At 72.5% G+C, this 48,135-nt stretch carries 48 protein-coding genes, 2 tRNA genes and 2 pseudogenes; 26 read left to right on the forward strand and 26 right to left on the reverse strand.

All coding sequences use genetic code 11. The features are described 5' to 3' along the window. Positions 1-1,168: LacI family DNA-binding transcriptional regulator (locus ACR9ZK_RS03700; protein WP_481340415.1), on the reverse strand; the 1,168-nt coding region annotated here is incomplete at its 3' end. Between the two features lie 138 nt (positions 1,169-1,306). Between ACR9ZK_RS03700 and ACR9ZK_RS03705 the strand changes: the two genes are divergently transcribed. From ACR9ZK_RS03705 to ACR9ZK_RS03720, 4 genes are all read left to right on the forward strand, one after another. After that, entirely contained in the window at positions 1,307-2,632 is a 1,326-nt protein-coding gene (locus tag ACR9ZK_RS03705) for an ABC transporter substrate-binding protein (RefSeq protein WP_481340417.1), read from the forward strand. 82 nt (positions 2,633-2,714) lie between these two features. After that, positions 2,715-3,566 (forward strand): carbohydrate ABC transporter permease, encoded by an 852-nt coding sequence (locus ACR9ZK_RS03710; RefSeq protein WP_481340509.1) that lies wholly within the window; start codon positions 2,715-2,717, stop codon positions 3,564-3,566. After that, positions 3,563-4,399, forward strand: coding sequence for a carbohydrate ABC transporter permease (locus ACR9ZK_RS03715; RefSeq protein ID WP_481340419.1), 837 nt, complete (start codon positions 3,563-3,565; stop codon positions 4,397-4,399). Before ACR9ZK_RS03710 ends, ACR9ZK_RS03715 begins: the two co-directional genes overlap by 4 nt. A gap of 66 nt (positions 4,400-4,465) precedes the next feature. Continuing rightward, positions 4,466-5,818, forward strand: a complete 1,353-nt coding sequence (locus tag ACR9ZK_RS03720; RefSeq protein ID WP_481340421.1) for a right-handed parallel beta-helix repeat-containing protein — start codon at positions 4,466-4,468, stop codon at positions 5,816-5,818. Between the two features lie 99 nt (positions 5,819-5,917). On the opposite strand, the gene ACR9ZK_RS03725 is transcribed toward ACR9ZK_RS03720, so the two are convergent. Beyond that, on the reverse strand, positions 5,918-8,485 hold the full coding sequence (locus ACR9ZK_RS03725) for a GH32 C-terminal domain-containing protein (protein WP_481340423.1): 2,568 nt from the start codon (positions 8,483-8,485) through the stop codon (positions 5,918-5,920). Between the two features lie 148 nt (positions 8,486-8,633). Continuing rightward, positions 8,634-9,644, reverse strand: a complete 1,011-nt coding sequence (locus ACR9ZK_RS03730; protein WP_481340425.1) for a LacI family DNA-binding transcriptional regulator — start codon at positions 9,642-9,644, stop codon at positions 8,634-8,636. A 184-nt stretch (positions 9,645-9,828) separates the two neighbouring features. On the opposite strand from ACR9ZK_RS03730, the gene ACR9ZK_RS03735 reads away from it, so the two are divergent. Continuing rightward, positions 9,829-10,719: an SDR family oxidoreductase gene (locus ACR9ZK_RS03735; RefSeq protein WP_481340427.1), complete on the forward strand. Its 891-nt coding sequence runs from the start codon at positions 9,829-9,831 to the stop codon at positions 10,717-10,719. Between the two features lie 25 nt (positions 10,720-10,744). Here ACR9ZK_RS03735 and crcB read toward each other — a convergent pair whose 3' ends face one another. The 4 genes from crcB to selD all read right to left on the reverse strand — a co-directional run bounded on the left by crcB (position 10,745) and on the right by selD (position 13,230). After that, entirely contained in the window at positions 10,745-11,116 is a 372-nt protein-coding gene (gene crcB, locus ACR9ZK_RS03740) for a fluoride efflux transporter CrcB (RefSeq protein ID WP_481340429.1), read from the reverse strand. Then, entirely contained in the window at positions 11,113-11,520 is a 408-nt protein-coding gene (locus tag ACR9ZK_RS03745) for a DUF190 domain-containing protein (RefSeq protein ID WP_481340431.1), read from the reverse strand. The genes crcB and ACR9ZK_RS03745 overlap by 4 nt, the downstream gene beginning before the upstream one ends. Further along, positions 11,517-12,011, reverse strand: coding sequence for a fluoride efflux transporter FluC (locus tag ACR9ZK_RS03750; protein WP_481340433.1), 495 nt, complete (start codon positions 12,009-12,011; stop codon positions 11,517-11,519). Before ACR9ZK_RS03750 ends, ACR9ZK_RS03745 begins: the two co-directional genes overlap by 4 nt. Positions 12,012-12,207: 196 nt before the next feature. Next, positions 12,208-13,230 carry a selenide, water dikinase SelD gene (gene selD / locus ACR9ZK_RS03755; protein ID WP_481340435.1) on the reverse strand — a complete coding sequence of 341 codons (1,023 nt, stop codon included), beginning with the start codon at positions 13,228-13,230 and terminating at the stop codon, positions 12,208-12,210. A 98-nt stretch (positions 13,231-13,328) separates the two neighbouring features. On the opposite strand from selD, the gene ACR9ZK_RS03760 reads away from it, so the two are divergent. Further along, positions 13,329-13,423, forward strand: a tRNA-Sec gene (locus ACR9ZK_RS03760). An 80-nt stretch (positions 13,424-13,503) separates the two neighbouring features. Beyond that, the gene (gene selA, locus ACR9ZK_RS03765) at positions 13,504-14,805 is read left to right on the forward strand and encodes an L-seryl-tRNA(Sec) selenium transferase (RefSeq protein WP_481340437.1); all 1,302 of its coding nucleotides are present in this window, start codon (positions 13,504-13,506) and stop codon (positions 14,803-14,805) included. A gap of 101 nt (positions 14,806-14,906) precedes the next feature. On the opposite strand, the gene ACR9ZK_RS03770 is transcribed toward selA, so the two are convergent. Further along, a complete protein-coding gene (locus ACR9ZK_RS03770; RefSeq protein ID WP_481340439.1) occupies positions 14,907-15,491 on the reverse strand; it encodes a helix-turn-helix domain-containing protein in 585 nt (194 codons plus the stop codon). A gap of 77 nt (positions 15,492-15,568) precedes the next feature. Between ACR9ZK_RS03770 and ACR9ZK_RS03775 the strand changes: the two genes are divergently transcribed. Beyond that, positions 15,569-16,279, forward strand: coding sequence for a class I SAM-dependent methyltransferase (locus ACR9ZK_RS03775; protein WP_481340441.1), 711 nt, complete (start codon positions 15,569-15,571; stop codon positions 16,277-16,279). 15 nt (positions 16,280-16,294) lie between these two features. On the opposite strand, the gene ACR9ZK_RS03780 is transcribed toward ACR9ZK_RS03775, so the two are convergent. Further along, positions 16,295-17,506 (reverse strand): MFS transporter, encoded by a 1,212-nt coding sequence (locus ACR9ZK_RS03780; RefSeq protein ID WP_481340443.1) that lies wholly within the window; start codon positions 17,504-17,506, stop codon positions 16,295-16,297. A 25-nt stretch (positions 17,507-17,531) separates the two neighbouring features. Beyond that, a complete protein-coding gene (locus ACR9ZK_RS03785) occupies positions 17,532-18,338 on the reverse strand; it encodes a sigma-70 family RNA polymerase sigma factor (protein ID WP_481340445.1) in 807 nt (268 codons plus the stop codon). Between the two features lie 209 nt (positions 18,339-18,547). Here ACR9ZK_RS03785 and ACR9ZK_RS03790 point away from each other — a divergent pair, with 209 nt between their 5' ends. Beyond that, positions 18,548-18,877: a DUF952 domain-containing protein gene (locus ACR9ZK_RS03790; RefSeq protein WP_481340447.1), complete on the forward strand. Its 330-nt coding sequence runs from the start codon at positions 18,548-18,550 to the stop codon at positions 18,875-18,877. A gap of 42 nt (positions 18,878-18,919) precedes the next feature. On the opposite strand, the gene arfB is transcribed toward ACR9ZK_RS03790, so the two are convergent. From arfB to ACR9ZK_RS03825, 7 genes are all read right to left on the reverse strand, one after another. Next, complete coding sequence (arfB, locus tag ACR9ZK_RS03795) at positions 18,920-19,375, reverse strand: alternative ribosome rescue aminoacyl-tRNA hydrolase ArfB (RefSeq protein WP_481340449.1); 456 nt, start codon at positions 19,373-19,375, stop codon at positions 18,920-18,922. A gap of 98 nt (positions 19,376-19,473) precedes the next feature. Then, entirely contained in the window at positions 19,474-20,241 is a 768-nt protein-coding gene (locus ACR9ZK_RS03800; RefSeq protein WP_481340451.1) for an SDR family NAD(P)-dependent oxidoreductase, read from the reverse strand. Between the two features lie 82 nt (positions 20,242-20,323). Further along, positions 20,324-21,475: an acyl-CoA dehydrogenase family protein gene (locus tag ACR9ZK_RS03805; RefSeq protein WP_481340453.1), complete on the reverse strand. Its 1,152-nt coding sequence runs from the start codon at positions 21,473-21,475 to the stop codon at positions 20,324-20,326. Positions 21,476-21,624: 149 nt separating this feature from the next. Further along, a complete protein-coding gene (locus ACR9ZK_RS03810) occupies positions 21,625-22,704 on the reverse strand; it encodes an ABC transporter ATP-binding protein (protein WP_481340455.1) in 1,080 nt (359 codons plus the stop codon). Further along, positions 22,701-23,486, reverse strand: a complete 786-nt coding sequence (locus ACR9ZK_RS03815) for an ABC transporter permease (RefSeq protein ID WP_481340457.1) — start codon at positions 23,484-23,486, stop codon at positions 22,701-22,703. The genes ACR9ZK_RS03810 and ACR9ZK_RS03815 overlap by 4 nt, the downstream gene beginning before the upstream one ends. Positions 23,487-23,586: 100 nt before the next feature. Beyond that, complete coding sequence (gene modA, locus ACR9ZK_RS03820) at positions 23,587-24,432, reverse strand: molybdate ABC transporter substrate-binding protein (protein ID WP_481340459.1); 846 nt, start codon at positions 24,430-24,432, stop codon at positions 23,587-23,589. After that, positions 24,429-24,824 carry a TOBE domain-containing protein gene (locus ACR9ZK_RS03825; RefSeq protein WP_481340461.1) on the reverse strand — a complete coding sequence of 132 codons (396 nt, stop codon included), beginning with the start codon at positions 24,822-24,824 and terminating at the stop codon, positions 24,429-24,431. The genes modA and ACR9ZK_RS03825 overlap by 4 nt, the downstream gene beginning before the upstream one ends. Positions 24,825-24,961: 137 nt before the next feature. Between ACR9ZK_RS03825 and ACR9ZK_RS03830 the strand changes: the two genes are divergently transcribed. From ACR9ZK_RS03830 to gabT, 5 genes are all read left to right on the forward strand, one after another. After that, the gene (locus tag ACR9ZK_RS03830) at positions 24,962-25,354 is read left to right on the forward strand and encodes an ArsR/SmtB family transcription factor (protein ID WP_481340463.1); all 393 of its coding nucleotides are present in this window, start codon (positions 24,962-24,964) and stop codon (positions 25,352-25,354) included. Then, positions 25,351-25,845 carry an SRPBCC family protein gene (locus tag ACR9ZK_RS03835; RefSeq protein WP_481340465.1) on the forward strand — a complete coding sequence of 165 codons (495 nt, stop codon included), beginning with the start codon at positions 25,351-25,353 and terminating at the stop codon, positions 25,843-25,845. Before ACR9ZK_RS03830 ends, ACR9ZK_RS03835 begins: the two co-directional genes overlap by 4 nt. A 5-nt stretch (positions 25,846-25,850) precedes the next feature. After that, positions 25,851-26,291: a VOC family protein gene (locus tag ACR9ZK_RS03840; protein WP_481340467.1), complete on the forward strand. Its 441-nt coding sequence runs from the start codon at positions 25,851-25,853 to the stop codon at positions 26,289-26,291. Between the two features lie 69 nt (positions 26,292-26,360). Continuing rightward, positions 26,361-26,951, forward strand: coding sequence for a dihydrofolate reductase family protein (locus ACR9ZK_RS03845; protein WP_481340469.1), 591 nt, complete (start codon positions 26,361-26,363; stop codon positions 26,949-26,951). Between the two features lie 150 nt (positions 26,952-27,101). Further along, entirely contained in the window at positions 27,102-28,439 is a 1,338-nt protein-coding gene (gabT, locus tag ACR9ZK_RS03850; RefSeq protein WP_481340471.1) for a 4-aminobutyrate--2-oxoglutarate transaminase, read from the forward strand. 153 nt (positions 28,440-28,592) lie between these two features. On the opposite strand, the gene ACR9ZK_RS03855 is transcribed toward gabT, so the two are convergent. From ACR9ZK_RS03855 to ACR9ZK_RS03865, 3 genes are all read right to left on the reverse strand, one after another. After that, the gene (locus ACR9ZK_RS03855) at positions 28,593-29,600 is read right to left on the reverse strand and encodes a DUF559 domain-containing protein (protein WP_481340473.1); all 1,008 of its coding nucleotides are present in this window, start codon (positions 29,598-29,600) and stop codon (positions 28,593-28,595) included. A 208-nt stretch (positions 29,601-29,808) separates the two neighbouring features. After that, positions 29,809-30,633, reverse strand: coding sequence for an SGNH/GDSL hydrolase family protein (locus tag ACR9ZK_RS03860; protein ID WP_481340475.1), 825 nt, complete (start codon positions 30,631-30,633; stop codon positions 29,809-29,811). Beyond that, positions 30,630-31,307 carry a uracil-DNA glycosylase gene (locus ACR9ZK_RS03865; RefSeq protein ID WP_481340477.1) on the reverse strand — a complete coding sequence of 226 codons (678 nt, stop codon included), beginning with the start codon at positions 31,305-31,307 and terminating at the stop codon, positions 30,630-30,632. The genes ACR9ZK_RS03860 and ACR9ZK_RS03865 overlap by 4 nt, the downstream gene beginning before the upstream one ends. A 45-nt stretch (positions 31,308-31,352) precedes the next feature. Here ACR9ZK_RS03865 and ACR9ZK_RS03870 point away from each other — a divergent pair, with 45 nt between their 5' ends. The 6 genes from ACR9ZK_RS03870 to ACR9ZK_RS03895 all read left to right on the forward strand — a co-directional run bounded on the left by ACR9ZK_RS03870 (position 31,353) and on the right by ACR9ZK_RS03895 (position 36,893). Then, a complete protein-coding gene (locus ACR9ZK_RS03870) occupies positions 31,353-32,534 on the forward strand; it encodes an N-acetylglucosamine-6-phosphate deacetylase (protein WP_481340479.1) in 1,182 nt (393 codons plus the stop codon). Positions 32,535-32,559: 25 nt separating this feature from the next. After that, positions 32,560-33,207, forward strand: a complete 648-nt coding sequence (locus ACR9ZK_RS03875) for an HAD family hydrolase (protein ID WP_481340481.1) — start codon at positions 32,560-32,562, stop codon at positions 33,205-33,207. Between the two features lie 88 nt (positions 33,208-33,295). Beyond that, complete coding sequence (locus tag ACR9ZK_RS03880) at positions 33,296-34,657, forward strand: pyridoxal phosphate-dependent decarboxylase family protein (protein WP_481340483.1); 1,362 nt, start codon at positions 33,296-33,298, stop codon at positions 34,655-34,657. Positions 34,658-34,980: 323 nt separating this feature from the next. Further along, a complete protein-coding gene (locus ACR9ZK_RS03885; RefSeq protein WP_481340485.1) occupies positions 34,981-35,280 on the forward strand; it encodes a DUF3263 domain-containing protein in 300 nt (99 codons plus the stop codon). Positions 35,281-35,367: 87 nt separating this feature from the next. Next, complete coding sequence (locus tag ACR9ZK_RS03890; RefSeq protein ID WP_481340487.1) at positions 35,368-35,832, forward strand: N-acetyltransferase family protein; 465 nt, start codon at positions 35,368-35,370, stop codon at positions 35,830-35,832. Next, positions 35,829-36,893: a P1 family peptidase gene (locus ACR9ZK_RS03895; protein ID WP_481340489.1), complete on the forward strand. Its 1,065-nt coding sequence runs from the start codon at positions 35,829-35,831 to the stop codon at positions 36,891-36,893. The genes ACR9ZK_RS03890 and ACR9ZK_RS03895 overlap by 4 nt, the downstream gene beginning before the upstream one ends. Positions 36,894-36,944: 51 nt before the next feature. On the opposite strand, the gene ACR9ZK_RS03900 is transcribed toward ACR9ZK_RS03895, so the two are convergent. Then, positions 36,945-38,456 (reverse strand): MBL fold metallo-hydrolase, encoded by a 1,512-nt coding sequence (locus tag ACR9ZK_RS03900; protein ID WP_481340491.1) that lies wholly within the window; start codon positions 38,454-38,456, stop codon positions 36,945-36,947. On the opposite strand from ACR9ZK_RS03900, the gene ACR9ZK_RS03905 reads away from it, so the two are divergent. Next, the gene (locus ACR9ZK_RS03905) at positions 38,455-38,889 is read left to right on the forward strand and encodes an HIT family protein (RefSeq protein WP_481340493.1); all 435 of its coding nucleotides are present in this window, start codon (positions 38,455-38,457) and stop codon (positions 38,887-38,889) included. The genes ACR9ZK_RS03900 and ACR9ZK_RS03905 overlap by 2 nt on opposite strands. 239 nt (positions 38,890-39,128) lie before the next feature. Next, positions 39,129-40,757 (forward strand): chaperonin GroEL, encoded by a 1,629-nt coding sequence (gene groL / locus ACR9ZK_RS03910; protein WP_481340495.1) that lies wholly within the window; start codon positions 39,129-39,131, stop codon positions 40,755-40,757. A gap of 98 nt (positions 40,758-40,855) precedes the next feature. On the opposite strand, the gene ACR9ZK_RS03915 is transcribed toward groL, so the two are convergent. Then, on the reverse strand, positions 40,856-41,146 hold the full coding sequence (locus ACR9ZK_RS03915; protein WP_481340497.1) for a WXG100 family type VII secretion target: 291 nt from the start codon (positions 41,144-41,146) through the stop codon (positions 40,856-40,858). A 133-nt stretch (positions 41,147-41,279) separates the two neighbouring features. Here ACR9ZK_RS03915 and ACR9ZK_RS03920 point away from each other — a divergent pair, with 133 nt between their 5' ends. Next, positions 41,280-42,053, forward strand: a complete 774-nt coding sequence (locus tag ACR9ZK_RS03920) for a DUF4031 domain-containing protein (protein WP_481340499.1) — start codon at positions 41,280-41,282, stop codon at positions 42,051-42,053. Positions 42,054-42,127: 74 nt separating this feature from the next. Further along, a complete protein-coding gene (locus ACR9ZK_RS03925) occupies positions 42,128-43,612 on the forward strand; it encodes an NAD-dependent malic enzyme (protein ID WP_481340501.1) in 1,485 nt (494 codons plus the stop codon). Positions 43,613-43,639: 27 nt separating this feature from the next. Here ACR9ZK_RS03925 and ACR9ZK_RS03930 read toward each other — a convergent pair whose 3' ends face one another. Next, the gene (locus ACR9ZK_RS03930; protein ID WP_481340503.1) at positions 43,640-44,134 is read right to left on the reverse strand and encodes a YajQ family cyclic di-GMP-binding protein; all 495 of its coding nucleotides are present in this window, start codon (positions 44,132-44,134) and stop codon (positions 43,640-43,642) included. 167 nt (positions 44,135-44,301) lie between these two features. Between ACR9ZK_RS03930 and ACR9ZK_RS03935 the strand changes: the two genes are divergently transcribed. Both ACR9ZK_RS03935 and ACR9ZK_RS03940 read left to right on the forward strand, forming a co-directional pair. Further along, a tRNA-Tyr gene (locus ACR9ZK_RS03935) sits at positions 44,302-44,382 on the forward strand. 115 nt (positions 44,383-44,497) lie between these two features. Next, positions 44,498-44,869, forward strand: a complete 372-nt coding sequence (locus ACR9ZK_RS03940; RefSeq protein WP_481340505.1) for an AAA family ATPase — start codon at positions 44,498-44,500, stop codon at positions 44,867-44,869. 170 nt (positions 44,870-45,039) lie between these two features. Here ACR9ZK_RS03940 and ACR9ZK_RS03945 read toward each other — a convergent pair. The 3 genes and pseudogenes from ACR9ZK_RS03945 to ACR9ZK_RS03955 all read right to left on the reverse strand — a co-directional run bounded on the left by ACR9ZK_RS03945 (position 45,040) and on the right by ACR9ZK_RS03955 (position 47,969). After that, positions 45,040-46,623 (reverse strand): annotated as a pseudogene (locus ACR9ZK_RS03945) (FMN-binding glutamate synthase family protein). A 103-nt stretch (positions 46,624-46,726) separates the two neighbouring features. Continuing rightward, a pseudogene (locus ACR9ZK_RS03950) lies at positions 46,727-46,903 on the reverse strand (response regulator); the annotation flags it as partial. A gap of 442 nt (positions 46,904-47,345) precedes the next feature. Beyond that, on the reverse strand, positions 47,346-47,969 hold the full coding sequence (locus tag ACR9ZK_RS03955) for a TetR/AcrR family transcriptional regulator (RefSeq protein WP_481340507.1): 624 nt from the start codon (positions 47,967-47,969) through the stop codon (positions 47,346-47,348). Positions 47,970-48,135 lie beyond the last annotated feature (166 nt).

The following is a 48,135-nucleotide window of genomic DNA, read 5'->3' on the forward strand; positions in this document are numbered from 1 at the left end:
GACCGTGCGGGGGTGGGCCGACGGAATCCCGCGACACGAGGGGGCACTCGAGCAGGACCGGTTCAGAGCGTCGCTCGCCGTCGAGGAGCATGCGGACCGCCTCGTGGCCCATGGCCCGGTAGGGGAGGGCGACCGTGCTGAGGCGCGGGCGCATGTGGTCGGCGATCTCGACGCGGTTGTCGAAGCCGATGACGCTGACGTCCCCGGGGATCGCCAGGCCGAGCTCGCGCAGGGCGTCGTAGGCGCCCATGGCCATCCAGTCGTTGCCGCAGAAGATGGCGGTCGGCGGGTCCTCGAGGCGGAGCAGCTCCGTGGCGGCACGGGAGGCCGACTCCTGCCACCAGTCGCCGGGGCGCACGAGCTGCTCGTCGAAGTCCACCCCGGCGGCCTCGAGAGCTGCGCGGTAGCCCTCGAGCCGTCCGGCCGAGGCGGGGAAGGTGTCGGGTCCGTTGATGAACCCGATGCGTCGGTGCCCCGCGTCGAGCAGCGTCTGGGTGGCGAGCCGCCCACCGTGCACCTCGTCCGGCAGCACCGTGGGCAGGGGTCGACGGGGGACGTCGGCGCCGGCATCCGGGTCGACGGTGGTCGGAGCCGGCGGTGCCTCCACGAAGCAGTCGACGAGCACGACGGGAAGGTCACCGAGGCCGGGCGGTAGCTCGACCTGGCGGTGGTAGTCGGTGGCGAGGATGAGCCCGTCGGCGCGCCACTGGCGCAGCCGGGCGACGGCGTCGACCGCGGCGGCCTGCTCGCCCTCGGTGTCGATGACGAGCAACGTCTGCCCGCGCTCGAAGGCGGCGTCCTGTGCGCCCTTGATGATCGCCACGGCATACGGCGTCGTCGCGATCTCGCTCGTGACCAGGCCGACGATGTTGCTGTGCCCACCACGCAGGCTGCGCGCCACGGCGTCGGGCTGGAACCCGAGGCGGGCGGCGGCGTCCCAGACCCGCTGTCGGGTCTCCTCCGGGATCGCCACGCCCTCGACGTCGTTGAGCACGAGCGAGACCGTCGTCCTCGACACGCCGGCGAGATCGGCGACGTCGCGCTGTCGCGGACGGCGGACGACCGCGCCGGTCGCGCCGGTCGCGCCGGCGCCGGTTCGGGGGGTCGAGGTGTCCGTGGCAGGCCGCGTGATCCGGCCGGGGGAGTCGCTCTGGGGCACGGTCGTCACCATCCCATCGTCCGACGAAGTATTGACACGTGACAATAACACGAGTTAACTACGGCCCGTTAACACGAGTTAACAGGCAACGGAGCCGGTCCTCGGAGAACCCGTCACCCGCTGTCGCCCCGTCCCTGTGGAGGCACCATGAACCCGCAATCACCAGCGACGCCCGGCTGGTCCCGACGATCCTTTCTCCAGCTCGCCGGCCTGACCGGCGCCACCGCCGCGCTCGCCTCGTGCGCGGCCGGTGGCCCGGCCCCTGCGAGCAGCGGCGCGGGTACCGGCTCGTCCGGCTCCCTCTCGGTTCTCGTCGAGGCCGGCGGCAAGGCCGAGCTCGAGAAGGTCGCTGCCGGCTTCACGTCGCAGACCGGCACGAGGGTCGAGCTCGTCGAGCTGCCCTACGACGGCCTGTTCAACCGGCTCCAGACCGAGCTGTCGGCCGGCTCCGTCTCCTTCGACGTCGCGGCACTCGACGCCGTGTGGCTGCCGACCTTCGCCGGTGCGCTCGCGCCCCTCGACGCCCTCTTCACCGACGCCGTCAAGGGCGACCTCTTCGAGTCCCTGGTCACGGGGGCGCAGATCAACGGCGCCTACGTCGGCATGCCGGTCTGGACCAACGCCGAGATCCTCTTCTACCGCAAGGACCTCTTCGAGGACGCGAAGGAGAAGGCAGCGTTCGAGAAGAAGTACGGCTACCCGCTCGCGCCGCCCACGACGTGGCAGCAGTTCCAGGACGCCGCTGCGTTCTTCACCCGGGGCACCTCCCTGTACGGGACGGACGTCAAGGGTGCCGTCGAGACGGAGTGGCTCGCCCACGTGGGCCAGGCAGGCGCCAAGGGCCTCGTGCTCGACCCGTCCGGCAAGGTCATCATCGACAGCCCCGAGCACCTCGCCGCGCTGACCTTCTACAGCGACCTCAACAACAAGCTCAAGGTCGCCCCTCCAGGCGCCGCACAGGTCGACTGGGCTGGCGCGCAGAACCTCTTCAACCAGGGCAAGACGGCGATGATGCGCTTCTGGGCGCACGCCTTCCCGCTCATCCCGGCAGACTCGCCGATCCATGGCAAGGTCGGTGCTGCCCCGATGATCGGCGGCTCGGCCGGTGTCGGCGGCGTGCCGGGTCCGTGGTACCTCTCGGTCCCCAAGTCGGGCGGAAAGACCGAGCAGGCCACGAAGTTCATCCAGTTCGCCTATGACAACAACGCGCTGAGCATCAAGTCGTCGCTCGGCCTCGCCGCCCGCAAGTCGGCCTTCGCCGAGTACGCCGGCAAGCCGGGCTACGAGCACTTCGCCGCGCTCACGGCCACGCTCGACGGCCCCGCCACCAAGGCGCGCCCGGCGACGCCGAAATGGCAGCAGATCGTCGACACCGTCCTCGTGCCGATGCTCCAGAAGTCGCTCGTCCCCGGTGCCGACTACGCCCAGCTGCTCTCCGCGGCCAAGGGCCAGGTCGAGTCGCTGGTGTCGTGAGATGACCACGAGCACGCCGGCACCATCGCCGCCGTCCCGCCTGCGTCAGCCCGTGAGCGACCGACGCTTCGCCCTGCTGCTCATGGTGCCGGCGGCTCTGTTCCTCTCGGCGTTCGTCGCGTGGCCCGTCGTCAAGCTGTGCTGGGACAGCCTCTTCGACACCCAGCCCCTCGCCGGTACGAGCGAGTTCGTCGGCTTCGGCAACTTCACCGATGTGCTCGGCTCCGCCGACTTCCGGGCCGCGGCCGGGCGCACGGTGGTCTACACCGTGTTCGTCGTGACGTGCGAGTTCGCCCTCGGCCTCGCCACGGCGCTGTTGTTCAACGCCTTGGGGCAGGGCTCCCGGGTGTTCCGCACGATCTTTCTCTACCCGTTGATGATCGCGCCGGTCGTGGCGGGCCTGCTCTGGCGGTTCCTGCTCATCGACAACTTCGGCATCGTCGGGCAGCTGCTGTCCCAAGTGGGCATCCTCGAGGACCCCAATGCCGTCGGCTGGCTCAGCAACCCTGACATCGTGCTGTTCTCGGTCGCCATCCCGGACATCTGGCTCACCACCTCGTTCATGACGCTCGTGCTGTTCGCCGGGCTGCAGAACATCCCCGGAGACGTCCTCGAGGCTGCCCGGCTCGACGGCGCGAGCGCGCCCACCATGCTCGTGCGCGTCATCCTGCCGATGCTCCGTCCAGTCATCGCGGTGGCGCTGATCGTGCGGGGCGTCGACGCGGCGCGTGCCTTCGACGTGATCCTCATCCAGACCGGCGGCGGGCCGCAGTCGGCGTCGCAGACCCTGAGCCTGCTCATCTACCAGACCATGGTCCGTTTCGGTGAGCCCGGAAGGGCCGCGGCGATGAGCATCGTCTACCTCGTCGTGCTGCTTGCCGTCGCCGTCGTCGCAGCTCGCACCATCTGGAGCCCGGGAGGTGAGCGTTCATGAGGAACGTCGGCCAGAAACGCTCGACCGTGGTCGCCCTGTGGGTTTGCCTCGTGGTGGTCGTGGCCCTCTTCGGCTTCCCGTTCGTCTACCTCGTGCTCACGTCCTTCAAGACGCCGTCGGACGCGATCGCCATCCCGCCCGCGGTGCTGCCGCGGACGTGGAGCCTGGAGAACTACACCGCCGCGCTTCAGGCCCCCGGCGTCGTCGCCTCGTTCGTCAACTCCCTGAGCACCGCACTCATCAGCACCGCGCTGTCGATCGGCCTGGGGGTGCCGGCGGCGTACGGCATCACCCGGTTCGCCAGCCGGGCCGGACGCGTGTTCATGTCGGCGACCCTCGTGACCCGCATGGTGCCTCCCGTCGCGATCGGCATCCCGCTCGTCGCGATGACGAGCGCGCTCGGGCTTCGCGACACCCCGACGGGCCTCGGCCTCGCCCACGCGACCATCTCGCTGCCACTGTCGATCTGGCTGCTGTGCAGCTTCTTCGAGTCGGTGCCCGCCGAGCTCGAGGAGGCCGCCCGGGTAGACGGCTGCGGTCGGCTGCGCGCGCTCTGGTCGGTGATCCTGCCGGTCGTGTCGGGAGGCGTGGCGGTGACGGCGATCTTCGCTTTCCTCGCCTCGTGGAACGAGTTCCTCTTCGCGCTCCTGCTGACCGCGACCCGGGGGCAGACGACCCCCATCGTCATCGCGAACTTCCAGACCCAGTTCGGCCTGCAGTGGGGACCGATGACCGCCCTGGCCTGTCTCTACTCGGTACCCGTCGTCGTCCTGACGCTCTTCCTCCAGCGCCGCATCGTCGCCGGCCTCACCCTCGGCGCCGTCAAGGGCTGACGAACGCCCGACGCCGCCACATCGCACGAGCCGGGGGTCGAACCCCGGCGGAAAAGGGAAGTACTCGTGTCGAGCAAGAACCACTACGACGTGACCGCATGGCCCGTCGGCGACCCGTTCGAGGACGTCGGTGAGGTGATCAACAGCATCATCGCCGACATCAAGTCCCGGCAGCACGGCACCGGTACCGGGGAGGAAGGAAGGCCCGGCGCGGTCATCTACCTCCCGCCGGGGGACTATCGCCTTCGCACGCAGGTGCTCGTCGACGTCAGCTTCCTCACGATCCAGGGCTCCGGACACGGCTTCGCGTCGTCGAGCATCCGGTTCAACGTCCCCGAGCACGAGTGGCCCGACCTGCACGAGCTGTGGCCCGGAGGGAGTCGCATCCTCGTGGACCTGCCCGTCGGCGTGGCCTCGGAGGAGTCCACCGGGGCTGCCTTCCTCGTCGCACGCAGCGGCAGCCCGCGCCTCAGCTCGGTCGAGTTCTCGAACTTCTGCCTCGACGGGCTGCACTTCGAGCCCGACGGGTCGGGACGGCACCGGGAGAACACCTACACCAACGGCAAGACCGGCATCTACGTCGCGGACGCCAACGACTCGTTCCGGGTGACCGGCATGGGGTTCGTCTACCTCGAGAACGCCCTCACCGTCTACCACGCGGACGCCCTGTCGGTGCACGACAACTTCCTCGCGGAGTGTGGCAGCTGCATCGAGCTGCGCGGGTGGGGGCAGGCGTGCAAGGTCACCGACAACCTGGTCGGAGCCGGCTTCAAGGGCCACTCAATCTACGCCGAGCACCACGGCGGGCTCCTCATCACCGCGAACAACGTCTTCCCCCGGGGCGCGAGCAGCGTCCAACTCGAAGGGGTCACGCGCTCCAGCGTCACGAACAACCGGCTGCACTCGTTCTACCCAGGGATGGTCGTCCTCACGGGGAACAGCTCGGAGAACCTCGTGGCCACGAACCACTTCCTGCGCGACAACGAGCCCTGGACGCCGTTCCTGGGAGTCGACAACGGAGTGGACGACTGCAGTGGGCTGCTCCGTGTGAGCGGCAGCAACAACTCGGTGGTCGGCAACCACTTCTCCGAGGTCGTCGACGCACGAGGGCTCCGACCCAGCGGCGCGACCCCCGTCATCATCCGGCTCGTGGCGGGGGCCTGCAACTTCGTCTCCACCAACCACGTCGTCGCGATGGACGTGCGTTCGACGTCGAGCGACTCCTGCTACGCGGCCCAGGTGGACGCCCTGCTGACGACCGAGGCCGCGGACGACCTCGATGTCACCGCCGTCATGGTCGACCCCGAGTCGGCGCGGAACACGATCCTCGACTCCGGCAGCGATGGCCAGGTCGTCGCGGACCGGGCGGTCAACGCCGTCAGGGCCACACCCACGCTCCGGTCCTCCGTGGCCCGCTGAAAGCCGGTCGGACCGTCGTTCTCCCGCGACCTTCCCCTAGTCGGGGGCAGCCGCGGGAGAACGACGGTCGAGCACGGGTGGGGGTTCGGCCCTCGTGGGCTAGTCGACCCAGGCGGAGTGGAGCGGGGTCACCTTGACCGTCTTGAGCGTTGCGGTGCCGCCTGTGGAGAACGCCTCGAGGCCGTCGCTTCCCGCGTCGGGGAAGATCTGGTCGGTGATGGCGACCGAGCCGTCCTGACCGAAGACCTCGACCGACGACCAGTCGACGAGGACCCGCACCCTCACCTCCCCGTTCGCGTCGACCGCCATCGGAGCGCGCTGCACGCCGGGGAAGTCGGAGCTGAAGCCGACGTCCCCGGACCGGGTCCGGTCGACGAAGAGCTCCCCGGCCGACCGGTCGTAGCCGATGCGGGTCTGCTGGCCGTTCCCGGTTCGCACCGCGAGCCCGAAGGTGCTCGCCGTGCCCGGCGCGAACGTCGCGGTCAGCTCGTACGCCGTGCCCTTGGCCGGTAGCCGCGTGGAGCCGTCCGGCAGCGCGAGGTTGCCGGTGTTGAGCGTGGCGGCCTCGCGCAACCCCTGCAGCTCGCGGACCGGCTGCTGCACGAGTCGCAGGCCGTCCCCGCTCGTGCGCAGGCCGAGCTCGCGCGGGACCGTCATGGCGCTGCGCCACGGGTAGGTCGGGATGGAGCCGGAGTACTCCCAGTTGTTCATCCAGCCGATCATGACGCGTCGGCCACCGGGGGCGTCGTTGACGGTGACGCCGGCGTAGTCGTCCTTGCCGTAGTCGACCCAGTGCGCCCGCTGGACGCTGGACCTCGCCGGGGTGCTCGACAGGCTGAACTGGTCGGCGAGGACGTGGCCCCAGCCGCCGGTGTTGTTGTCGGCCAAGACGATTCGAGCGCTCTTGCCGGCCAGGTTGCGGACGTCCCATCCGGTCCAGTCGAGCGTCTCGCTGTCCGAGCCGGTGGCGGACCGGACGACCTGGCCGTCGACGACGAGGCGCACGGACGTGTCCACGGCTCGTGGTGACGCGGCCTCGTCGGAGAACATGATGTGGTCAACGTTGAGGTGGCCCCAGCCGCCGGAGTTCTTGTCGACGATCTGGATCACCGCGCTCCGACCGGCGTACTCGGCGACGTCCCAGCTCGTCCAGTTCAGTGCCTCGTTGTTCGTACCGGTGGCAGACCTGACGACCTTGCCGTCGACGAGGAGGTTCACGGCGGTCGGCTCACTCGTCGTCGACGGGTGGTTGCCGCCACCCACTAGCAGGTTGATGTGGCTCTTGGCGATCGTGAACTCCGGCGAGGTGATGGTTCCCTGCGAGGCGTCGTGGTCGATGAAGGTGTTGACCAGCTGCTCGCCGAGGTAGCCGGTGACCTGCTGCTGGTCGCCGATCGTGCCCTTGACGGGACCGGTACCGACGAAGTCACCGGTCGTCGTCCACCCGGGGCCGTAGTCGGTGCCCTCGAAGTCGGCGAAGACGTCCCCTGCCGGCGGAGCCGGGTCGACGGTCGACCCCGGCACGTAGGGGTGGTTCCCACCGCCGACCTTGAAGTTGAGGTACCCGGCATCGAGGGTGAACGGGGGAGAGGTCAGGGTGCCGACGCTTCCGTCGCCACCGTTGAAGCTGTTGGCCAGCCCGGTGCCCACCCAGTCGGAGACGCCTCCCTGTCCCGGCAGGTTCCCGGTCGCGGGCGTGGTGCCGAACGCGGCGCCGTCGGACGCCCACCCGCCGTACGTGCCGTCGTCGAAGCTGCCGACGTCACGCCCGGTCGGCGGGACGTACGGCTTGTCGTCGGCGACGAAGCGCGTGCCGTCGAACGTCCCGGTGAAGTACTGGTTCGCCGACCCGCCCGCGATTCCGCCGGGGTTCATGTTGACGAGCAGCACCCACTTGGTCTTCTTCCTGTCGCCGTCGACGGCGAGCGGGAACAGGTCCGGGCACTCCCAGACGCCGCCCGTGGCACCGGCGGGTCCGAAGTCGCTCAGGTGTTCCCACGTCTTGAGGTTGCTCGAGCGGTAGAAGCGCACCTTGTGCTCCGCGCTCAGGGCCACGGTCATGATCCACTCGTGACCGGGCTCGTACCAGAAGACCTTGGGGTCTCGGAAGTCACGCGACCCGATGTCGAGAACGGGGTTGTCGGCGTACTTGGTGAACGTCCGTCCGTGGTCGGTGCTGTAGGCCAGCGCCTGGGACTGGATGCCGGTCGCCTTGTCGAGACGGGTGTACACGGCGACCATCGCGGGGTTGTCCCTGGTGCCGAACCCGCTCGTGTTGTCCTTGTCGACGACCGCGCTGCCGGAGAAGACCATCTCCTGGTCGTCCTGGGGGATCGCGACCGGCAGCTCGGTCCAGTGCACGAGGTCGGGGCTCACGGCGTGGCCCCACGACATGTTGCCCCACTGGTTGCCGGACGGGTTGTGCTGGTAGAAGAGGTGGTACTCGCCCGCGTAGTAGACGAGCCCGTTCGGGTCGTTCATCCAGTTCTTGGCCGGCGTGTAGTGGAACTGTGGCCGGTACTGCTCGGTGTACGGGGCCGGTTCGGCCGAGGATGCAGCCGGGCCGGTCGCCAGCGTGGCGAGGACGGCGAGGGCCCCGGCTGCAGCCGTGGTGGTCGTACGCCTTCTGCGGAGGGCTCCGCTGCGGTGTCGGTTGAGCAGGTTCACACGATCGCTTCCTTGGGTCGTGACGGAGGTGGACTGGCTGGCGCAGGTGGGTCGTCGGGGCGCGCGGCATCGCCGCTCGTCGGGTGGGGGTGCGCTACGGCGCCCAGAGCGGACGGCACGACTACGGTCCTGCGGGTGGAGCTGCCGGCTAGGTGGGGCCTGGTGGGCCCACCGAGCGGCGCCGTACCACGGGGCACGGCAGGGACTGGTGGCTCGGGGTGGCCGGCGCCGCCAGGTCGATCTCGTGCAGCAGCTGCTCGACCGCCCGCACCCCCATCTCGTGGTGCGGGAGAGCAACGGTGGTCAGCTCGGGACGCAGGCCGTCCGCGATGAGCTCGTGGTTGTCGAAGCCGACGACCGACACGTCGTGGGGGATCCGCAGCCCCAGCTCCGCCGCGGCGTGGTAGGCGCCCATCGCCATCGAGTCGCTGAAGCAGAACAGGGCGGTCGGGCGATCCGGTCCACCGAGGAGCCGGCGGGCCGCCCGCTGGCCACCGTGCGTGTCGGGGGCCTCGGCCACGACGAGTCGGGGGTCGAACGGGACCCCGGCCTCGGCCAGGGCCTGCCGGTAGCCCTCGAGCCGGCCATGGGTGGCGGGGATGTCGTCGACGTTCGTCACGAAGCCGACCCGTCGGTGGCCGTGGCGCAGCAGCTCTCGGACGGCCGCGCGACCTCCCGCGACCTCGTCCGGGACGACGGACGACACCGAACCGTCCACGGGACGTGAGTCGAGCAGGACCGTGGGGCTGCCGGCAAGGGCACGCGGCACCTCCACGACCCGGTGGTACATCGTCGCGTAGAGGAACCCGTCCACCTGCCGGTCGAGGAGCGAGCGGATCTCGCGCTCCTCGAGGTCGCGGTCGTCCGAGGTGTTGACGAGCACGAGCAGCCACCCGAGCTTCGAGGCCGCCTCCTGGGCGCCGAGGATCAGGTGCCCTGCATGCGGGCTGGTCGCGATCTGGTCACTGACCAGCCCGAGCGTGTGGGTGCGGCGCAGTCGAAGCCCGCGGGCGACGGCGTTGGGTCGGTAGCCGAGCCGCTCGGCGGCGGACCGGACCCGTTCTCGCGTCTCGGGGCTGATCCGCTTGCCGGAGGCGTCGCTGAGGACGTGGGACACGGTCGTGACCGAGACACCGGCCAGGGCGGCCACGTCCTTCATCGAAGCTCTCGGCGTCGTTGCCATGTGTGCCCAATCGATTTGTCAGCGGAATGGGGAGACTGTGGCGCACGCTCCGGGGCTCGGTCAAGGGCCTGTCCGAACGCGAGGGTGGCCGCGCCGTGGCAAGGGGTAGGAGTGGGGCAGCAGGCCGCCGCGGCGGACCCAGAGGACAGGAAGGCCACCCATGTCGGACCAGCACACGCCCCAGGACCCCAGCCGGCAGTACGACCAGCCCGAGGACAGTGCGACGATCCCGCACCCCGGGCTGACCGGCCAGATGGGCGACGAGCCCGACCACGGGGAGGAGTCCTACCGCGGCAGCGGCCGGCTCGCGGGCAAGCGGGCCGTCATCACGGGCGGCGACTCGGGCATCGGCCGGGCCGTCGCCATCGCCTTCGCCCGGGAGGGCGCGGACGTGCTCGTCGCGTGCCTTCCCGAGGAGGAGGCCGACGCCGAGGAGACGGTCCGGCTCGTGCGTGAGGCGGGCCGTCAGGGCGCCGTCTGCCTGACCGACCTCACCCGGGAGGAGGAGTGCCGACGCGTCGTCGAGGAGGCCGTCGAGAAGCTGGGCGGCATCGACGTCCTCGTCAACAACGCGGCCTACCAGATGGCCCAGCCCGGCGGCCTCGCCGCCATCACCACCGAGCAGCTCGACCGCGTCATGAAGACGAACCTCTACGCGATGTTCTGGCTCTGCCGCGAGGCGCTGCCGCACCTGCAGCCCGGCGCGACGATCATCAACACCTCCTCGATCCAGTCGCGGCAGCCCTCCCCGGAGCTGCTCGACTACGCCACGACGAAGGCGGGCATCGTCGCGTTCACGCAGGGACTCGCGCAGTCGTTGGCGCAGAAGGGAATCCGCGTCAACGCCGTGGCGCCCGGACCGATCTGGACGCCGCTCATCCCCGCCACGATGCCCGGCGACAAGGTCGAGTCGTTCGGAGAGCAGACACCGCTCGGTCGGGCGGGCCAGCCGGCGGAGCTGGCCCCCGCGTACGTGTTCCTCGCCTCGCAGGAGTCGAGCTACGTCACCGGCGAGGTGCTCGGCGTGACGGGCGGCCAGCCGCTCACGTGACCGTCCGGCCTCCGCGGTGCGGCGGCTAGAGCGCGGCGCCGAGGGCGTAGCCGGCCAGCGCGGCCGCGAGGCCGGCCACGAGCGACCCGACGACGTTGAGCGCGGCGACGAGGACGGCTCGCGACTCGAGCAGCCGCACCGTCTCGTAGCTGAACGTCGAGTACGTGGTGAGCGCCCCGCAGAAGCCGGTCCCGATGCCGAGCGTGACGGCCGGTGACAGGTGGTGGGCCACCGACAGGCCGGTGACGAGCCCGAGGACCAGGGAGCCGACGACGTTCACCGTCAAGGTCCCCCACGGCATGAGGCTGTCGTGGCGGGCCTGGACGGCGCGGTCGGTGAGGTAGCGGGCGGGGGCCCCGACGGCCGCGCCGGCGCACACGAGGAGCAGAGCCGTCACGGCTCGGTGCCCCCGGCGTCGGTGCGGCCGGCGTCGGGGGAGCCCGCGGTGCCGGGGGCTGCGGGCCGTGGGCGGTAGACGTGGTGCACGACGTGGACGTCGTCGAGGGTCACCAGCCCCTCACCGACGACCTCCTGCACCTGCGGGAGGAAGGCGTCGATGCGGTCGGCCGTGTCGATGACGACGACGGCCACGGGCAGGTCCTCGGACAGGGAGAGCAGCCGTGAGGTGTGCACGAGGTTGGACGAGCCGAAGCCCTCCATGCCGCGGAACACGCTCGCGCCGGCGAGGCCGGCGGCGTGGGCGCGGTGCACGATCTCGCTGTGCAGCGGGCGGTGGTGCCAGGTGTCCGCCTCGCCGATGTAGACCGTGAGGCGGCGGGCGGGGCCGTCGAGCGTCGTCATCGGGAACCTCCACGGGTGGCGAGACGGTGGCGCACGGCGAGCGCCGCGCGGGTGAGCAGGACCCCGGCCGCGACGCCGGCCAGGGTGGCGACCGGGGTGCCGACGAGGTAGCCGAGGGCGAGGGCCGGGTGCCCGCCGTGGAGCAGCACCGTGGTCTCGGACGTGTACGTGCTGAAGGTCGTGAAGCCGCCGAGGACGCCGACGCCGGCGAACGGGCGCAGCAGCGGGTGCGCGCCGCCGACCTCGACGACGAAGACCATGAGGACGCCGATGAGCAGGCTGCCGGAGACGTTGACCGACAGCGTGGTCCACGGGATGCCGCCGGCCGGGGTCGGGAGCGCCTGGGTGAGGCCGTAGCGGGCGCAGGCACCGAGGACGCCGCCGAGGGCGATGACCGGTAGGACGAGCTGGTGCGCGCCCCGGTCCCGGCGCCGCTCCGGGACGGTCCCGCCGACGTCAGGGCCGACGTCGGGGTCCACCCGAGGGTCCACGCGGTGTGGCTGACGGGGCGCGACAGTCTCGTCGACTTGCGGGTCGCGGCCGAGTGGTGCGGTCATGCGGTTCTCCTACCTGGACAGGCGAATTCGTCAGGTAGGGACTGTCGGCAGCGTCGTGCTGCGGTTGTCGGCGAGCCCCACCGCCATCGGGTCGCAGTCTACGCGGAGGGCCGGACGCGTGCCGAGCACGTCAGCGGACCGAGACGACGCGTCCGTCGAGCGCGGGGTCGTCGAGCGCCACGAGACGGCCGACCACGGGGTGGCCGGGCAGCTCTCCGGCGACGAGGAGCCCGCCCGAGGTCTGCGCGTCCGCGAGCAGCACCAGCTCGTCCTCGTCCACACGGGAGGCGAGCTGCGGGCGCACCCAGTCGAGGTTGCGCCGGCTGCCCCCGGGCACGTAGCCCGCCGCGTACGCGGCGCGGGCCCCGTCGACGTACGGCACGGCCGCGGCCTCGACGACCGCCCCGACGCCGCTCGCGCGGCACAGCTTGTAGAGGTGACCGAGCAGGCCGAATCCGGTGACGTCCGTCGCACAGCGCAGCCCGGCGGCGAGCGCCGCGCGCGAGGCGGGACCGTTAGGGGTCGTCATCACGGCGACGGCCTCGGCGAAGACCTCGCCGGTGGCCTTGTGGCGGTTGTTGAGCAGGCCGAGCCCGATTGGCTTGGTCAACGTCAACGGCAGGCCCGGGACGCCGGCATCGTTGCGCAGCAGGCGATCCGGGTGGGCGAGGCCGGTGACGGCCAGGCCGTACTTCGGCTCCGGGTCGTCGATGCTGTGCCCCCCGGCGAGGTGGCACCCGGCGGCGCGGGCCACGTCGGCGCCACCGCGGAGCACCTGTGCGGCGACGTCGAAGGGGATGCGGTCGCGGGGCCAGGCGAGGAGGTTGAGGGCGACGAGCGGCTCACCGCCCATGGCCCAGACGTCGGAGAGGGCGTTGGTCGCGGCGATGCGCCCCCAGTCGTACGGGTCGTCGACGACGGGGGTGAAGAAGTCGGTCGTCGCGACCACGGCGCGGTCACCGTCGATCCGCACGACGGCGGCGTCGTCCCCGGTCTCGACGCCGACGAGCAGGTCCGGCCCCGTATCGGGCGCCAATGCGCCCAGGACGCGTTCGAGCTCGCCCGGCGGCACCTTGCAGGCACAACCGCCACCGGACGCGTACTGGGTCAGGCGCAGGCCTGGTTCGGTCCGAGTGGACGCGGGCGCCGTCATGCCGCCATCGTGCCACCGCGGGAGGGGCATCGCGGAAGCGGCAGCGCAAGGGGGATGACACGGGTCGAGGAGGCCGCCCGCGGGGTAGGGTCGGTCGCGGAGGCGTTTCCCGCCTGGTGACGGGCGCGGTCTTCAAAACCGTGGTGACCGGGTATCCCGGTCAGGCGGGTTCGATTCCCGTCCGCCTCCGCCAACACGTTCCCCCGAGCCCCCGATCCGTGCCGCCCCTTTCCGGCACCGACCGTCCAACCGCTCCTGCCGAGGGAGGCCGCGTTGCAGGACCCCCGACGCCGCGTACCGCGCACCGACGCCGTGCTCGCCGACGCGGGTGTGGCTGCGGCCGCCGAACGGCTCGGCCGTCAGCGTGTCAAGAGGGTCGTCGTGGAGGTGCTCGCCGCGTGCCGGGCCGGTGAGGTCGCGCCCGAGTCCGTCGTCGGCGAGGTGCTGACCCGGCTGCCGCACGGGCCGACGTCGATGCGGCGGGTCGTCAACGCGACGGGAGTCGTGGTGCACACCAACCTCGGCCGCGCCGCCCTGTCCGACGCGGCGGTCGAGGCAGTGACCGTCGCGGCCGGCGCCACCGACGTCGAGCTCGACCTCGGCACCGGACGCCGTGGCCGACGCGGCGCGGCGACCCTCGACGCCCTCCGCCGCGCCGTGCCCGCCGCCGGCGACGTGCACGTCGTCAATAACGGCGCCGCCGCCCTCGCCCTCGTCGCGCGGGCGCTCGCGCCCGACCGTGAGGTCCTCGTGGCGCGCGGCGAGCTCGTCGAGATCGGCGACGGCTTCCGCATCCCCGAGCTCGTCGAGTCGGTCGGGGCCCGGCTGCGCGAGGTGGGCACCACAAACCGCGTCCGCCTCGCCGACTACGCCGACGCGCTCACCGACCGGACCGCGTTCGTCCTCAAGGTGCACCCGTCCAACTTCCGCGTCGAGGGCTTCACCTCCAGCGTGGCCGTGTCCGACCTCGCGACGCTCGGACCGCCCGTCGTCGCCGACATCGGGTCGGGCCTGCTCGCCCCGCACCCACGCCTGCCCGAGGAGCCCGACGCCGACTCGACGCTACGAGCCGGGGCCGCGATCGTCACCGCCTCCGGCGACAAGCTCCTCGGCGGGCCCCAGTGCGGCCTGCTGCTCGGCGACGCCGACCTCGTGAACCGGCTCCGGCGACACCCCTTGGCGCGCGCGCTGCGCGTCGACAAGCTGACGCTGGCCGCGCTCGAGGCGACGCTGTCCGGCCCGCCCACGCCGGTGGCCCGGGCGCTCGACCAGCGCAGGGACGTCCTCCTCGCACGGGCGCGGCGGCTGGCCCTCGCCATCGGGCCCGACCTGGCGCGGGCGGTCGAGTCGGAGGGCCGCGTCGGCGGTGGGGGAGCACCCGGGGTGCCGCTGCCCAGCGCCGCCGTGGCGTTGCCGCACCGGCTCGCGGAGCCGCTGCGCCTCGGTGAGCCGCCGGTCGTCGGACACGTGCACGACGGCCGCCTGCTCCTCGACCTCCTGACGGTGCCCGAGGACCTCGACGAGGTCCTCGCCCGCGCCGTCCGTCGTGCCGCTCGGGCGGGCCGAACCGCCTGAGCGAGGCACCCCACGGCGAGGGGTGCCCTGCCACGGGTGCGGCTGCCGAGCCACCGGGGCGCCGGAGGGGCCGGGCGCCGGACCGACCGGACGCAGCGACGTCAGGCGTCGCGGAGATGGATCTGCTCGCCCTGGGGGCTGAAGAGCGACAGCAGCTCGACCGGGTGCTCGGTGGCGCTGCGCATCGCGTGCGGCGTCCGGGTCTCGAACTCGGCGGCCTCACCCTCGTCGAGCACGGTCACGGTGTCACCGAGCAGGAGCTCGAGACTGCCACCGAGCACGTAGACCCACTCGAAGCCGTCGTGCCGCTGCGGCTTCGGCGGGGTGCGACGCCGGCCCGGCAGGATGAGCTTGAAGGCCTGGATGCCACCGGCGTTCCGGGTCAACGGGATGAAGACCATGCCGTTGCGCCGCACCGCCTTCGGGTGCACCCGCGGGTCGCCCGACGGCGGTGCGCCGACGAGGTCGTCGAGCGGGACGCGGTAGGCCCGGGCCAGCGGCAGCAGGAGGTCGAGCGTCGGACGGCGCCGCCCGGACTCAAGACGCGACAGCGTGCTGACGCCGACGCCGGTCTCGGCGGACACGTCCGCGAGCGTGCGTCCGCGCTGGGTGCGCAGTCGGCGCAGGCGGGGCGCGACGCCGTCGAGGGCCTGCGCGATGTCGTCGCCGGAGGCCGCGTCGTCCATGTCGGCAGGATGGCGGTGATTTGCTGCTAGTGCAAGCTGGCTTGCAGTCCGAGGACTGCTCGGGTCAGCATCGGGTGATGACGAGCGACGCGCAGCCCCGGGCCCGCGAGGGCCACGACGACCACCGCCACGACGACCACCGCCACCCGGACGACCGACCGCGCGACCCCGCGGAGTACTGGGAGCAGCACTACGGCCGGCTCGCCGACGACTGGGGCACGCGGCCCAACGCGTCGCTCGTGCGGCTCGTCGAGGAGCACGTGGTCGTGCCCCCGGGACCGGGTGCCCGTGCGCTCGACCTCGGGGCCGGGCACGGCGGCGACGCCGTGTGGCTCGCCGAGCGGGGCTGGTCCGTGACGGCCGTCGACCTCTCGGCGACGGCGCTCGGGCGCGTCGACGCGTTGGCTCGAGCCCGTGGCGTGCGCGACCGCGTCAGCACCGAGCGGCACGACCTCGCGGTGTCGATGCCCGATGGGCCGTTCGCGCTCGTCACGGCCTCGTTCCTGCAGACGCCGCTCGAGCTGGACCGCGACGCCGTGCTGCACCGCGCCTCGCTCACGGTGACTCCGGGAGGTTGGCTCCTCGTCGTCGACCACGCGGCGGCCCCGTCGTGGGCGCCGATCGGCCACGGACACGAGTTCCCCACGGTCGCAGCGACGCTGGCGGCCATCGGCCTGGGCGACGGGTGGCTGGTCGAGCGCAGCGAGCGGGTGACCCGCACGGGAACGGGGCCCGACGGCCAGAAGGGCGAGCTGCTCGACAACCTCCTCGTCGCCCGGCGCCTCTGACCGTCCGGTGGTGCGTCAGCCGACCGCCGCGCGCCCCGCACCGACGCGTCCGAACCGCCACATCGCCAGCGCACCGGCCAGCGGTCCGGGAGCGAGGAGCAGGAACGCGAACTGCCAGCCGGCGTGGGCCGCCAGCAGCGCCACGAGCTGGATCGGGACGACCGTGAGGCCGAAACCGACGGCGGTCTGCACCGTCAACGCCGTGCCCACGAAGCGCTGGTCGACCGTCTCGCTCAGCGCCGTCGAGAAGACGCCGGAGTCTGCGATGACCGCTGCGCCCCACACGGCGAGGAACGGGACGCTGGCTGCCGGTGGCCAGGAGTAGGCCCAGGCCGACAGCAGGCAGCAGGTGCCGCTGACGACGAGCGCGCTCGTCGCCGCGAACGAGCGGCCCCGGCGGTCGGCGAGGATCCCGCCCGTGAGCGCCCCCGCCGCCCCGGCGAGCCCGATGACGGCGAAGGTCAGCAGGCTCACCGCCGCACCCGGGCCCTCGCGTCCTGCGGCCGCGCGGCCGGCGACGAGGAACGCCGACAGCCACGTCCAGAAGGCGTAGAGCTCCCACATGTGGCCGAAGTAGCCGAGGTTCGCCAGGCGCGGCCGACGCTCGCGGAACACCTCGACGGCGTACCGCGCGTGCGGGCGGGCGGAGGCGGTCAACAGGGGACCGGGTCGAACGAGGGCCCAGGCGACGGTCGCGGCCAGCACGGTGATCCCCGCTGCCACGACCATGACGCCGCGCCAGGGCAGGGGGCCGAGGCTCGCGACGAGGTGCGGCATCGCGGACCCGAGCGTTAGCGCGCCGATGAGGACCCCGAACGCGCGCCCACGGTCGGACGGCGCAGCCCACGAGGCGGTGAGCTTCATGCCCACCGGATAGACGCCGGCGAGGAAGAACCCGGTCAGCGCGCGCAGTGGCACGGCGACGGCCGGGCCGTGCGCCAGGGCCGCGAGCAGGCCCGTGCACGCGGCGGCACCGACGGCGCAGGCCGCCATGAGGTGGTGCGGCTGCACGCGGTCCGCCAGCCCGAGCGTGCTCGACGTGACCGCCCCGGCGGCGAAACCGACCTGCACCGACGCCGTCAGCCAGACGGCAGCCGTCGTCGACAGCCCCCACTCCGACCGCAGGCTCGGCGCGACCGCCGTCGCCGAGAACCACACGGCGAGCCCGAGCACCTGGACGAGCGCGACGAGCCGCCGCTGCGTCCGCGCCCGGGAGTCGTTCCCCACGCGAGAACCATGGCACGACAACGGCTCAAGCGATGCGCTCCCGCAGCGTCCGGAGCACCCGACGCAGCGAGCGGGACACCTGCATCTGGCTCACGCCGAGCGCCTCGCCGATCTCGCGCTGGCTCAGGTCGTCGACGAACCGTCGGTGCAGCAGGTCACGGTCCTCCGAGGGCAGGTGACGGACGGCCGCACCGAGCCACACCCGGTCGTCGGCGCCGACGAGGTCGGCGTCGTCGTAGGCGATGCTGCGCTCGAGCGGCTGGTCGTCGTCCTCGCGGATCCGATGCTCGAGCGGTTCGCCCTGGTAGCACCGGCTGGTCGCGACGGCCTCGCGCACGTCCGACCTGGTCGTCGACAGCGAACGGGCCAGCTCGGTGTCCGACACGGGTCGTCCGAAGCACTGCTCGAGGCGCTCCCGGTGGGCGGCGGCGTCGGCGCGCAGCTCCTGGAGACGCCGTGGCGGCCGGACGAGCCACGCCTTGTCGCGGAAGTGCCGCTTGAGCTCGCCGGTGATCGTCGGCACGGCATACGCCGCGAACGAGGTGCCGCGGTCGGGACGGTAGCGGCCGACGGCCGCCACGAGCGAGAGCCTGGCCACCTGCACGAGGTCGTCGTGCTCGACCCCCCGGCCGGTGTACCGGCCGGCCAGCGTCGTGCACAGGTCGAGGTAGAGCAGGCAGATGCGTTCCACGACGGCGTCGCGCTGTGCCGGGGTCGCGGCCTCGGCGAGCTCGCCGAAGAGGGCAGCGGTGAGGTCGTCGCGGGCCGTGTGGTCCCCGATCGGCGGATCGGCGGGGGCAGGAGGGAAGGACCGGTCGGCGAAGGGCGCCATGACTCGTCCGATCAGGTGGGCACGAGTCGGCCGGGTGGCTGGACCGCTCAGTCCCAGACCCTCGCACGCCCGAGCCTCGATGACAACACCCGGTCCGCGGTGACGTGTCGCTCCCCGGCCACAGCGGGTGGAGCCGGCCCGTGCGTCCCGTGCGCGGGCGCGGGCCCGGCCGGACACCCCGCCGACCGCCGACGCGTCATCATGGGACGGTGACCATCTACCACCTGGCCGAGCGGGCCCACTGGGAGCAGGCGCTGCGAGACGGCGTCTACACCCGCTCGACGCGCCGGCTGTCCCTCGCCGAGGAGGGGTTCATCCACGCGTCCTCGGCGCAGCAGTGGCCGGTCGTGCGCCGGCGCTTCTACGGCGACGTCAGCGAGCCGCTCGTCCTGCTCGAGATCGACGAGAGCCGTCTCGGCTCACGCGTCGTGCACGAGGTGGGCGACCCCACGAGCGGCGAGGTCTTCCCGCACGTGTACGGGCCCATCGAGGTCGGCGCCGTCGTCGGTACCACTGTCCTCGACCCGCCCCACGCCTGATCGACGCCTGGTCCACGGGCCGGCGGTCCGTCGCGCTGTCGGTCACTCCGGGCGGATGCGGCCGCGGCCGGACTTCACCTCGCCCCGGCGTTTCTTGCCGGCGAGCCGCCGCTGCTGCGACCCCCGCGTCGGCCTCGTCGCCCGTCGGGTCGGCGGAGGCGGGGCGAGGGCCTCGCGCAGCAGCGCCTCGAGCCGCTCGCGAGCGGCGGCGCGGTTGCGCAGCTGGGAGCGGTGCTCCGACGCGACGACCGAGACACGGCCCCCGACGAGGCGGCCCGCGAGCGCCGCGACGGCGCGCTCGCGCTGCGTCGCGCTGAGCGCGCTCGAGGTACCCGGCTCGAAGAGCAGCTCGACGCGGCTGTCCGTGGTGTTGACGCCCTGGCCTCCCGGCCCGGAGGACCTGCTGAAGCGCTCGACGAGCTCGGCGGCCGGGATGACGAGCCCGCGCCGCAGGCCCGGCCCCGGCGCGAGGACGAGGTCGGCACCCGGCTCGCTCACTCGTCCATTGTGCCGGGCAGGAACGCGGAAGCGCCGGGCCTGCACGCCGGAAGCGGGCGCGCACGCCGAAGGGCGGGGTGTGCGCGGCAGGGCGGACCTCAGCGGGGCGGCATCCGGAGCGCGCCGTCGAGGCGGATGACCTCGCCGTTGAGCATCGGGTTGTCGACGATGTGCCGCACCAGTGAGGCGTACTCGGCCGGGTCGCCGAGACGCGAGGGGTGCGGCACCTGCTTCTCGAGGATCTCCTTGACCTCGCCGGGCAGCCCGGCGAGCATCGGCGTCTCGAACGTGCCGGGGGCGATGGTCATGACGCGGATCGCCTTGTCCGCCAGGTCGCGTGCCGCCGACAGCGTGAGACCCACGACGCCGCCCTTGCTCGCCGCGTAGGCGGCCTGGCCGATCTGGCCGTCGAAGGCGGCGATGCTGGCCGTGTTGACGATGACACCGCGGTCGCCGTCGAGCGGTTCGTTGCCGGCCATCGCGGCGGCGGCGAGCCGCAGGACGTTGAAGGACCCGACGAGGTTGATGTCGACCACGGTCCGGAACGTGTCGAGGGCGAGCGGGCCGCCCCGACCGAGGACGCGGCCCGGGGTGGCGACGCCGGCGCAGCTGACGGCGATGCGCAGCTCCCCGAGCGAGGTGGCGCGATCGACGGCGGCCCGCACCTGTCCCTCGTCGCGCACGTCGGCGGGAGCGAAGACGACTCGGTCGCTGCGGAGCTCGTCGACGAGCGCCGGGGCGGCCGACCCCTCGAGGTCGACGACGACGACCGTCGCGCCGTCGCCGACGAGCCGGCGGACGGTCGCGCCACCGAGGCCCGAGCCGCCACCGGTCACGAGGGCGACGGTCGAGGAGTTCAGCTGCATGGCAAGGCCTTTCGGGTCTGGGAGCGGCGAGCAGGTCAGGCGGGTCGTGCGAGGGCGGGTCGAGAGCGCCCGGGCTCGCGGGTCAGCGGACCTGGGCGAGCAGCTGGCGGGAGACGACGAGTCGCTGGATCTGGTTGGTGCCCTCGAAGATCTGGGTCACCTTCGCCTCGCGCATGTAGCGTTCGAGCGGGAAGTCCTCGGTGTAGCCGGCGCCACCGAGCACCTGCACGGCGTCGGTGGTCACCCTCATCGCCGCGTCCGTGGCGACGAGCTTGGCCACCGCGGCCTCCTTGGTGAACGGCCGGCCCGCATCGCGCATGCGCGCCGCGTGCAGGTACGTCGCGCGGGCGCTGGTGACCGCGGCCTCGAGGTCGGCGAGGAGGAAGGCCAGCCCCTGGAAGTCGGCGATGCGGCGTCCGAACTGCACACGCTCCGACGCGTACCGCACGGCGGCGTCGAGAGCGGCCTGGGCCAGGCCCGTGGCGGCGGCGGCGATGCCGAGGCGGCCGGAGTCGAGGGCCGCGAGGGCGATGTGCATACCCTCCCCCTCGCCCCCGACGAGCCGGTCGGCGGCGACCGGGACGGCGTCGAACGTCACCTGCGCGACCGGGTCGCAGTGCAGGCCCATCTTGCGCTCGGGCTCGGCGAAGGTCAGGCCGGGGGCGTCGGCCGGCACGACGAACGTCGACAGGCCCCGGCCACCGTCGTCGGAGGTGCGCGCGAAGGTCGTGTAGTAGTCCGCGTGCCCGGCGTGGCTGATCCAGGCCTTGGTGCCCTTGAGCGACCAGCCTTCGGCGGTGCGCGTGGCCCGCGTCGTCATCGAGGCGATGTCGGAGCCGGCGAGCGGCTCGGAGAGGCAGTAGGCGCCGAGCTGCCCTCCGGAGAGCATCCGGGTCAGCAGCGCGGCCTTCTGCTCGTCGGTACCGTGGGCCGCAACCGGGTAGGCGGTCAGGCTGTGGACGCTGACGCCGACGGCGAGGCTCATCCAGACCGAGGCGATCTCCTCGACCACCTGCAGGTACACCTCGTAGGGCTGGTCCGCGCCGCCGAAGTCCTCGGGGTAGGGAAGCGACAGCAGCCCGGCCTGCCCCAGCGTGTGGAAGGCCTTCTCGGGGAACTCGCGGGCCCGCTCCGCGGCGTCGACCTGCGGGGCGAGGTCCTTGCGGCAGATCTCCCGGGTCAGCTCGATCAGGTCGGCGGCCTCTTCGGTGGGCATCAGCCTCGTCGCTGGCATGGCGAAATAGTAGGACGTCCGAGCATCGTGTCCAAAATGTGGGACGCGTGGGGCGGCTGTGCCCTCGGGTGAGCGCGCGGTCCGTCCCCGGACCCCGCGACGCGGCTGTTCGGGGCCGTGCGCCGGCGGCGGTCGAAACGCTCGACGGGTCACCGGGGGTAGGTGCGGACCTCGGTGGCCTTGACGGCGGCCCACAGCCGCTCGCCGACGCGGATGCCGAGGCCGGCGACCGACTCGAGGGTCACCTCGGCGGTCAGCGAGAGGTCGCCCTCCAGGCCGACCCGGGCCGACTGGCCCTGCATCGTCACCGACCTCACCTGCACCTCCCACGTGTTGCGGGGGGAGCCGTCCGGTCGCGTGCGGTGCAGCGCGACGCCATGGGGCGGGACGGTCGCCCACACCGGCCCCTCGGTGGGGTCGGTCGTGACGAGCACGGTGCCGGTTGACGTCGTCACGTGGCCGTGCGAGTCGCCTTGTCCTGCATAGAGGTTGAGTCCGACGACGGTGGCCACGTAGGGGCTGCGCGGCTCGCTCAGCACCTCGGCGGGAGTCCCGGCCTGGGACACGCGGCCGTCCTCGACGAAGACGAGGTGGTCGGCGAGCGTCAGGGCGTCGAGCGGGTCGTGCGTGACCAGGACGGTGACGCCGTCGTAGCCGGCGAGGCGCGCCGCGAGGTCGCTGCGGGTGCGTGCCCGGGTGTCGGGGTCGAGGGCCGCGAGCGGCTCGTCGAGCAGCAGCAGCGACGGGTCGGTCGCGAGCGCGCGGGCGAGGGCGACGCGGGCCTGCTGGCCGGAGGACAGCTCGCGGGGACGCGCGTCGGCGCGCTCGGCGAGGCCGACGCGTCCGAGCTCGGCCAGTGCCCGCTCGCGCGCGGTGCGCCGGTCGACGCCGCGGCTGCGGGGCCCGTACGCCACGTTGTCGAGTGCGCGCAGGTGGGGGAACAGGAGGCTGTCGGCGAGCATGAGCCCGACAGCGCGCTGCTCGGCGGGGACCCGTCGGCGCCCGTCGTCCCAGGTCGCCTCTCCGACGCGGACGTGACCGTCCTCGACCGGCAGCACCCCGGCCAGCGCGAGCACGGCCGTCGTCTTGCCGCCCCCGTTGGGCCCGAGCAGGCCGATGACCTGGCCGGGGGCGGCGGACAGTGCGACGTCGACGCGGAAGCCGCCGCGGCGCAACCGGATCCGCGCATCCAGCGAGCCACGCGTCCGTGGCGAGGAGGGGGCGCTCACCGCAGCCACCGCCCCCGGAGCACGCCGAGGACGAGGATGCTGACGGCGAGCAGCATGATGCTGATCGACACGGCGACCTGCGGGTCACGCTCGAGCTCGACGTAGACGAGCAGGGGGAGGGTCTGCGTGCGGCCCTGGAAGTTGCCGGCGAAGGTGATCGTGGCGCCGAACTCGCCGAGCGCCCGGGCCCACGCGAGCGCCAGACCGCCCGCGATGCCCGGCAGCACGAGGGGCACGGCGACGGTGCGCAGGTAGCGCAGGTCGCTGGCACCGAGGGTCCGGGCGAGGGACTCCAGGCGCGGGTCGAGCCCGCGCAGGGCGCCCTCGACCGCGAGCACGTAGTACGGCATGGCGACGAACGTCTCGGCGAGCACGACGGCCACCGTCGTGAACGGGATCTGGAGCCCCAGCGGCGACAGGTGCTGTCCGAGCAGGCCGTTGCGACCCCACGTCATGAGCAGGGCCACGCCACCGACGACCGGGGGCAGCACGAGCGGCACCGTCAGCACCGCCCGCACCCAGCGCGTGGCCACGTGCTCGGAGCGGGTGAGGAACCACGCGAGGGGAGTTCCCAGAAGCAGGCACAGCACCGCCGTGCACGACGTCGTCGCCAACGACAGCCGCAACGCCGGCAGGACGGAGGGGGCCGTGAGATCCGCGGGCAGCCGGCCCCAGTCGGCCCGCAGGAGCAGGGCCACGAGCGGGACGACGAGCAGCAGGAGCGCCACGGCGGCCGGCACCCCGAGCGCCACGCGCGAGCGCCACCGACCGGCCCGCCTCATCTCACGCCGGCCTGCGCGGTGCGAACGAGGCACACGGGGCGAACGAGGCGGACCCAGCGACGCGGCGGACGCAGCGGACGCGGCGGACGGGGCCGGCCGCTCAGGGCGCACCGAACCCGAACGACCGCAGCGTGGCGAGCCCCGGTGCGCTGAGCAGATAGGCGACGAAGGCCGTCGTCGCGGCGTCGTCGGCGAGCGTGATCACGGGGTAGCGCAGCTGGGTGTTGTCCCGCGCCGGGATCCCGACTCCCGCGACGGCACCCTTCGCGGCGACGACGTCGGAGTGGTACACGACCGCCGCGTCCGCCTCACCGAGCTTGACCTTGGCCAGCGTCGCCTTGACGTCGATCTCCTTGCTCACGACGTTCGGGACGACGCCGGCCTTGGCGAAGGTCGCCTGGGCCGCCCTGCCGCACGGGACCGTGTCGGCGCACAGGACGACCGTGACCCCGGGCCTGGCCAGGTCGGCGAGCGAGCTCACCTTGGCCGGGTTGCCGGGTGGCACGGCGATCTCGAGGACGTTCGTGGCGAAGGTCCTCGAGTCCTTGACGAGCTCCCGGTCGAGCGGCTGGGCCGCCGCGGTCCCGGCGAGCGCGACGACCGACGCCGGTGCGCCATTGTCGACCTGCTGCACGAGCGTCGCGCTGGAGCCGTAGGAGGTCTCGACGGTGACGCCCGGATGGGCCGCCTCGAAGTCCTGACCGACCTTGTCGAAGGCCTCGGTGAGCGACGCCGCCGCGAGCACCGTGACGGTGCCACTGAGGGGCGTGCCCGCCGCGGCGGAGTCTCCGGGCCGTCCGCTGCCACCGCCCGGCGCGGGGACGGCGCCACCGCAGGCCACGAGCCCGAGGACGGCGAGCGTGGCCGCGGCCCACGCCAGGGCGCGTCCGGGGGTGGTCCCCGTCCCGCGGGTGGCACGGTCCGGCCACCCGTCGTCGGCGGTCACGCGGGGACCTCGACGACGACGTGGGTCGACTTGACGGACGCCACGGCGACGGAGCCGATCTCGAGCCCCAGGTCGTCGACGGACTCGCTCGAGAGCAGGGAGGTGATGCGGAAGGGGCCGCACTGCATCTCGACCTTGGCCATGACGGTGTCCTTGGTGATGGCCGTGACGATGCCGCGCATCCGGTTGCGGGCGGACGCGCCCCCGATGGCGCCGACCGCAGCCGGATGCGCGAGCTCCTGCGCGACGGCGGCCAGCTGCGCGCCGTCGACGGTGCGGCGCCCGGCCTCGTCGGTCCCGCCGCCCAGGCGTCCCGCGTCGACCATCCGGCGGACCGTGTCGTCGGAGACGCCGAGCAGGGCGGCGGCCTCGGTGATGCGCAGATGCGGCATGACGTCGACTCTACTCCCGCAGGTGCGGCATTCCAGCGGTGTCCGGGGCCGCGTTGAGAAACGCAGCGAAGGGGGTTGACGCCGAGCGTGTGGAAGGGTTTAATCAACCTATCGATTGATCAAGGAGTTGGTTGATAATGATCCTCTCGCCCGTGTCCGAGGCGGACCTCGACCGCGCGTTCGCGGCCCTGGCCGACCCGGTCCGGCGCGCGATCATCGCCCGCCTCAGCCGCGGCGCCGCGACCGTCAACGAGCTCGCCGAACCGTTCGAGATCAGCAAGCAGGCCGTCAGCAAGCACATCCAGGTGCTCGAGCTGGCCGGACTGGTGAGCCGGTCCCGCGACGCGCAACGCCGCCCGGTCCACCTCGAGGCAGCGCGGCTCGAGGCGATGACGGCCTGGATCGACCGGTACCGCCTCGTCGCGGAGCAGCGGTACCGCGCTCTCGACGCCGTCCTCGAACGCACCGCCGGCCGCGGCACGACGAACGACACGACGCACGACCACACCCAGAAGGAGCAGCAGAAATGAGCAACCCACTGAACATCGACGCCCCCGCCGGCGTGCCGTGGATCGACTTCACGCGCGAGTTCGACGCCCCGGTGGAGGCCGTCTTCAACGCCCACCGCGACCCCGAGCTGGTCCGCCAGTGGCTCGGCCCGCGCGGCTACGAGATGACCATCGAGCGCTGGGACTTCACCTCCGGCGGCGGGTACCGCTACACCCACCGCGACGGCGACAACGTCTACGGCTTCCGGGGCACCTTCCACACCGTGCGCGACAACGAGCTGGCGATCCAGACCTTCGAGTTCGAGGGCGCGCCCGACGAGGTCGCCATCGAGTTCATGCGCTTCGTCGACCTCGGCGACGGCCGCTGCCGCCTCGAGGGGCACAGCGTCGGCCCGACGGTCGAGGGCCGCGACATGATGATCCAGAGCGGGATGGAGAAGGGCATGGTCGAGGGCTACGAGCGCCTCGACGAGCTCGTCGCCACGCCTGCCGACGCGGCGACGAAGGGCTGAGCGTCGTGGACTGGACCCTCGAGGTCGTCATCGTCCCGGTCAGCGACCTCGACGCGGCGATCGCCTTCTACCGCGACCAGGTGGGGTTCCACCTCGACCACGACACGCAGAACGAGCACATGCACGTCGCGCAGCTGACGCCGCCCGGCTCCGGCTGCTCGATCGTCGTGGGGAGCCTGCCCTCGCAGCGGGAGATGCCGCCCGGCTCCCTCAAGGGCGTCCAGCTCGTCGTCGCCGACGCCGAGGCGGCCCGCGCCGAGCTCGTCTCGCGCGGCGTCGAGTGCTCGGAGATCCAGGTCATCGACCCGCGCGACGGCGGCACGTTCTTCGGGTTCGCCGACCCGGACGGCAACACGTGGGCGGTACAGCAGATCGCGGCGCGCGCCGACACGCCGCTCATCCCCGTGAACCACCGCGGCCGGTTCGGCGAGGGCGTCGAGCCGTGACGCACCGGCCGGCGGCACGACGACAGGGTGTGCCGCCGGCCGGCCCAGCACCGGACAAGGAGAGCAGCCATGAGCAGGGTCGTCTTCGACATCAGCATGTCCCTCGACGGGTTCGTCACGGCATCACCGCAGACGCCCGAGGAGCCGCTCGGCGTGGGAGGGCGGGCCCTGCACGCCTGGACCGTCGACCACGAGTACCTCGACCGGGCCATCGCCGACCTCGGCGCCGTCGTCGCCGGCCGCACCACCTACGACCACGCCATCTCGGGATGGCGGGCCGACGGACCGTCAGGGCCGGCGCGTCGCCCCGTGTTCGTCGTGACCCACCGGGCCCCAGACCCTGACACGGTGCCGGCCGGCGGCGTCTACACGTTCGTCACCGACGGTGTGGAGTCAGCGGTCGAGCAGGCGAGGGCTGCGGCGGGCGGGCGGACCGTCACCGTCATGGGCGGCGCGGACCTGGGGCGGCAGTGCCTCGCCGCCGGCCTCGTCGACGAGATCTCGCTCCACGTCGCACCGCGGCTCTTCGGGTCGGGGACGCCGTTGTTCGAGGGCCTCGACCTCGGCCACGTCGACCTCGAGCTCCTCGAGTGCAGCAGCGCTCCGGAGACGGTCCACCTGCTCTACCGGGTCAAGGGCGGGAGCCCGGTCGCCCCCTGAGGGAGCCATGGCGGGACGACGCGTTCGGTCGCGAACGGCGGTCCACACCGCTGACTCCGTGACCGGATGCGCCGTCCGTGCACGGAATGAGTGGTCCGGGGCGCCGCTCCCGCTTTCCGGAACGCCGTTGCGGACGGCATACTGACGCGCATGAGCAGCGTCCCCCAGCAGCGCGTCCTCAAGACCGCGATCCCCGGCCCCCGCTCGGTCGAGCTCCAGCATCGCAAGGCGGCGGCCGTGTCCGCCGGCGTCTCCACCGGTCTGCCGGTGTACGTCGAGAAGGCCGGCGGGGGCATCCTCGTCGACGCGGACGGCAACCAGCTCATCGACTTCGGCTCCGGCATCGCCGTCACGACCGTCGGCAACGCCGCACCGCGCGTCGTCGAGCGGGTGACCGAGCAGGTGCAGGACTTCACCCACACGTGCTTCATGGTCACGCCGTACGAGGAGTACCTCGAGGTCGCCGAGGCCCTCAACGAGCTGACGCCGGGTGACCACGAGAAGCGCTCGGCCCTGTTCAACTCCGGCGCCGAGGCCGTCGAGAACGCCGTGAAGGTCGCGCGCCACTACACCGGCCGCAACGCCGTCGTCGCCTTCGACCACGCCTACCACGGCCGCACCAACCTCACCATGGCCCTGACGGCCAAGAACATGCCGTACAAGCACCGGTTCGGGCCCTTCGCCGGCGAGGTGTACCGGGTGCCGATGAGCTACCCGTTCCGCTGGCCGGGCGGCCCGGCCGACTGCGCGAAGGAGTCGTTCGACGTCTTCGTGTCGCAGGTCCACGCCCAGGTCGGCGAGGACAACCTCGCGGCGGTCATCCTCGAGCCGATCCAGGGGGAGGGCGGCTTCATCGTCCCGGCTCCGGGCTTCGTCAGGCAGGTCGCGCAGTGGTGCCGCGAGAACGGGGTCGTCTTCATCGCCGACGAGGTGCAGACCGGGTTCTGCCGAACCGGTGACTGGTTCGCCAGCGAGCACGAGGACGTCGTGCCCGACCTCATCACCACGGCGAAGGGCATGGCGGGTGGTCTGCCGCTCGCCGGCGTCACCGGCCGGGCCGAGATCATGGACGCCGTGCACGGTGGCGGGCTCGGCGGCACGTACGGTGGCAACCCGGTCGCCTGCGCGTCGGCCCTCGGCGCCATCGAGACGATGAGGACGGAGGACCTCTGCGGCCGCGCCAAGCAGGTCGAGGCGCTCTTCGTGCCGCGGCTCGAGGCGCTCGCCGCGCGGTACCCGCAGATCGGCGACATCCGTGGCCGCGGCGCGATGCTCGCCGTCGAGCTCGTCAACGGAGAGGGCGACCTCACGCCGAACGCTGCCCTCACCGCCGCCGTCAACAAGGCCTGCCACGCCGCCGGCCTCGTCACGCTGACGTGCGGGACGTACGGGAACGTCTTCCGCTTCCTGCCGCCGCTCGCCGCGAGCGATGCGCTGCTGTCCGAAGGTCTCGACGTCTTCGAGGAGGCGTTCGCCGCCAGCATCTGACAGGCTGGCTGACGCATCGAGGCCGACCCGCGTTCGTGGCGGGCCGGCCTCTGCGCGTCCCGGCTCCGCCCGCCTGCGCCTCTCGCCCATTCACGGACGCTTCGATCCGGGACCGAGGACGGACCTTCGCCGGGCTGACGGCTGGCCCCGTGCTCAGGCCACGACCGCGCGGGGCCGAAGGTCCGTCATGCGTCCCGACTCGTCGCCCTGCGACCGGCCCCGGCCCTCGGCGACGCGTCGCCGGACCGTCCGCTCGATGACGCGCGCGACCCACTCCGGCCGCAGCATCACCTGCTCCCACGAGAAACGGAGCACGAGCCAGCCGCGGGCCACGAGCTCGTCATAGCGCTCGCAGTCACGACCCAGGGCCGCCCGCTCGCCGTGGAACTCGAAGCTGTCGGCCTCCAGGACGATGCCGAGGGCCTCGTCGGCGAGGTCGACGCGGGCGTAGAAGTCGTCGTACCGGATCCGGTGCTGCGGTTCCCAGCACGTTCCGTCGACGCCGAGCGCGATGGCGCGCAGCACCGACTCGAACGGGTTGGCCGCCTTCGCCGTGGCGTGTCGTTCGACGGCGAGCACGCGTGCCCGGTGCCGTGGGCCGAGACGTGCCGTCGCCGAGACGACGACCTGGCGGGGCAGCCCGCTGCGCAGCGCGGAGTCGAAGACCGACAGCGCCTCGTCGAAGGGAAGGTCGAGGCAGCAGTCGATGACGGTGCGCACCGGCGTCGTCACCCAGCCGCCGGAGACGTCGGACGGGTCCAGGTTTCGGCGGTGCAGCGTCGACAGGCCCTCCGCGCTCGCACGCAGCTTGCGGTTCGCCGGGATCGCGACGTCGGGGAGGGGCGGCGCGCACTTGACCTTCCAGCCCCAGTGCAGCGCGGCGGTGCGATGCGACGCGACGCCGGTCAGGCGGCGGGCCACCACCCGGCCGTCGTGGGCGCCCGCGAGCGTGTAGACGTCCCGGCCCGGGTGCCGGACCACGCCCTCCTCGGTGGCGCGGGCGATGAGGCGCCAGGACACTGCCCGGCGCAGCTCGCGCCACGTGCAGGTGCCGCCCAGTCGGTGGACGGCAGTCGCGACGTCGGCCGTCGGGCGGCGTCGGGCCCGTCGCCGGGCGGACGCGGCGCCGGTGGAGTCGTCGGTGGAGTCGTCGGTGGACATGACCTGAGGCTGCCAACGCGCGACGGGGGCTCGCCGGCGTCGTCCACAGCCACTGGGGAACGGTGACGTACTTCGGCGCCCGACGGCGCGGCCCCGTGCTCAGCCGAAGGCTCTCCCGTCGTGAGCCTCCGTCATCGGTCCCGCTCGGCGGTCGTCCGGACGCGGGGTCAGTCGCCCGCGGCGGTCGGCGCGGCGGTCGGCGCGGCGGTCAGTCCGGCTCGACGGGCGTGACGTCGGGGCGCTTGGCCGAGCGGTGGTCGCCCGAGGAGCGGCCGGTGAGGCGCCGGTGCACCCACGGCCCGACGTACTCGCGGGCCCACTGCGCGTTGGCCTGGAGCGCCTCGCGGCGGCTGATCGGGGGAGCCGGGTCGAGCGGCGTCTCCCACCCCGCCTCCGACGGCGTGTGCCCGAGCGCCTCGAGGGCGGCGAGGGAGACACGACGGTGCCCCTCGGTGGTCATGTGGATGCGGTCCTCGGACCACATGCGCCAGTCGCGCAGCGCGTGCAGGCCCCACTGGTCGATGACGTGGGCGCCGTTGCGGCGGGCGATGCTCCAGATGTTGGCCGAGTGGATCGCGGCCCGGCCACGGGTGGCCTTGACGAGGGGCGCGTCGGCGGGGTCGACGGGCGTGGCCATGAGGACGTCGGCGCCGGTGGCGCGGATGCGGGCCACGGCGACCTCGAGCCGCGCGGCGAGGCCGTCGAGGTCGGCCTTCGGCCGCAGGATGTCGTTGCCGCCGCCGACGATGCTGACGAGGTCGGGCTCGAGGGCGAGGGCGTCGTCGAGCTGCGGGCCGACGACGTCGGCGAGCTTGCGGCCGCGGACGGCGAGGTTGGCGTAGCCGAAGTCCTGCCCGGCCGCCGACGCGATGCCGGACAGGTGGGCGGCGAGCCGGTCGGCCCAGCCGGCGAACTCGCCGTCGTGGGCGAAGGCCGGGTCGTCGTCGCACATCCCCTCGGTGAACGAGTCGCCGATCGCGACGTAGCGGGTCCAGACGCGGGGCACGTGCACGCCGGGTGCGGGCTGGGTCATGACAGCCTCCAGTCGATGGGGTCGGCGCCCTGCCGGGCGAGCAGCTCGTTGGTGCGGCTGAAGGGCCGCGAGCCGAAGAAGCCGGAGCGGGCGGACAGCGGCGAGGGGTGGGCGGACTCGATGCGGGGCACGTCGCCGAGCATCGGTGCGAGCGACTGCGCCTGGCGGCCCCAGAGGATGGCCACGAGGGGCCCGCCGCGGCTAACGAGGGCCGAGATCGCCTGTGCCGTCACGGTCTCCCAGCCCTTGCCCTGGTGGCTGGCGGGCTTGCCCGGGCGGACCGTGAGCACCCGGTTGAGCAGCATGACGCCGCGCTCGAACCACGGCGAGAGGTCGCCGTTCGAGGGCGTCGGGAGGCGCAGGTCGGTACCCAGCTCCTGGTAGATGTTCTGCAGCGACCGAGGCACCGGCCGCACGTCCGGGGCGACGCTGAAGCTGAGGCCGACCGGGTGGCCGGGTGTCGGGTACGGGTCCTGCCCGACGACGAGGACCCGGACGTCGGGCAGCGGCAGCCGGAAGGCGCGCAGGACGGCCTCGCCCGCGGGGAGGTAGCCGCGACCGGCCTGGACCTCGGCGCGGAGGAACTCGCCCATGGCGGCGATGGTGTCCGCGACCGGCTCGAGGGCGGGCACCCACGTCGGGTGGACGAGCTCGCTCAGGGGACGCGCTGGCACGGCCCACACGCTACAGCCGCGGCGGGTGCGACAGAATCGACCCCGATGGAGCTCACCCTGCGCGGCCCTGCCCTCGTCGACGACGTCGTGCTGCCCGACGTCCTCGTCCGGGTCGCGGGCGACCGCGTCCTCGACGTCACCCCCGCGGACCGCGAGGTCCCCCACGCCTCCCGGGGGTCCGGAGCGTCCGGCGGTCCGGTCGAGCGTGTCGAGGGGACGCTGCTGCCCGGGTTCGTCGACATCCACTGCCACGGCGGCGGTGGGACGGCGTTCACCGACCTGCGGGACGAGGCGGCCGCCGCGACCGCCCGCCACCACCACGAGCGCGGTTCGACGAGCGTCGTGGCGAGCCTGGTGACGATGTCGCCCGCCGACCTCGAGCGCGGGGTCGCGATGCTGGCCGAGCTCGCCGACGACGGGCTCGTCGAGGGCATCCACCTCGAGGGGCCGTGGCTGTCCGAGGCCCGCTGCGGCGCCCACGACCCGACGCTGTTGCGCGACCCCTCGCTCGCCGAGGTCGAGCGCCTCCTGCACCTCGGTCGCGGCCACGTGCGCCAGGTGACGGTGGCGCCCGAGCGCTCGCACGGCCTCGACCTCGTCCGCTGGCTCACCGACGCCGGAGTCCACGCCGCGGTCGGCCACACGACCGCGACGTTCCCGCAGGTGGAGCAGGCCCTCGCCGCCGGTGCCGACATCGCGACCCACCTGTTCAACGGCATGGACCCGTGGCACCACCGCGAACCCGGCGCCGTCGCCGCGATGCTCCGGGCCGCCGCGCGCGGCACGGCCACCGTCGAGCTCATCGCCGACGGCGCGCACGTCTCCGACGACACGACCCGCACCGTCCTCGACCTCGTCGGCCCGGACCGGGTGGCCTTCGTGTCCGACGCGATGGCCGCGGCCGGCGTGGGCGACGGCTCGTACGTGCTCGGGGGGCTCGATGTGGTCGTTCGCGACGCGGTGGCCCGCCTCGCGCGCGACCCCGACGGCACGGCTCCGGGTTCCATCGCGGGCGGCACGAGCCACGTGGCAGACCTCGTCACGCGCGCCGTGGCTTCGGGTGTGCCGTTGGCGGCCGCCGCGCGCAGCGGGTCCGGCACGCCGGCCCGGGCCCTCGGGCTGCACGGACGCGGCACCATCGCCGCGGGCGCCCGCGCTGACCTCGTCGTCGTCGACGCGGCCGGCCGGGTGCGGCGAGTCATGCGGGGCGGGCGCTGGCTCGGCTGAGCGTGGCAGGCCCTAGGCTCGCCCGGTGAACTCTCCCCGCTGGACCACCGCCGTCTTCGACCTCGACGGCACCCTCGCAGACACGATCCCCCTCATCGTGGACTCGTACCAGCACGCCTTCCGCAGCGTGCTGGGGCGTGAGGAGGACCCCGACGTCATCCGCTCGTGGATCGGCCGCCCGCTCATCAACGCCTTCCGCGACCACTCGCCGGAGCACGCCGACGAGCTCTACGACACCTACCTGCGGTGGAACGCCGACAACACCGAACGGCTCATCCGCGGCTACGACGGGGTCCGTGAGGTCCTCGGCGACCTGCGCGGCGCCGGCGTCCGCGTCGGGGTGGCCACCTCGAAGCGTCGCGACTCCGCGCAGCAGGCCATGGACATCCTCGGGCTCGCCGAGCACGTCGAGGTCCTCGTGGCGATGGAGGACACCGAACGGCACAAGCCGGACCCGACCCCGATCCTGTCCTGCCTCGAGCGCCTCGGCCGCGGCTCCAACGACGCCGTGTACGTCGGGGACGCCGTCGTCGACGTCCTCGCCGGCAAGGCGGCGGGCGTCGACACCCTCGCGGTGACGTGGGGTGCGGGCACGACCGAGGCCCTCCACGGCGTGCGTCCGACCGTCTTCGCGCACGACGCGGCGGGGCTGCGGGACGCCCTGCTCGGCTGAGCAGGGCGGGCCGCGCGACCCCGGCGCGCGGCCCGCACGTCGGTCGCGGCGTGTCGGAGGACGCCACGCCAGGCCCTAGCATCGGCGCGTGCACAGCTTCGACAAGGACGCCGACCACCTCGCCGTCGACAAGGTCCTGAGCTACGCGCGGGAGCGCCTCCTCATGGACCCCATCCCGTTGGACGGGGCCCAGACCGAGGAGTACCTCCAGGCGGCCGTCGGTCAGACGATCACCCCTGCCGGCCTCGGACCGACGCGCGCGATGGAGCTGTTCGAGCACACGCTCGCACCGGCCTGCCTGTCCACCGACCACCCGCGCTACCTGTCCTTCATCCCGTGCGCCCCGACGCGGGAGGCGGCGGCTTTCGACGTCGTCGTCGGCGCGTCCTCGATCTACGGCGGCTCGTGGATGGAGGGCGCCGGGGCGATCTATGCCGAGAACCAGGCGCTGCGCTGGATCGCCGACCTCGCTGGCCTGCCCGAGTCGGCCGGTGGCGTGTTCGTCCCCGGGGGCACGGTCGGCAACCTGTCCGCCCTCGTCGTGGCCCGTCACACGGCCCGGGCCCGCGCGACCGAGGCCGGCACGGGCGCGCGTCCGTACCGCATCGCCGCGACCGACAACGCCCACTCGTCGGTCGTCTCGATGGCCGCCGTCATGGACGCCGAGGTCGTGGGCGTGCCCGTCGACGAGAAGCTGCGCCTCACCGGACCCGAGCTGCGACGCGTCCTCGAGGAGCACGGGCCCGACACGTTCTTCGCCGTCGTCGCGACGTCCGGGACGACGAACTTCGGCGTCGTCGACGACCTCGCGGCGGTCGCCGAAGTGTGCCAGGAGTACGGCATCTGGCTGCACGTCGACGGTGCCTACGGCGGTGCGGGCCTCGCGGCGCCTTCGGTGCGCCACCTCTTCGCGGGCATCGAGCACGCCGACTCCTTCATCGTCGACCCGCACAAGTGGCTCTTCGCGCCGTTCGACTGCTGCGCTCTGCTCTACCGCGACCCGACGCTGGCCCGCATCGCGCACACCCAGGAGGCCGGGTACCTCGACGTGCTGACGTCGGCGCCCGAGTGGAACCCGACCGACTACTCGATCGGCCTGACGCGGCGGGCCAGGGGCCTGCCGTTCTGGTACTCGCTCGCGGTCCACGGCACCGATGCCTACGTCGAGGCGATCGAGAGCACGCTCGAGGTGACCCGCTTCGCCGCCGAGGAGGTCGGGCGGCGGCCCTACCTGGAGGTCGTCCGCGAGCCCGACCTGTCGGTCGTGGTGTTCCGACGCCGCGGCTGGGGCCCCCAGGACTACGCGGCGTGGACCGACCGGCTGCTCGCCCAGGAGTTCGCCTTCGTCGTGCCGACGACGTTCCGCGGCGAGACGCTGACGCGCTTCGCCATCGTCAACCCGCACACGACCAAGGAGGACGTCTCGGCGATCCTCGATACGATGTCCTGACGCCCGAGGGCCGGACGCGCGGCCCTGTGACCGATGGGGTCGCTGGGGCCGCTGGGGCTGGTGTGGCCGCCGTGACGATGGGTCCGTCGAAGCCGCGGCCGGAACGCGACGACACCCCGGCGAGCCGCCACGCGGCTGAATGACACCCTTGTCATTTGCGTCTAGGGTTGGCCCCGGAGCCAACGCAGCAGCACTCGTGCTGCTCGACGTCACCGGGGGTGGTCGGCACCGGCGCGGCGCAGCCCGCGTCGGCGGTCGGCCCACAGCGGGACCAGCACGACAGCACGACAGCGACCGAGCAATCGACGCGACGAGACGGGGACATGAGCACAGAACACGCCACGGCGCAGCCGCACCGCCACGACTCCGGGGGCGGCCTGAGCGACCGCGATCTCGAGATCCTGGCCTTCGAGCGCCAGTGGTGGAAGTACGCGGGCTCCAAGGAGCAGGCCATCAAGGAGCTGTTCAACATGAGCTCAACGCGCTACTACCAGGTGCTCAACGCCCTGCTCGACGACCCCCAGGCCCTCGAGGCCGACCCGATGCTCATCAAGCGCCTGCGCCGGATGCGCGCGAGCCGCCAGCGCGCCCGCACGAGCCGGCGCCTCGGCATCAACGTCTGACCCTCCCGCCGCGCCGCCCTCGTGCCGGCGCCGCGCGCACCACCCGACGTCTCGGCCTGCGCCTCGTCCGCGTGGTTCACTTCCCCCATGGCCGAGGTGACGATCCGCCGCGCCGGGGCCGACGACGCCTTCATCGTCGCCGCGCTGCACCTGCAGTTCGCCCGCGAGCTCGGCATGCCCTCGGAGCAGGGCTACCTCGACCGCTTCGTCGACGCGTGGCTGCAGGAGCGGCCGGACCGCCCGACGTGGATCGCCGAGAGCCGGGGGGAGCACGCCGGGATCCTCGAGACGCGCCGCATCCGGGCCCTGCCGTGGCCGGGCCGGCGTGACGTCAGCTGGCTGCACGTCGGCGGCCTCTTCGTCGCCCCGAGCTGCCGCGACCGCGGGGTGGGCAGGGCCCTGACCGAGGCGATGATCGAGTGGTCCCGCTCGACCGACGTCAAGTGGATCCGGCTCAACGCGCCCGACGCCCGGGCCCAGGAGTTCTACGAACGGCTCGGCTTCACCTCGCCCGGCACGCTCATGGAGTTCGATCTGAGGGACCCGTCATGACGCGCCCCGGCCCCACCAACTCCATCGTCGACGTCGCCGGGTTGCGCGTCGGGCACGCGACGCGCGACGAGGCCGGCTGGCTCACCGGGAGCACGGTCGTGCTGACCCCGCCCGGCGGTGCGGTCGCGGGGGTCGACGTGCGCGGCGGCGGCCCCGGCACCCGCGAGACCGACCTGCTCGACCCCCGCAACCTCGTCGATCGTGTCGACGCCGTCGTCCTCGGCGGTGGTTCGGCCATGGGTCTCGCGGCCGTCGACGGCGTGGCTCGGTGCCTGCTCGCCGACGGCCGGGGCTGGCCCATGGGGGAGCGGCGCGTCGTGCCGATCGTGCCGGGCGCGATCCTCTTCGACCTCGGCCGCGGCGGCACGTGGGAGCACCACCCCGGTGCCGACGAGGGCCGCGCCGCGTACGAGGCCGCGCGGCAGGCGTCCGTCGGCGAGGCGCCGGCGGCAGGCTGCGTCGGCGCGGGCACCGGTGCCAAGGCGGGTGGCCTCAAGGGCGGGATCGCCTCGGCCAGCGTCGTGCTCGAGTCGGGGGTGACCGTCGCGGCGCTCGTCGCAGTCAACGCGGTCGGCTCGGCCGTCGACCCCGACACCGGCGCCATTCACGGCGTCCGGTACGGCCTGGGCGACGAGTTCGCCGGCATCGGCGTGCCCTCCGCCACGGAGGTCGCCGCCGCCCGCGAGCGGGGTGAGGCGCTCGCGGCAGCCGGGGTCGCCATGCCGGGCCTCGCGACGACCATCGGCGTCATCGCCACCGACGCGACGCTGACGAAGGCCCAGTGCGCCAAGCTCGCCGGCATCGGGCACGACGGCTTCGCCCGCGCCATCAAGCCGGTGCACACGCTCTTCGACGGCGACACGCTCTTCGCCCTCGCGACCGGCGCCGGCCCGGCGCCGGACCCGCTCGCCCTGACGGTGCTCATGGAGGCCGGTGCCGACGCCGTCGCCCGGGCCATCGCCCACGCGCTGCTCGCCGCGACGTCCGTCGACCGCACGGCCGAGGGCGGGGTGGCGCTGCGCTCCTGGCGCGACGCGTTCCCCTCCGCGGTCAGGGCCTGAACCCTCCGGGTCCCGACCAGTCCGCGCATCCGCTGGGCGCTCGGATGCGGCTCAGGGCAGCAGGTCCAGGTGCGCGTAGCCCCGCCGGAAGGCCTCGGCGAGCCCGGCCACCGGGTACGGCAGCCGCCGGTCCGGCTCTCGCACCGCGTCCTCGACGTCGACACCGGCGCTTCGGCGCTCGCGGATGACCGCGGCCACCGCGGCGACCTCGTCGCGTTGCCGCGCGACGAACCCCACGTCGACGGGCCGGCCGTGGCCGGGCACGACCACGGTTCGGTCCGAGGTCTCGACGAGGTGGGCTGCCAGGGTGTCGGCCCACTCCAGCGGCCACGAGTCGTCGCCGAAGGACGGGTGGGCGCTCTCCTCGACGAGGTCGCCCAGGAACAGGGCGTCGGTGTCGGGGACCGCGACAGCGACGTCGCCGTCGGTGTGGCCGCGTCCGTGCCAGGCCATCGTCACCACGCGGTCGCCGAGGTCGACGGTCGCGTGCGAGCCGAACGTCCGGTCCGGACGCCGGACCCGCGTGGCGAGGACGTCGACGACGTCCTCGGCCGTGTAGCCGGCCTCCGGGGCGTCGCCGGGGTCGGCCCGGAAGAGGGCCCTGATCCGATCGGCGTGGTCCTCGATGGTGCGGCCGACGTTGTCGTGGGCATGGACCGTCGCGTCGTCGAAGGCGATGTTGCCGAACGTGTGGTCGAAGTGGACGTGCGTGTTGACGACGTGGGTGACGACGATGTCGCGGCCGAGCCGGCGCACGTCGTCGAGGACCCGGCGGCCCTGCGTGCCGCTGCCCCGCGTGTCGACGACGACCGCGCCGTCCCGCCCGAGGACGAGGCCGACGTTGACGTCCCACTCGGGGTAGCGGGCGACGAGGACCCGGTCGGCGACCTCGATGAAACCGGTGGCTCGCCCCGGCGTGGTCCGCGTCGCGTCCTCCATGCGCGCCACGGTAGTGGTCCCGGTCCCGGGAGGCGTCCCGAGCCCGATTCGTCTAGTTTGGGGGGTCATGTCCTTCGACTCCGGGGCCCGCCCTCCACGCGCGAACCGTCGTCCCGTGCTCCTGCTGTCCGCCCTCGCGGCCATCGTCCTCGCCGGTGTCGGCGGGGTGACCTTCTTCTCCGGCGACAGCTGGCGTGACGAGGCCATGTCGTCCGGCGTGTTCCCGACCCTGCCCGGCGACGAGTTCTCCACGCCGCCGACCGACGAGCCGTGGTGGACCACGGCCGGCGACCCGCCGACGTCCGGCGGCCCCACGTCAGGGGTGGCGACCGCGACCGTGCTGCCGGTGACGGCGTCGCCGCCGTCCGCGACCTCCACGACGAGCGCCGTGCCGACGAGCACCGCACCGGAGCCCGGCCCGTCGGCGACGCGCGCACCCTCCACACCACCCTCGACCGGCACGCCGTCCCCCTCCTCGACGAGCGACCCGAGGCCCGGCCCCCGGCCGACGAAGACGACTCCGCCCTCCCCGACGCCGACCTCCTCGCCGACCTCGAGCGGCTCTGGCTGCTGGCTGCTCGTCATCTGCTGACGCGTCGCCGCGGCATGGGAGCCTGATCGCATGGACTGCGTCTTCTGCTCCATCGTCGCGGGTGACGTACCGGCCGACGTCGTGCTCGACGAGCCCGACCTGCTCGGCTTCCTCGACCGGCGACCGGTGTTCAAGGGACACGTGCTCCTCGTGCCACGCCGCCACGTCGACACCCTCCTCGACCTGCCGCAGCCGCTGCACGCGCCGTTGCTCGGGGCGGCGCAGCGGCTCGCCGGTGCCGTCGTCGAGGGGCTCGGCGCCCAGGGCAGCTTCGTGGCGATGAACAACGTCGTCAGCCAGTCGGTGCCGCACCTGCACGTGCACGTCGTGCCCCGGACCAAGGGCGACGGCCTGCGGGGCTTCTTCTGGCCGCGCACGACGTACGCGTCCGACGCCGAGTCGGCCGCCTATGCCGCCCGCCTCGCGGGAGCGTTGGCGCCGCCGGTGGCGCGCGCCGACGCCTGAGGCGCGCGTGATCACCGCGACGGCTCATCGGCGAACGGGTCGGCATCGTGGCCTGCTGTTTGCACTCTCCGGGTGAGAGTGCCAATAATGGCGTTAGCACTCTCCAGGTGGGAGTGACAGAACTGGGCCGCACGCCGAGGGCTCGGTCCCGCAGCGACGTGAGCTGCCGGGTCCGGTCCCATCCGTCGCGGGCGTCGTGCGGGCCGCCACCAACGATTCGCGTGGGAGGAACCACCCGAATGGCCAAGACCATTGCGTTTGACGAAGAGGCGCGTCGCGGCCTCGAGCGCGGCATGAACACCCTTGCCGACGCCGTCCGCGTCACGCTCGGCCCCAAGGGCCGCAACGTCGTCCTGGAGAAGAAGTGGGGCGCCCCCACGATCACCAACGACGGTGTCTCGATCGCCAAGGAGATCGAGCTCGACGACCCGTACGAGAAGATCGGTGCGGAGCTCGTCAAGGAGGTCGCCAAGAAGACCGACGACGTCGCCGGTGACGGCACGACGACGGCCACCGTCCTCGCCCAGGCCATGGTGAAGGAGGGCCTGCGCAACGTTGCCGCGGGCGCCAACCCGATGGCCCTCAAGCGCGGCATCGAGAAGGCCGTCGAGGCCGTCTCCGCGTCGCTGCTCGAGTCCGCCAAGGAGGTCGAGACCAAGGAGCAGATCGCCTCCACCGCCAGCATCTCGGCGGCCGACGAGGAGATCGGCGGCCTCATCGCCGAGGCGATGGACAAGGTCGGCAAGGAAGGCGTCATCACCGTCGAGGACTCCAACACCATGGGCCTCGAGCTGGAGATGACCGAGGGCATGCGCTTCGACAAGGGCTACATCTCGGCGTACTTCGTCACCGACACCGAGCGCATGGAGGCCGTCCTCGACGACGCCTACGTGCTCGTGGCCAACAGCAAGATCGGCAGCATCAAGGACCTCATCCCGCTGCTCGAGAAGGTCATGCAGTCCGGCAAGCCGCTGCTCATCATCGCCGAGGACATCGAGGGCGAGGCCCTGGCGACCCTCGTCGTCAACAAGATCAAGGGCACGTTCAAGTCCGTCGCCGTCAAGGCCCCGGGCTTCGGCGACCGCCGCAAGGCGATGCTCACCGACATCGCGATCCTCACCGGTGGCCAGGTCATCTCCGAGGAGGTCGGTCTCAAGCTCGAGAACGCCACCCTCGACCTGCTCGGCAAGGCGCGCAAGGTCGTCGTCACCAAGGACGAGACGACCATCGTCGAGGACGCCGAGGACCGCACGCAGATCGAGGGCCGCATCGCCCAGATCAAGGCCGAGATCGAGAAGTCGGACTCCGACTACGACCGCGAGAAGCTCCAGGAGCGCCTCGCCAAGCTCGCCGGCGGCGTCGCCGTCATCAAGGCGGGCGCGGCCACCGAGGTCGAGCTCAAGGAGCGCAAGCACCGCATCGAGGACGCCGTCCGCAACGCGAAGGCCGCCGTCGAGGAGGGCATCGTCGCCGGTGGTGGCGTCGCCCTCATCCAGGCCGCCAAGGCGCTCGACGCCCTCTCGCTCGAGGGTGACGAGGCCACCGGCGCGAACATCGTGCGCGTCGCGACCGAGGCCCCGCTCAAGCAGATCGCGATCAACGCCGGCCTCGAGGGCGGCGTCGTCGCAGAGAAGGTGCGCGGTCTCGCCCCCGGCCACGGCCTCAACGCCGCCACGGGCGCCTACGAGGACCTCCTCGAGGCGGGCATCATCGACCCGGTCAAGGTGACGCGTTCCGCGCTGCAGAACGCGGCGTCGATCGCGGCGCTGTTCCTCACGACCGAGGCCGTCATCGCCGACAAGCCGGAGAAGGCCGCTGCGGTCCCCGGCGGCGGTGACATGGACGGCATGGGCGGCATGGGCTTCTGAGCCCGCTCGCTCCACCACAGAGCACGAAAAGCACGCACAGGAGGGCGGCTCCCCGGACGGGGAGCCGCCCTTCGGCGCCCCCGCGGCAGACGCCCCGGTCAGCGGGCGAAGAGGGCGCGCGTCGCGGTCTCGTGCTCGGCGTAGGCCTGGGAGGCCTTGAGCGTCAGGCGCCCGACGTCGGCGAGCGACTCGGTCATCTGGGCCTGGACGCGCTGGTAGTCGGCCATGACCCGCTCGAACTCGGCCTTGGCCGGCCCCTGCCAGTCGCCGCCGAGGCCGGCGAGGCGGCCGCGCAGCTCAGCGGAGCTCGAGGTGATGCTGTCGGCGAGACGGTTGATGTCGGCCGCCGCGGCGGCGATGCGCTCGGTGTCGACGACGGAACGGGTCATGGGGTCCTCCTGCTCGATCGGGTGGCCGACCGGTCCGGTGGCCTCGTGTCCCGAGGCTAGGTCGGTGCCGCGGGAGGCGTCGGGCGTCATCCACAGCCGCGACCGTCGGGGTCCTGGCCTAGGCTCACGAGTCATGACCGTGTGGATCGACCAGCCGATCTGGCCCGCCCACGGTCGGCTCTTCGCGCACCTCGTCAGCGACACGTCCTACGACGAGCTGCACGCCGTCGCCCGCGCCGCGCAGCTGCACCCGAGGGCCTTCGACGGTGACCACTACGACGTGCCCGAGGGGCGCTGGCAGGACGCCGTCGAGGCCGGGGCCACCCCGACGTCGGGGGTCGACCTCGCCCGGCGGCTCAACGCGTCGGGGCTCCGGCTGCGCAAACGCAAGCGTGACCGCGGTGTCCGTCGCATCCTCGACGTGCCCTTCCCCAACGGCGCGAGCGACGTCGACCTCGTGGCGTCCGACGAGCCGCTCGACCCGGCCCGTGTGCTCGCCGCCATGGTGTTCGTCCGGGACCGGCGCGGGGACTTCGTCGTCGTCCACAGCGTGCGACGGGGGGAGTGGGGCTCGCCCGGCGGCTGGCGCGAGGCGGACGAGACGCCGGTCGAGAACGCCGTGCGCGAGACCTTCGAGGAGACCGGCCTGCGGCTGCGCCACCCGGACGTGCTCCCGTGCGGCTACGAGCGCTTCACGCCACGCTCTGCGGACGACCTCTTCACGCCGGACAAGCCGTTCCTCCAGGTGTTCCGCACGCGCCTCGACGCGGTCCGCCCGGCCATCACCGACGGCGACGACGGCATCCACGAGACGCGATGGGTGACCCCGCCGGAGTACGCGCAGCTGTGCGGCCACCTCTTCTGGTGGCCGCTCGCGGTCGAGGTGTTCCCTGACTTGCGCGGCTGAGGCGCCCGCGCGACGCTGAGCATCGGCTCGCACACCGACGTGCCGAACCTCCTCGACGACAGAGAGGTGCCCTCATGGCGTTGCCCAGCCCCGGCTACTCGATCACGGTGCGCGTGGAGGTGGCCGCCCGGGCCGACGCCACGGCGGGACTCGTCGCGGCGATCCAGGGGGCAGGCGGTTCGGTCACCGCCCTCGACATCGCCGAGTCGAGCCACGACCGGCTCGTCGTCGACGTCACGTGCAACGCCTCGGACGCGGACCATGCCGACCGCATCTCGACGGCGCTCGCCGCCCTGCCGGGCGTCTCGGTGCGCAAGGTGAGCGACCAGACGTTCCTCATGCACCTCGGCGGCAAGCTCGAGGTCATGCCGAAGGTGCCGCTCAAGCACCGCGACGACCTCGCCCGCGCCTACACCCCGGGCGTCGCCCGCATCTGCCAGGCCATCGCCGAGCACCCCGAGGACGTGCGGCACCTGACGATCAAGCGCAACACGGTCGCGGTCGTCACGGACGGGTCGGCGGTGCTGGGCCTCGGCAACATCGGGCCGGCCGCGGCGCTGCCCGTCATGGAGGGCAAGGCCGCGTTGTTCAAGCAGTTCGCCGGCGTCGACGCGTGGCCCGTCTGCCTCGACACGCAGGACACCGAGGAGATCATCCGCATCGTCAGGGCGATCGCCGTCGTCTACGGTGGCATCAACCTCGAGGACATCGCAGCGCCGCGGTGCTTCGAGATCGAGCGCCGACTGCGCGCCGAGCTCGACATCCCCGTCTTCCACGACGACCAGCACGGCACCGCGATCGTCGTGCTCGCCGCGCTGACGAACGCCCTGCGCGTCGTCGGCAAGTCGATCGCCGACGTCCGGATCGTCGTGAGCGGCGTCGGCGCGGCGGGCCACGCCATCATCGAGCTGCTCCTCGCCCAGGGCGCGACCGACATCGTCGCCTGCGGCAGCCAGGGCGTGCTGACCCACGGGGAGAGGTACGCCGACCCGGACCGCCAGTGGATCGCCGACCACACCAACGTGTCCGACGAGACGGGTTCACTGCGGGATGTCATCGCCGGGAGCGACGTCTTCATCGGCGTATCCGCGCCCAACCTGCTCACGGGTGCCGACATCGCGACGATGGCCGACGACGCGGTCGTCTTCGCCCTGGCCAACCCGGACCCGGAGGTCGACCCCGTCGAGGCGGGGGAGCACGCGGCCGTCGTGGCGACCGGGCGCTCGGACTACCCGAACCAGATCAACAACGTGCTGGCCTTCCCCGGGTTCTTCCGCGGCATGCTCGACGCTGGCTCCGCCCGCATCACGCAGGCGGTTATGGTCGCCGCCGCGACCGCCATTGCCGACGCCGTCTCCCCGGCCGAGCTCAACGCCAGTTACATCGTCCCGTCGGTGTTCGACCCGGTCGTCGCACCCGCCGTGGCGGCCGCCGTGCGCCATGCCGTCGAGGCGGAGACCGACCCCGAGGCGGCGTCGCGGGCAGCGGCGGGCGCGGGGAAGCAGACGGCGGCAGGCGCGAGCGTCGAGGCGGAGGCGGATGCTGCACGCCCGGCCTGACGGGCCGGGGGCGCCGCGCGACAGGCGTCAGCGGTAGTTGGTGAAGTTGAGCGCGACGTCGAGGTCGGCCTCGCGCAGCATCTTCTGCACGGCCTGGAGGTCGTCGCGGGACTTGCTCGTGACGCGCAGCTCGTCGCCCTGGACCTGGCTCTTGACGCCCTTGGGGCCCTCGTCGCGGATCAGCTTGTTGATCTTCTTGGCGTTCTCCTGGGAGATGCCCTCCTTGAGCGGGGCGTCGAGGTGGTACTCCTTGCCCGAGACGCGCGGGCCGGCCTCCGGCAGGTCGAGGTGCTTGAGGCTGACCTTGCGCTTGACCAGATGCGTCTGGACGACGTCGAGGACCGCCTTGCAACGCTCCTCGGTGCTCGCCCTCATCTTGATGACCTCACCGGCCAGCTCGACCGACGCGCCGACGTTCTTGAAGTCGTAGCGCTGGGAGATCTCCTTGCTCGCGCTGTTGACCGCGTTCGCGACCTCCTGCTTGTCGTACTTGCTGACGATGTCGAACGAGGAGTCGGCCATCGGTGTGGCTCCTTCGGGTAGGCGTGGGAGTCGGTTCGCGGGGGATGCGCGGGGGAGGGAGGCGGCCCGGCCGAGCGTCGGCCACGGTGCTCCCAAAGGTCCATTGTGGTGCCTGCGAACCCGATTCGGCGCACGCCCCATTCCTTGCTATCCTTCCGAGCGCACGAGGCAGGTTGTCCGAGCGGCCAATGGAAGCGGACTGTAAATCCGTCGCGAAAGCTACGAAGGTTCGAATCCTTCACCTGCCACCCAGTGCTCAGAAGGGCCTCTGACCAGCGGAAACGTCGGTTGGGGGCCCTTCCGCTGTGGTAGGGCACGTCCCGGCTCCGGCCCAGGGACTCGGTCCAGTACACCAGCCGGGCGGTGATCGAGGCCGAGCAGCGGCTCCTCGACGCCGGCCGGGCGGTCGACGCGGCCACCGTCGACACGAACGTGGCGGCCGGTGTCGCCGCGCAAGAACTGCCGGGTCGCGACCATCCGCTCTCGGCGGAGCAGGCCGACGCCGTGCGCCGCATCACGACCTCCGGGCGCAGCCTGGATGTCCTGGTCGGGCCGGCCGGCACGGGCAAGTCGACGACCATGGCCGGGGTCCGCGCCGTCTGGGAAACGCAGTTCGGGCCGGGCTCGGTGGTCGGGCTGGCCCCGTCCGCGGCCGCCGCGGAGGTGCTCGCCGACGCCGTCGGTGTCCCCACCGAGAACACGACCAAATGGCTCACCGAGGCAAGACCTGACTAAGGTCCGGGACGAGCTGAAGCTTGAGGCGGTCGCGCGCGGATGGGAAGTCGACTGACGGTGAGTGAGCCTCCCGCAGGGGACGGGCGATGACGTTGTACGCGATGCGCGCTCGCCCCCACGCGACGGATCGGCGGTCGTGCTCACTCCGATGGCGCGATGTGGCGGCTACGTCATCCTGCTGCGGTCTCGGACGCGGGCGCGTTGCCGCCCTGCGGCGCCGTCTCGGTCATGATCCGGATGATCTCGGCGCAGTCGGCGTCCGACGGCATGCCCCAGAGAGGGTCGTAGTCGTAGACCTCGTAAAGCGGCGTCGAGGCTGTGCGTCCGTCGAGAATCTCCACGGCGCTGGTGCTGATAAGTCCCGGGTGCTCCACGCCGCAGGCCTCGGCCACCTTCAGGAGGTCCCTGCGCAGCGTCTTGATGTAGTTCGCTGCACGCACGGACTTGACCCCCGGGTCGAGACCGCGGGCGAGCCAGGGGCTCTGCGTGGCGACACCGGTGGGGCAGCCGTCGGTGTGGCATCGCTGCGCCTGGATGCACCCGATGGAGAGCATCGCCTCCCGAGCGACGTTGACCATGTCGCAGCCGAGGGCGAAGGCGATGACGGCATTGTCCGGCAGGCCGAGCTTTCCGCCACCGATGAACGTCACCTGTTTGTGAAGTCCCCGCTCCGCGAACATCCGGTACACCCGGGCGAACCCCACCTGGAACGGCAGCGAGACGCTATCGGTAAAGATCAGCGGCGCCGCGCCCGTCCCGCCCTCTCCTCCGTCGATCGTTACGAAGTCGACCCCACGGTCGGTTCGCGCCATGAGGCCGGTCAGCTCCTCCCAGAACACCAGATCACCGACCGCGGACTTGATGCCGACCGGAAGACCCGTCTCGGTCGCCAACATCTCGACCCAGTCGAGGAGGCTGTCAGTGTCGGAGAACTCCGCGTGCCGCGAGGGACTGACGCAGTCCACGCCGACCGGGACACCCCGCGTGGCGGCGATCTCGGCTGAGACCTTGGCAGCGGGCAGCAGGCCGCCCAGACCCGGCTTGGCTCCCTGGCTCAGCTTGATCTCGATGGCTCACACCGGTGCGCTCACGAGGACCTCCTTGAGCCGGTCGAGGTCGAAGCGGCCGCCCTCATCACGGCACCCGAAGTACGCGGTGCCGATCTGGAAGATCAGTTCTCCTCCCTTGCGGTGATAGGGAGAGAGGCCGCCCTCTCCTGTGTTCTGCAGGCAGCCGGCGAGCGCCGCACCACGGTTGAGCGCCTCCACCGCAGGCCCGGAGAGCGAGCCGAAGCTCATCGCCGAGATGTTGACCACCGACGCGGGGCGGAAGGCGTGCCGCCGGCCTCTGGGGCCGCCGAGGACTTTGGCCGAGGGGAGGCTCACCTCCTGGCCCGCCGCCGGGCCTGACGGCGGCACAGCCCGTCCGAAGGTGCGGTGGTTGATGACGGGGTAGCCGGCCGTGAACTCCAGGTCGTTGTCGGTACCGAAGCCGAAGTAGTTGTTCTGCTTCTTGGCCGAGGCGTAGACCCACCGTCGCTGGTCGCGGGTGAACGGTCGCTCCTCGTTGTTGCCCGCCACGAGGTACTGGCGCAGCTCGGGGCCGATGGCCTCAAGGAGGTAGCGCGCATGCCCGACGACGGGGAAGTTGCGCAACAGAGAGTGCTCGCGTTGGAGAAGGTCGCGCGCCGCGAGGGCTGTCAGGGCAGACGCGGCGGCCGCACCGACGTACCCGGCTTTGGGGACGAGTCGCATAGGGTCCACTATGCGCTGGGCTGCTGCAGCGGTGCCATGGCTGGACGGTCCCCGGGCGGCGCCGTCCGACGCGGGACAATCGGCCGGGTCGAACCGCCGGCGCGACAAGCCTGTCGGTGGCCAGGCCCGGGTCCACCACCCGCAGGCGTGCGTCCACCCGGCGCACCCCGTCCGCGAGCTCGGCTGCCGGCGTGTCCTTCACGACGAGGCCCGGCGCCCCAGCCCGGAGCGCCCTCCGGCGGAATCCCGGTCGGCCGAACGTCGTGACGATGAGCACCCGCGCGCGACGCCTTTCGATCATGCCGGTGGTAGGCGGCCTCGGCCATCCGCGTCACTTCACCGCTGGTGACCAACTCGCTGACGACCAGCTGCACCATGCCCATCGCTCGCTCCGACACCGGCAGCGCGTGTCGGGCCTTCACCGTGGTGCGGAAGTCGCGGGCCATGGCGCGGGCTCGGCGATCTCCGCGCTGTTCCCGAAGGCGGCACCGGCCCTGACCAGACGGTCGGCAAGCGGGTCCCGGCCCTCGTTTGGGCAGCAGCATCCATGGAACCCATCACGGCCGAATCGCGCAGCAGTGCCCACCCCCGCACCCCCCCGGAACTCCACGGCACGCGCCAACATACGAGGCCACGTCGGCGCGTAAATCTACCGGCCACGTCTCGGCGGCGTCGAAGTCGGCCTGTCAGATGCCTGTGCAACGAGGCCGGCCGCGCCCTTCTCAGTGGTGGCGCGGGCGAGGCAGCAGGGCGAACGCGCTCTCCGCGATTGAGGTCAGGCGGGCGGGACTGTGGCCGTACGCGCCTACGACATCGGTCCCGCGGATGATGGTCAGCAGAAGGTAGGCAAGGTCGTCGGGATCCGCGTCGGGGTCGATGTCGCCGTTGCGCTGCGCCGCTCGCACACACTCGGCCACCGCCGTCGAGACCACGGAGAAGCAGTCGTTGGCCAGGCGTTTCACCTCGGGGTCGGAGGCGCCGAGCTCCAGGGCCATCTTGGCGGCGAAGCAGGCCGCCGTCGCCCGGTCAGGGGCGGGGGGCACGTCGGCGGCGAGTGGCACCCCGTTGACGGCGCGGAGCAAGTACCCGTGCAGTCGTTCCATGGCGCCCTCGTCCGGTCCGGCGAGCGCCTTCGGCGCAAAGTGCCCCAGCCGGGCGAAGTACCCGGCCATCGCCTCCAGCAGCACGCCGTGCTTGCCGTCGAACGCGGCATAGAGGCTGCCACGGCCCAGGCCGGTGGCGGCGCTGATGTCGTCGACGCTCGTGCCGTTGTAGCCCGTGACGCGGAACTGCCGCTCGGCGGCATGCAGGACGTGGTCGCGGTCGAAGCTTCGTGGTCTCGCCATACGCAGAAGGTAGGGCCGACTTGCAGTATTTGACAACTCAGTACAGAACTCTCTACGTTTCTGACTGTTCAGTACACAACCGCTCCTGAGCTCACCGGACAGGCCTTGGTCCGGGCCTGCAGGACCGGTGCGGACCGTGTCGACCTGAACACAGGCGACCCCGCAC

It is taken from the genome of Monashia sp. HAY1-5C (genome assembly GCF_056755255.1).

What these genes read in the sequence shown, in the direction of transcription:
- ACR9ZK_RS03705 (WP_481340417.1), top strand. Translation starts at nt 1,307, where the DNA reads ATGAACCCGCAATCACCAGCGACGCCCGGCTGGTCCCGACGATCCTTT.
- ACR9ZK_RS03710 (WP_481340509.1), top strand. Translation starts at nt 2,715, where the DNA reads ATGGTGCCGGCGGCTCTGTTCCTCTCGGCGTTCGTCGCGTGGCCCGTC.
- ACR9ZK_RS03715 (WP_481340419.1), top strand. Translation starts at nt 3,563, where the DNA reads ATGAGGAACGTCGGCCAGAAACGCTCGACCGTGGTCGCCCTGTGGGTT.
- ACR9ZK_RS03730 (WP_481340425.1), bottom strand. Translation starts at nt 9,644, where the DNA reads ATGAAGGACGTGGCCGCCCTGGCCGGTGTCTCGGTCACGACCGTGTCC.
- ACR9ZK_RS03735 (WP_481340427.1), top strand. Translation starts at nt 9,829, where the DNA reads ATGTCGGACCAGCACACGCCCCAGGACCCCAGCCGGCAGTACGACCAG.
- ACR9ZK_RS03745 (WP_481340431.1), bottom strand. Translation starts at nt 11,520, where the DNA reads ATGACGACGCTCGACGGCCCCGCCCGCCGCCTCACGGTCTACATCGGC.
- selD (WP_481340435.1), bottom strand. Translation starts at nt 13,230, where the DNA reads ATGACGGCGCCCGCGTCCACTCGGACCGAACCAGGCCTGCGCCTGACC.
- ACR9ZK_RS03770 (WP_481340439.1), bottom strand. Translation starts at nt 15,491, where the DNA reads ATGGACGACGCGGCCTCCGGCGACGACATCGCGCAGGCCCTCGACGGC.
- ACR9ZK_RS03775 (WP_481340441.1), top strand. Translation starts at nt 15,569, where the DNA reads ATGACGAGCGACGCGCAGCCCCGGGCCCGCGAGGGCCACGACGACCAC.
- ACR9ZK_RS03785 (WP_481340445.1), bottom strand. Translation starts at nt 18,338, where the DNA reads ATGGCGCCCTTCGCCGACCGGTCCTTCCCTCCTGCCCCCGCCGATCCG.
- ACR9ZK_RS03800 (WP_481340451.1), bottom strand. Translation starts at nt 20,241, where the DNA reads ATGCAGCTGAACTCCTCGACCGTCGCCCTCGTGACCGGTGGCGGCTCG.
- ACR9ZK_RS03805 (WP_481340453.1), bottom strand. Translation starts at nt 21,475, where the DNA reads ATGCCAGCGACGAGGCTGATGCCCACCGAAGAGGCCGCCGACCTGATC.
- ACR9ZK_RS03815 (WP_481340457.1), bottom strand. Translation starts at nt 23,486, where the DNA reads ATGAGGCGGGCCGGTCGGTGGCGCTCGCGCGTGGCGCTCGGGGTGCCG.
- ACR9ZK_RS03825 (WP_481340461.1), bottom strand. Translation starts at nt 24,824, where the DNA reads ATGCCGCATCTGCGCATCACCGAGGCCGCCGCCCTGCTCGGCGTCTCC.
- ACR9ZK_RS03830 (WP_481340463.1), top strand. Translation starts at nt 24,962, where the DNA reads ATGATCCTCTCGCCCGTGTCCGAGGCGGACCTCGACCGCGCGTTCGCG.
- ACR9ZK_RS03835 (WP_481340465.1), top strand. Translation starts at nt 25,351, where the DNA reads ATGAGCAACCCACTGAACATCGACGCCCCCGCCGGCGTGCCGTGGATC.
- ACR9ZK_RS03845 (WP_481340469.1), top strand. Translation starts at nt 26,361, where the DNA reads ATGAGCAGGGTCGTCTTCGACATCAGCATGTCCCTCGACGGGTTCGTC.
- gabT (WP_481340471.1), top strand. Translation starts at nt 27,102, where the DNA reads ATGAGCAGCGTCCCCCAGCAGCGCGTCCTCAAGACCGCGATCCCCGGC.
- ACR9ZK_RS03855 (WP_481340473.1), bottom strand. Translation starts at nt 29,600, where the DNA reads ATGTCCACCGACGACTCCACCGACGACTCCACCGGCGCCGCGTCCGCC.
- ACR9ZK_RS03860 (WP_481340475.1), bottom strand. Translation starts at nt 30,633, where the DNA reads ATGACCCAGCCCGCACCCGGCGTGCACGTGCCCCGCGTCTGGACCCGC.
- ACR9ZK_RS03870 (WP_481340479.1), top strand. Translation starts at nt 31,353, where the DNA reads ATGGAGCTCACCCTGCGCGGCCCTGCCCTCGTCGACGACGTCGTGCTG.
- ACR9ZK_RS03885 (WP_481340485.1), top strand. Translation starts at nt 34,981, where the DNA reads ATGAGCACAGAACACGCCACGGCGCAGCCGCACCGCCACGACTCCGGG.
- ACR9ZK_RS03890 (WP_481340487.1), top strand. Translation starts at nt 35,368, where the DNA reads ATGGCCGAGGTGACGATCCGCCGCGCCGGGGCCGACGACGCCTTCATC.
- ACR9ZK_RS03895 (WP_481340489.1), top strand. Translation starts at nt 35,829, where the DNA reads ATGACGCGCCCCGGCCCCACCAACTCCATCGTCGACGTCGCCGGGTTG.
- ACR9ZK_RS03905 (WP_481340493.1), top strand. Translation starts at nt 38,455, where the DNA reads ATGGACTGCGTCTTCTGCTCCATCGTCGCGGGTGACGTACCGGCCGAC.
- ACR9ZK_RS03900 (WP_481340491.1), bottom strand. Translation starts at nt 38,456, where the DNA reads ATGCGATCAGGCTCCCATGCCGCGGCGACGCGTCAGCAGATGACGAGC.
- groL (WP_481340495.1), top strand. Translation starts at nt 39,129, where the DNA reads ATGGCCAAGACCATTGCGTTTGACGAAGAGGCGCGTCGCGGCCTCGAG.
- ACR9ZK_RS03915 (WP_481340497.1), bottom strand. Translation starts at nt 41,146, where the DNA reads ATGACCCGTTCCGTCGTCGACACCGAGCGCATCGCCGCCGCGGCGGCC.
- ACR9ZK_RS03920 (WP_481340499.1), top strand. Translation starts at nt 41,280, where the DNA reads ATGACCGTGTGGATCGACCAGCCGATCTGGCCCGCCCACGGTCGGCTC.
- ACR9ZK_RS03925 (WP_481340501.1), top strand. Translation starts at nt 42,128, where the DNA reads ATGGCGTTGCCCAGCCCCGGCTACTCGATCACGGTGCGCGTGGAGGTG.
- ACR9ZK_RS03930 (WP_481340503.1), bottom strand. Translation starts at nt 44,134, where the DNA reads ATGGCCGACTCCTCGTTCGACATCGTCAGCAAGTACGACAAGCAGGAG.
- ACR9ZK_RS03955 (WP_481340507.1), bottom strand. Translation starts at nt 47,969, where the DNA reads ATGGCGAGACCACGAAGCTTCGACCGCGACCACGTCCTGCATGCCGCC.